The organism is Buchnera aphidicola (Mollitrichosiphum nigrofasciatum) (assembly GCF_039388045.1).
In the GTDB taxonomy this organism is placed as follows: Bacteria; Pseudomonadota; Gammaproteobacteria; order Enterobacterales; family Enterobacteriaceae; genus Buchnera_K; species Buchnera_K aphidicola_B.
Genome location: NZ_CP135015.1, coordinates 230,686 through 288,356, shown reverse-complemented (window position 1 = coordinate 288,356; position 57,671 = coordinate 230,686). Strand labels below are relative to the sequence as shown.

At 20.4% G+C, this 57,671-nt stretch carries 49 protein-coding genes, 9 tRNA genes and 2 pseudogenes (2 of these 60 only partly in view); 29 read left to right on the top strand and 31 right to left on the bottom strand.

Annotation, left to right across the window (positions count from 1 at the left end; genetic code table 11):
* The 3 genes and pseudogenes from cysD to cysC form a co-directional block, all read left to right on the top strand.
* A pseudogene (cysD, locus tag RJT30_RS01360) lies at positions 1-563 on the top strand (sulfate adenylyltransferase subunit CysD) (it extends 345 nt beyond the left edge of the window).
* 13 nt (positions 564-576) lie between these two features.
* Positions 577-2,010, top strand: a complete 1,434-nt coding sequence (gene cysN, locus RJT30_RS01355; protein ID WP_343190196.1) for a sulfate adenylyltransferase subunit CysN — start codon at positions 577-579, stop codon at positions 2,008-2,010.
* Between the two features lie 3 nt (positions 2,011-2,013).
* On the top strand, positions 2,014-2,601 hold the full coding sequence (cysC, locus tag RJT30_RS01350) for an adenylyl-sulfate kinase (RefSeq protein WP_343190195.1): 588 nt from the start codon (positions 2,014-2,016) through the stop codon (positions 2,599-2,601).
* A gap of 276 nt (positions 2,602-2,877) precedes the next feature.
* On the opposite strand, the gene eno is transcribed toward cysC, so the two are convergent.
* On the bottom strand, positions 2,878-4,161 hold the full coding sequence (eno, locus tag RJT30_RS01345) for a phosphopyruvate hydratase (protein ID WP_343190194.1): 1,284 nt from the start codon (positions 4,159-4,161) through the stop codon (positions 2,878-2,880).
* Between the two features lie 468 nt (positions 4,162-4,629).
* A complete protein-coding gene (glnS, locus tag RJT30_RS01340; protein ID WP_343190193.1) occupies positions 4,630-6,297 on the bottom strand; it encodes a glutamine--tRNA ligase in 1,668 nt (555 codons plus the stop codon).
* Positions 6,298-6,444: 147 nt separating this feature from the next.
* On the opposite strand from glnS, the gene RJT30_RS01335 reads away from it, so the two are divergent.
* From RJT30_RS01335 to rpiA, 4 genes are all read left to right on the top strand, one after another.
* Positions 6,445-6,518: transfer RNA gene (locus tag RJT30_RS01335), tRNA-Met, on the top strand.
* Between the two features lie 17 nt (positions 6,519-6,535).
* Positions 6,536-6,617, top strand: a tRNA-Leu gene (locus RJT30_RS01330).
* A gap of 13 nt (positions 6,618-6,630) precedes the next feature.
* Positions 6,631-6,701, top strand: a tRNA-Gln gene (locus RJT30_RS01325).
* A gap of 121 nt (positions 6,702-6,822) precedes the next feature.
* A complete protein-coding gene (gene rpiA, locus RJT30_RS01320; RefSeq protein WP_343190192.1) occupies positions 6,823-7,479 on the top strand; it encodes a ribose-5-phosphate isomerase RpiA in 657 nt (218 codons plus the stop codon).
* A 1-nt stretch (position 7,480) separates the two neighbouring features.
* On the opposite strand, the gene gshA is transcribed toward rpiA, so the two are convergent.
* From gshA to alaS, 5 genes are all read right to left on the bottom strand, one after another.
* Positions 7,481-8,992 (bottom strand): glutamate--cysteine ligase, encoded by a 1,512-nt coding sequence (gshA, locus tag RJT30_RS01315; protein ID WP_343190191.1) that lies wholly within the window; start codon positions 8,990-8,992, stop codon positions 7,481-7,483.
* 39 nt (positions 8,993-9,031) lie between these two features.
* Positions 9,032-9,105, bottom strand: a tRNA-Arg gene (locus RJT30_RS01310).
* 21 nt (positions 9,106-9,126) lie between these two features.
* Positions 9,127-9,213: transfer RNA gene (locus RJT30_RS01305), tRNA-Ser, on the bottom strand.
* A 54-nt stretch (positions 9,214-9,267) separates the two neighbouring features.
* A complete protein-coding gene (csrA, locus tag RJT30_RS01300; RefSeq protein WP_343190190.1) occupies positions 9,268-9,465 on the bottom strand; it encodes a carbon storage regulator CsrA in 198 nt (65 codons plus the stop codon).
* 113 nt (positions 9,466-9,578) lie between these two features.
* Complete coding sequence (alaS, locus tag RJT30_RS01295) at positions 9,579-12,239, bottom strand: alanine--tRNA ligase (RefSeq protein WP_343190189.1); 2,661 nt, start codon at positions 12,237-12,239, stop codon at positions 9,579-9,581.
* 129 nt (positions 12,240-12,368) lie between these two features.
* Between alaS and RJT30_RS01290 the strand changes: the two genes are divergently transcribed.
* Complete coding sequence (locus RJT30_RS01290; protein ID WP_343190188.1) at positions 12,369-13,307, top strand: RluA family pseudouridine synthase; 939 nt, start codon at positions 12,369-12,371, stop codon at positions 13,305-13,307.
* On the opposite strand, the gene aroQ is transcribed toward RJT30_RS01290, so the two are convergent.
* The 6 genes from aroQ to RJT30_RS01260 all read right to left on the bottom strand — a co-directional run bounded on the left by aroQ (position 13,304) and on the right by RJT30_RS01260 (position 18,555).
* Positions 13,304-13,759, bottom strand: a complete 456-nt coding sequence (gene aroQ / locus RJT30_RS01285) for a type II 3-dehydroquinate dehydratase (RefSeq protein ID WP_343190187.1) — start codon at positions 13,757-13,759, stop codon at positions 13,304-13,306. The two genes, RJT30_RS01290 and aroQ, sit on opposite strands and share 4 nt — an antisense overlap.
* A 913-nt stretch (positions 13,760-14,672) precedes the next feature.
* Entirely contained in the window at positions 14,673-15,035 is a 363-nt protein-coding gene (gene rplS, locus RJT30_RS01280) for a 50S ribosomal protein L19 (RefSeq protein ID WP_343190186.1), read from the bottom strand.
* A 143-nt stretch (positions 15,036-15,178) separates the two neighbouring features.
* Positions 15,179-15,694 (bottom strand): ribosome maturation factor RimM, encoded by a 516-nt coding sequence (gene rimM, locus RJT30_RS01275; RefSeq protein WP_343190185.1) that lies wholly within the window; start codon positions 15,692-15,694, stop codon positions 15,179-15,181.
* Entirely contained in the window at positions 15,678-15,938 is a 261-nt protein-coding gene (gene rpsP, locus RJT30_RS01270; protein WP_343190184.1) for a 30S ribosomal protein S16, read from the bottom strand. The genes rimM and rpsP overlap by 17 nt, the downstream gene beginning before the upstream one ends.
* Before the next feature lie 31 nt (positions 15,939-15,969).
* Positions 15,970-17,304, bottom strand: coding sequence for a signal recognition particle protein (locus RJT30_RS01265; protein ID WP_343190183.1), 1,335 nt, complete (start codon positions 17,302-17,304; stop codon positions 15,970-15,972).
* A 138-nt stretch (positions 17,305-17,442) separates the two neighbouring features.
* On the bottom strand, positions 17,443-18,555 hold the full coding sequence (locus RJT30_RS01260; RefSeq protein WP_343190182.1) for a prephenate dehydratase domain-containing protein: 1,113 nt from the start codon (positions 18,553-18,555) through the stop codon (positions 17,443-17,445).
* A gap of 176 nt (positions 18,556-18,731) precedes the next feature.
* Here RJT30_RS01260 and rplM point away from each other — a divergent pair, with 176 nt between their 5' ends.
* Positions 18,732-19,157: a 50S ribosomal protein L13 gene (gene rplM, locus RJT30_RS01255; RefSeq protein ID WP_343190181.1), complete on the top strand. Its 426-nt coding sequence runs from the start codon at positions 18,732-18,734 to the stop codon at positions 19,155-19,157.
* 21 nt (positions 19,158-19,178) lie between these two features.
* Positions 19,179-19,565 carry a 30S ribosomal protein S9 gene (rpsI, locus tag RJT30_RS01250; RefSeq protein ID WP_343190180.1) on the top strand — a complete coding sequence of 129 codons (387 nt, stop codon included), beginning with the start codon at positions 19,179-19,181 and terminating at the stop codon, positions 19,563-19,565.
* Between the two features lie 43 nt (positions 19,566-19,608).
* On the opposite strand, the gene cgtA is transcribed toward rpsI, so the two are convergent.
* From cgtA to rplU, 3 genes are all read right to left on the bottom strand, one after another.
* Positions 19,609-20,610: an Obg family GTPase CgtA gene (gene cgtA, locus RJT30_RS01245; protein ID WP_343190179.1), complete on the bottom strand. Its 1,002-nt coding sequence runs from the start codon at positions 20,608-20,610 to the stop codon at positions 19,609-19,611.
* A gap of 102 nt (positions 20,611-20,712) precedes the next feature.
* Entirely contained in the window at positions 20,713-20,970 is a 258-nt protein-coding gene (gene rpmA / locus RJT30_RS01240; protein WP_343190178.1) for a 50S ribosomal protein L27, read from the bottom strand.
* Positions 20,971-21,064: 94 nt separating this feature from the next.
* Positions 21,065-21,382 carry a 50S ribosomal protein L21 gene (rplU, locus tag RJT30_RS01235; RefSeq protein WP_343190177.1) on the bottom strand — a complete coding sequence of 106 codons (318 nt, stop codon included), beginning with the start codon at positions 21,380-21,382 and terminating at the stop codon, positions 21,065-21,067.
* 877 nt (positions 21,383-22,259) lie between these two features.
* Here rplU and greA point away from each other — a divergent pair.
* The 15 genes and pseudogenes from greA to asnS all read left to right on the top strand — a co-directional run bounded on the left by greA (position 22,260) and on the right by asnS (position 41,807).
* Positions 22,260-22,745 (top strand): transcription elongation factor GreA, encoded by a 486-nt coding sequence (greA, locus tag RJT30_RS01230; protein WP_343190176.1) that lies wholly within the window; start codon positions 22,260-22,262, stop codon positions 22,743-22,745.
* Positions 22,746-22,800: 55 nt separating this feature from the next.
* Positions 22,801-23,430: an RlmE family RNA methyltransferase gene (locus RJT30_RS01225; RefSeq protein ID WP_343190175.1), complete on the top strand. Its 630-nt coding sequence runs from the start codon at positions 22,801-22,803 to the stop codon at positions 23,428-23,430.
* Between the two features lie 38 nt (positions 23,431-23,468).
* The gene (gene ftsH / locus RJT30_RS01220) at positions 23,469-25,262 is read left to right on the top strand and encodes an ATP-dependent zinc metalloprotease FtsH (protein ID WP_343190491.1); all 1,794 of its coding nucleotides are present in this window, start codon (positions 23,469-23,471) and stop codon (positions 25,260-25,262) included.
* A gap of 305 nt (positions 25,263-25,567) precedes the next feature.
* Positions 25,568-25,801, top strand: coding sequence for a preprotein translocase subunit SecG (secG, locus tag RJT30_RS01215; protein ID WP_343190174.1), 234 nt, complete (start codon positions 25,568-25,570; stop codon positions 25,799-25,801).
* 64 nt (positions 25,802-25,865) lie between these two features.
* Positions 25,866-25,948: transfer RNA gene (locus RJT30_RS01210), tRNA-Leu, on the top strand.
* A gap of 166 nt (positions 25,949-26,114) precedes the next feature.
* The gene (nusA, locus tag RJT30_RS01205; RefSeq protein ID WP_343190173.1) at positions 26,115-27,599 is read left to right on the top strand and encodes a transcription termination factor NusA; all 1,485 of its coding nucleotides are present in this window, start codon (positions 26,115-26,117) and stop codon (positions 27,597-27,599) included.
* A 167-nt stretch (positions 27,600-27,766) separates the two neighbouring features.
* Complete coding sequence (gene infB / locus RJT30_RS01200) at positions 27,767-29,944, top strand: translation initiation factor IF-2 (protein WP_343190172.1); 2,178 nt, start codon at positions 27,767-27,769, stop codon at positions 29,942-29,944.
* 39 nt (positions 29,945-29,983) lie between these two features.
* The gene (gene rbfA / locus RJT30_RS01195; RefSeq protein WP_343190171.1) at positions 29,984-30,376 is read left to right on the top strand and encodes a 30S ribosome-binding factor RbfA; all 393 of its coding nucleotides are present in this window, start codon (positions 29,984-29,986) and stop codon (positions 30,374-30,376) included.
* Between the two features lie 9 nt (positions 30,377-30,385).
* Entirely contained in the window at positions 30,386-31,294 is a 909-nt protein-coding gene (gene truB / locus RJT30_RS01190) for a tRNA pseudouridine(55) synthase TruB (protein WP_343190170.1), read from the top strand.
* A gap of 76 nt (positions 31,295-31,370) precedes the next feature.
* On the top strand, positions 31,371-31,640 hold the full coding sequence (rpsO, locus tag RJT30_RS01185; protein WP_343190169.1) for a 30S ribosomal protein S15: 270 nt from the start codon (positions 31,371-31,373) through the stop codon (positions 31,638-31,640).
* 138 nt (positions 31,641-31,778) lie between these two features.
* Positions 31,779-33,856, top strand: a pseudogene (gene pnp, locus RJT30_RS01180) (polyribonucleotide nucleotidyltransferase).
* 191 nt (positions 33,857-34,047) lie between these two features.
* Positions 34,048-35,769 (top strand): DEAD/DEAH box helicase, encoded by a 1,722-nt coding sequence (locus RJT30_RS01175; RefSeq protein WP_343190168.1) that lies wholly within the window; start codon positions 34,048-34,050, stop codon positions 35,767-35,769.
* 650 nt (positions 35,770-36,419) lie between these two features.
* Positions 36,420-39,305 (top strand): valine--tRNA ligase, encoded by a 2,886-nt coding sequence (locus RJT30_RS01170; RefSeq protein ID WP_343190167.1) that lies wholly within the window; start codon positions 36,420-36,422, stop codon positions 39,303-39,305.
* Between the two features lie 14 nt (positions 39,306-39,319).
* Positions 39,320-40,255, top strand: coding sequence for a rhodanese-related sulfurtransferase (locus RJT30_RS01165; protein ID WP_343190166.1), 936 nt, complete (start codon positions 39,320-39,322; stop codon positions 40,253-40,255).
* A 151-nt stretch (positions 40,256-40,406) separates the two neighbouring features.
* Positions 40,407-41,807, top strand: coding sequence for an asparagine--tRNA ligase (gene asnS, locus RJT30_RS01160; protein ID WP_343190165.1), 1,401 nt, complete (start codon positions 40,407-40,409; stop codon positions 41,805-41,807).
* A 77-nt stretch (positions 41,808-41,884) separates the two neighbouring features.
* Here the strand turns inward: asnS and RJT30_RS01155 are convergent, their stop codons facing one another.
* From RJT30_RS01155 to RJT30_RS01115, 9 genes are all read right to left on the bottom strand, one after another.
* Positions 41,885-42,823: a DNA polymerase III subunit delta' C-terminal domain-containing protein gene (locus tag RJT30_RS01155; protein WP_343190164.1), complete on the bottom strand. Its 939-nt coding sequence runs from the start codon at positions 42,821-42,823 to the stop codon at positions 41,885-41,887.
* Positions 42,820-43,458 (bottom strand): dTMP kinase, encoded by a 639-nt coding sequence (gene tmk / locus RJT30_RS01150; RefSeq protein WP_343190163.1) that lies wholly within the window; start codon positions 43,456-43,458, stop codon positions 42,820-42,822. The genes RJT30_RS01155 and tmk overlap by 4 nt, the downstream gene beginning before the upstream one ends.
* A gap of 61 nt (positions 43,459-43,519) precedes the next feature.
* The gene (locus RJT30_RS01145) at positions 43,520-43,753 is read right to left on the bottom strand and encodes an acyl carrier protein (RefSeq protein WP_343190162.1); all 234 of its coding nucleotides are present in this window, start codon (positions 43,751-43,753) and stop codon (positions 43,520-43,522) included.
* A gap of 79 nt (positions 43,754-43,832) precedes the next feature.
* Entirely contained in the window at positions 43,833-44,561 is a 729-nt protein-coding gene (gene fabG, locus RJT30_RS01140; protein WP_343190161.1) for a 3-oxoacyl-ACP reductase FabG, read from the bottom strand.
* A complete protein-coding gene (locus RJT30_RS01135; RefSeq protein ID WP_343190160.1) occupies positions 44,558-45,472 on the bottom strand; it encodes an ACP S-malonyltransferase in 915 nt (304 codons plus the stop codon). The genes fabG and RJT30_RS01135 overlap by 4 nt, the downstream gene beginning before the upstream one ends.
* Positions 45,472-45,672, bottom strand: coding sequence for a 50S ribosomal protein L32 (rpmF, locus tag RJT30_RS01130; RefSeq protein ID WP_343190159.1), 201 nt, complete (start codon positions 45,670-45,672; stop codon positions 45,472-45,474). The genes RJT30_RS01135 and rpmF overlap by 1 nt, the downstream gene beginning before the upstream one ends.
* A 22-nt stretch (positions 45,673-45,694) precedes the next feature.
* Positions 45,695-46,615 carry an RluA family pseudouridine synthase gene (locus tag RJT30_RS01125; protein ID WP_343190158.1) on the bottom strand — a complete coding sequence of 307 codons (921 nt, stop codon included), beginning with the start codon at positions 46,613-46,615 and terminating at the stop codon, positions 45,695-45,697.
* 291 nt (positions 46,616-46,906) lie between these two features.
* Complete coding sequence (locus tag RJT30_RS01120) at positions 46,907-47,962, bottom strand: flagellar basal body P-ring protein FlgI (protein WP_343190157.1); 1,056 nt, start codon at positions 47,960-47,962, stop codon at positions 46,907-46,909.
* Positions 47,963-47,994: 32 nt separating this feature from the next.
* Positions 47,995-48,702, bottom strand: coding sequence for a flagellar basal body L-ring protein FlgH (locus RJT30_RS01115; RefSeq protein WP_343190156.1), 708 nt, complete (start codon positions 48,700-48,702; stop codon positions 47,995-47,997).
* A gap of 166 nt (positions 48,703-48,868) precedes the next feature.
* Here RJT30_RS01115 and murJ point away from each other — a divergent pair, with 166 nt between their 5' ends.
* A complete protein-coding gene (gene murJ, locus RJT30_RS01110) occupies positions 48,869-50,398 on the top strand; it encodes a murein biosynthesis integral membrane protein MurJ (protein WP_343190155.1) in 1,530 nt (509 codons plus the stop codon).
* 22 nt (positions 50,399-50,420) lie between these two features.
* Here murJ and RJT30_RS01105 read toward each other — a convergent pair.
* Positions 50,421-50,505, bottom strand: a tRNA-Ser gene (locus RJT30_RS01105).
* A gap of 141 nt (positions 50,506-50,646) precedes the next feature.
* Between RJT30_RS01105 and RJT30_RS01100 the strand changes: the two genes are divergently transcribed.
* A tRNA-Cys gene (locus RJT30_RS01100) sits at positions 50,647-50,717 on the top strand.
* Between the two features lie 22 nt (positions 50,718-50,739).
* Positions 50,740-50,823: transfer RNA gene (locus RJT30_RS01095), tRNA-Leu, on the top strand.
* Here the strand turns inward: RJT30_RS01095 and RJT30_RS01090 are convergent.
* From RJT30_RS01090 to zwf, 5 genes are all read right to left on the bottom strand, one after another.
* Positions 50,805-51,836: a methyltransferase gene (locus RJT30_RS01090; RefSeq protein ID WP_343190154.1), complete on the bottom strand. Its 1,032-nt coding sequence runs from the start codon at positions 51,834-51,836 to the stop codon at positions 50,805-50,807. The two genes, RJT30_RS01095 and RJT30_RS01090, sit on opposite strands and share 19 nt — an antisense overlap.
* Before the next feature lie 131 nt (positions 51,837-51,967).
* Positions 51,968-52,552, bottom strand: coding sequence for a tRNA (adenosine(37)-N6)-threonylcarbamoyltransferase complex dimerization subunit type 1 TsaB (tsaB, locus tag RJT30_RS01085; RefSeq protein ID WP_343190153.1), 585 nt, complete (start codon positions 52,550-52,552; stop codon positions 51,968-51,970).
* Between the two features lie 36 nt (positions 52,553-52,588).
* Positions 52,589-54,151 carry a TerC family protein gene (locus RJT30_RS01080; RefSeq protein ID WP_343190152.1) on the bottom strand — a complete coding sequence of 521 codons (1,563 nt, stop codon included), beginning with the start codon at positions 54,149-54,151 and terminating at the stop codon, positions 52,589-52,591.
* Between the two features lie 123 nt (positions 54,152-54,274).
* The gene (gene htpX / locus RJT30_RS01075) at positions 54,275-55,162 is read right to left on the bottom strand and encodes a protease HtpX (protein WP_343190151.1); all 888 of its coding nucleotides are present in this window, start codon (positions 55,160-55,162) and stop codon (positions 54,275-54,277) included.
* Positions 55,163-55,334: 172 nt separating this feature from the next.
* Positions 55,335-56,804 (bottom strand): glucose-6-phosphate dehydrogenase, encoded by a 1,470-nt coding sequence (gene zwf, locus RJT30_RS01070; protein WP_428994217.1) that lies wholly within the window; start codon positions 56,802-56,804, stop codon positions 55,335-55,337.
* Positions 56,805-57,143: 339 nt separating this feature from the next.
* Between zwf and pyk the strand changes: the two genes are divergently transcribed.
* Positions 57,144-57,671, top strand: the start of a protein-coding gene (gene pyk, locus RJT30_RS01065) for a pyruvate kinase (protein WP_343190490.1). The gene runs 915 nt beyond the window's last position; 528 of the gene's 1,443 nt are visible here — the first part of the coding sequence; it begins with the start codon at positions 57,144-57,146; its stop codon lies beyond the right edge, outside the window.

Here is a 57,671-nt window from a genome sequence, read left to right as displayed (position 1 = left end):
ACAGAAGGTTTAAAGCAAGCTTTAGATAAATATAATTTTGATGCTGCTTTTGGAGGTGCTAGAAGAGATGAGGAAAAATCAAGATCTAAAGAACGTATATATTCTTTTCGAGATATATATCATAGGTGGAATCCAAAAAATCAACGTCCGGAATTATGGAATAATTATAATGGTCAAATTAATAAAGGAGAAAGTATTCGTGTTTTTCCTTTATCAAATTGGACAGAATTAGATATTTGGGAATATATTTTATTAGAAAATATTGATGTAGTGCCTTTGTATTTTGCTAAAAAAAGACTTGTTTTAAAACGTGATAATATGTTATTAATGATTAATGATGATCGTATTTTTTTAAAATCTAATGAATTTCTTCAAAAATGTATGGTTCGTTTTAGAACTTTAGGTTGTTGGCCTTTAACAAGTCCTATAAAATCTACAGCTACTACTATAAAGGTATTATAAAAGAAATGTTATTAACTCAGTATAGTGAACGTTCAGGTAGAATAATAGATAATGATAAAATTGGTTCTATGGAACTTAAAAAAAGAGAAGGTTATTTTTAGGAAATTATAAAGTATGAATATTGTTAATAAAAATATTAAAAAAAACAATAGTTTTAAAAATTGGTTTGAAATGGAAAAAAAAAAAAATTTATTAAGATTTTTAACATGTGGTAGTGTAGATGATGGAAAAAGTACTTTAATAGGTCGATTATTACATGATACTAAAATGATTTATTCTGATCAATTAATTTCTTTGAAAAATGATAGTAAACGCCATGGAACTCAAGGTAGTAAAATAGATTTATCTTTGTTATTAGATAGTTTGCAATCTGAAAAAGAACAAGGTATTACTATAGATGTTGCATATAGATATTTTTCAACGAATAAAAAAAAATTTATAATAGTAGATACTCCTGGTCATATACAATATACTCGTAATATGGCTACTGGTGCATCTAATTGTGATTTAGCTATTTTATTAATTGATGCAAGTAAAGGTTTATTAGAACAAACTAAGCGTCATAGTTTTATTGTAAATTTATTGGGAATTAAAAATTTTATAATTGCTATTAATAAAATGGATGTCATTAATTATAGCAAAGAAGTTTTTTTAAGAATTAAAAATGATTTTTTAATATTTTCAAAAAAATTATCTTTAAAATTAAATACAGAATTTATTCCTATTTCAGCTTTATCAGGTGAAAATGTAGTTTACAGTACTAATTTAATGCCTTGGTATGAAGGATTGACATTATTACGATATATTGAATCTATTAATTTACCTTCTTATTTTAAAAAAAATACTCGTTTTCCTATACAATATATCAACCGTCCAAATTCAAATTTTCGTGGTTATTCTGGTACATTAGTTTCAGGATCAATTAATGTAGGGCAAAAAATAAAGATCTTACCTTCTTTTCATAGTTCCTATGTAAAAGAGATAATTACATTTGATGGAAAATTAAATCAAGCTGTTTCTGGTCAAGCAATTACAATATTATTAAAAGATGAAATTGATATAAGTAGAGGTGATTGTATTGTTGAATATGAAGCAAAAGTGAAAACATATGATGAAGCTATAGTAGATTTAGTTTGGATGGATGAGGAAAAATTAATTTTAGGTAAATCATATAATATTAAAATTGCAGGAAAAAAAATAAAAGCTTGTGTAAAAGAAATAATTTATAAAATAAATATTAATAATTTAAACAAAGAAAAACAAGATTTTTTATGTTTAAATGATATTGGATTAATACATATTATTTTTGAAGAAAAGATTTTTTTTGAAAAGTATATTAAAAACAATATTTTAGGTGGTATGATATTTATTGATATATTAAATAATCGAACTCTTGCAGCTGGTATGATTCGCAAAAGTAAGAACAATACTTTTAATTCTAAAAAAATAGTTAATAAGGTTTTTGAATTAGAATTGAATACTTTTATTTGTAAATATTTTCCTCATTGGAAAATGAATAATTTATTACAAGATTGGAAAAAAAAATAATCTATGACTTCGAATATTTTTTGGTCTAATAATTTTATTAATAGAAATTTAAGAGAAATTCATCATAAACACAATTCTTTAGTATTATGGTTTACTGGTTTATCAGGTTCGGGTAAATCAACTATAGCTAATATTGTTGAACAAGAATTATATAAGTTAAATATAATTACATATCTATTAGATGGGGATAATGTAAGGCATGGTTTATGTAAGGATTTAAATTTTAAAAAAAAAGATCGAAAAGAGAATATTAGACGTATTTCAGAAGTAGTTAAATTATTTCTAGATTCTGGTATAGTTGTTTTAGTTACATGTATTTCTCCTTATTTGAAAAATCGCGCATTAGCTAAAAAAATAATTGGTTTAGAAAATTTTTACGAAATTTTTATTGATACTCCATTAAGTGTTTGTCAATTAAGAGATCCTAAAGGTTTGTATAAAAAAGCTTCTAATGGAAATATAAAGAATTTTACTGGTATTAATGATATTTATGAAATCCCTATTAAACCTTATATTCATATTAATGGGCAAGATGATTTACAAAAAAATGTTCAAAATATTATATGTTCTATAAAAGCAAAAATTTTTTAAGGTATTATGTATATATTTATTTTTGTATCTATTTTATTTTTGTATCTATTTTATTTTTATATCTATTTTATTTTTTATAGTATGTAAGTATAATATTTAAAATATTATAAATTATATAAAATTTTGTATTTTTTATATTTATTTTATATATTTTAATGTAATATATTAAATTTTTTCATGTCATTATTAAATTACTATATTTAAAATATATACAATGGTTATTCTAATAACAGAATTTTCTATTATTAGAATAGTCAATTTTAGTTAAAATATTTTTTAAATCTTATTAAATGGAGCTAGTATATTACCTAGTTTTTCTTCTATACGGATTAGTTGATTATATTTTGATATTCTTTCGGATCTACTCATAGAACCTGTTTTAATTTGACCTGCATTAGTTCCAACACATAAATCTGCAATTGTTGTATCCTCTGTTTCTCCAGATCTGTGCGATATTATAACTTTATAATTAGCTTCTTTTGCTATTTTAATTGCTTTTAGTGTTTCTGTTAATGTTCCAATTTGGTTTGGTTTTATAAGAATTGCGTTTGCTATTTTTTGTTTTATTCCTTTTTTTAATATTTCGCTATTTGTTGCAAATAAATCATCACCTACTATTTGTATTTTAGAACCTAATTTATTTGTTTGGTAACGAAATCCTTCCCAATCTTGTTCATCTTGGCCATCTTCAATGGATAAAATAGGATATTTTTTAGTTAATTTTTCAAGATAATGTGTAAATTCTTTAGAATTTAATTTTTTATTTTCATTTTTTAATATGTATTTTTTTTCTTTTGTGTTATATAATTCAGATGCTGCACAATCAATTGCAAAGGATATATCTTCTTTTATAGAATAACCAGATTGTTCAATTGCTTCTTCTATGATTTCAAATACTGCTTCATTAGATTGTAAACTTGGAGCATAACCTCCTTCATCTCCAACAGTGGTACTAATTTTATTTTTATTTAAAATAATTCCTAAATTTTGAAATATTTCTGAACCCATTTGTATTGCTTGTTTAATATTTGTAGCAGATCTTGGTTGAATCATAAATTCTTGAATATCTAGTGTGTTGTTTGCGTGTTTTCCTCCATTTATAATATTAATCATTGGAAGAGGCATAGAATAAATATTTGGAGTGTTATTTAATATTGAAATATGTTTAAATAATGGTATTTTTTTTGCTATAGCTGCAGCTTTTGCGTTGGCCAAAGATACTGCTAAAATAGTATTAGCTCCTATTTTTGATTTATTTTTTGTTCCATCTAATTTTATTAAAATTTTGTCTATTTTTTTTTGTTCAGTTGAGTTTTTTTTGTATAATGCTTTAGAAATTATTGTATTTATAAATTTTACAGAATTATTTACACCCTTACCTAAAAATCTATTTAATTGTTTATCACGTAATTCCATAGCTTCTTTTTTACCTGTTGAAGCGCCTGAAGGAACTGAAGCAATACCAATTATGTTATTTTTAAGATGCACTTCTGCTTCTACAGTTGGAATACCTCTTGAATCAAGAATTTCTCTGCCAATAACTTTTATAATTTTATACATTTTTTTTTCCAATAATTAGTTTGATAAATATTATTTAATAATTTAAATTTTTTATAATTTGATAAAATAATTATATTTTTTTATTTTGTATTTATTGGTATTTAAAATATTAATATGTTTTATTTTTTAAGAATTTTTTATTATTTGATTATATATAATTTATAAGATAAACTATTTTTACTTAAATAACAAATTTTACTTTTTATATATTTATTTTTTTAAAATAATTTTAATTAATTTAAAATATATTTAATGAAATTATGATTTGAAAATTTTATTATTTCAATTTGATTTTTTTTTAAAATTATTTTTGTATTTTTATACATTCTATAATATAAAAGTATAAATTTTATATAATTATAACATTTTTATAATATATAGAATTTTAATTATAAAAATTGCAAAGATTTATACAATAATTAAGTAAATTTTTATTATATTCATTATAATACTTAATATATGCATAATTCATAATATTATTTTTTTATTTAAATTATTTATTTTTTTTTTTAAACCAACAATTTGATTAAATACTAATTTTTTTGGTCTAGAATAAACTGGATCAACATAAAAATAACCTTTTCTTTCAAATTGGTAATGAAAAAAAATTTTTTTTGTATACATTTCAGATTCTACAAATCCATTTTTAATAATCATAGATTTTTTATTTATATAATTTAAAAAATTTTCAGATATTTCTGGTTTTTTTATTGTAAATAAAGGTTCATATAATCTAAATTCAGCTTTTTTTGCATCTTTAATTGAAATCCAATGTATTATTTTATTTTTTTTATTTGTTTTGTTAATTTTACCTAAAGTATTTTTATGATATTTGCAAAATATTATTGGTTTATTTTTTATTATTTTAATTTTATATATCGTAATATAATAAGCGTATTTTAGTTTTATTAAAATTTTCTTAAATTTTTCTATGTTTTTATTTTTTAAAAATTTATATATATCATTTTTTTCAATGTAAATTGTATTAGTAAATAATAAACATTTTTTACCCATTTTTATATTATTTGGGTGATTATTAATTATCATTAATTCTTTATATTGTTTTGGTAAATTAGTTATTATCAATTTTATTGGATTTATAATAATCATAGTTCTATGTGCTGTTATATTTAGTTCTTGGCGTATACATGATTCAAGTAATGGTAACTGTAAGTAATGTGTTTGTTTTGTTATTCCTGATTTTATACAAAAATTACGTAATGCTAAAGCGGTATACCCTCTTCTACGTAAACCAGCGATAGTTGGAATACGTGGATCATTCCATCCATTAACTATTTTTTTTTTTATTATTTGTTTTAATTTTCTTTTTGATAAAACTGTATATTCTAAATTTAATTTTGAAAATTCATATTGAATTGGGTTATTTTTAGTTTTTATTTTTTTTAAAAACCATTTATATAATTTTTTGTTATCTAAAAATTCTAATGTACAAAATGAATGTGTTATTTTTTCTATAGAATCAGAAATACAATGACTAAAATCATATGTTGGGTATATACACCATTTTTTCTTTGTTGTATGATGTGTGAAAAATTTAATACGATATATTATTGGATCTCGCATAATTACTAAAGGTGAATGCATATTAATTTTTGCACGAAGACAAGCTTCTCCTTCTTTAAATATACCATTTTTCATTTTTTGAAATAAAATTAAGTTTTTTTGAATACTTTGTTCACGAAATATATTTTCTGTACCTAGTTTGTAAAAATTACCTCTTTCTTTTTTTATTTTTTTTATACTTGATAAATCCACATAAGCTAAATTTTTTTTTATTAATTTAATTGCGTATTTATATATTTTTTTAAAATAACAAGAGGTATAAAATATATTATCCCATTTATAATCTAACCACCTTATATCAGATTTTATTGAATGAATAAATTCTTTTTTTTCTGTATTTGGATTTGTATCATCAAATCTTAAATTACATTTACCTTTTTTTATTTTTGCAATTTCAAAGTTTATACAAATTGATTTTATATGTCCTAAATGTAAATAACCATTAGGTTCTGGTGGAAATCTGGTTCTTATAGTTCTTGTCTTTTTATTTTTTATATATTTTTCTATAATTTTATAAATAAAATTATTTTTATTAAATGTCTCTTTATTCATTTTTTTAAAAATTATTCCAATTGATTGAATATTTATATTTTTTTTTTATTATATATGTATATTATTTTTTTGTTAAATTATTTTAATTAAAAAAAAAGTAGACATAATTTTTAAAAAGTCGTATATTAATAACATGTTAGATTTTAGGGCTACGTAGCTCAGTTGGTTAGAGCGCAGCACTCATAACGCTGAGGTCATGGGTTCAATTCCCTTCGTAGCTAATTTGTTTATATTTTTAGCGGAAGTGGCGAAATTGGTAGACGCACTAGATTTAGGTTCTAGCGCCAAATGGTTTGCGAGTTCGAATCTCGTCTTCCGTATTAATTTTAATTATGGGGTATAGCCAAGTGGTAAGGCACCGGTTTTTGATACCGGCATCCCTGGTTCGAATCCAGGTACCCCAGAAAATTTTTATAATCTTTTAATCTTTAATCTTTAATCTTTAACTTTTTTGTTTTTTATTTTTTATTTTTATTATATTAATAATAATTTAAAAGAATATTTTTATATGATATGTATTATATTATGAATTTAAATAAATTGAAAAAATCTGCAGCATTTGCAGTTCTGAAATATATTTCTTTAATTTCTGTAATCGGAATAGGAACTGGTAGTACAATAAAACATTTAATTAAGTTATTACCTAATTTAAAACTTAAAGGTGTTATATCTTCTTCTAGTTCCTCTTCTTTTTTATTAAAAAAATATAAAATTTCTGAATTATATTTAAATGATGTATTATATTTATTTTTATATATAGATGGGGCTGATGAAATAAATATGTCTTTGTATATGATTAAAGGTGGTGGTGCGGCTTTGACAAAAGAAAAAATAATTGCTACTAAAGCCATTAAATTTATTTGTATTATAGATGAATTTAAAATGGTAGATACATTAGGTAGTTTTCCTTTACCAGTGGAAATTATACCTATGGCTTATAAATTTGTTAAATTTGAATTACAAAAATTAGGTTATTTAACTAAATTACGAAAAAATTTTATTACTGAAAATGGAAATATAATTTTAGATATTTATAATTTAAGTATAAAAAAACCTAATTTAATAGAAAAAAAAATAAATTCCATTCCTGGTGTAGTTACAGTAGGTTTATTTACTTATAGAAAAGCAGATTTAGTATTTATTGGAACTATGTATGGAATTAAAATTATTAAAGATATTTAATTTATTTGTATTTTTTATAAAATTTTTCAATTGACATTGTTTTTTGATGTTTGATTTTTTGTTTGTTTAAAAATTGGTAATCTTTTTTTTTGATTTGTTTTTTATATTTATAAGCTAGTTTTAATCCAGTATTATGCATACTTTTGTTTTTGAAAAACAGTTTTATAATTAAAGCTGAAAATGTTAAGTCGGGATTTAAAAAACTAGATTCTAGCGTTCTTAATGCATTGGTGTAATTATTATTTTTAAAACATTCATCAAATATATAAGATATTTTTAGTAAATTTTCATATATTTTTTTAATTATTTTTTTTAATGGTATTTTTTCATTTTTATATATGTTATATATTAGAAGATTTGGTTTTCTCCCGGAAAATATTATTTTTTTCCAATTTTTTGATATGGTTTTTGATTCTTTTGTGGATATATTTGGTGAATCAGCTATAAAACACCATATTAAAAATATATCTAAAAATAATATTTGTATTTTACTTATACCAATTGGAGAAAATGGATTTAAATCTAATGATCGAATTTCTAAATATTCAATTCCTTTTTTTGTTAAATTGTTTAAAATAGATTTTTTATTTTTTACATTTCTTTTAAGTCTTATTTGTGTATATAATTCACTTTCCATTTGTAAAATATTTGTGTTTATTTGTTGTATTTGATTATTTGTATCTCTTAAACCTATTTTTTGAAATATTTTAGAAGGTGTATTTAAAGCATATTTTACTTTTTTTGTATATTCTTCTATAGTATTAAATTTTATATTTATATTGTTTGTAATTTTATTTTTATGTGTTAATATATGCCCTAATCTTAAAGAAGTAGCCCAAGGTTTAAATACCATATCGTATTTTTCTTGTATATTTGAAAAGTTACATTCCTCTTTTCTAAATAATTTACTAGGTATTGCAGGAGAAGCTCCAAAAATATAAGGTATTATCCAACCAAATCTATTATAATTTCTAGTTATTTTTAAATAACCTTCTGAATTATTTTTTATTATTTTATATTTTTTAATCCATGCATTTAATAGGTTTTTTGGTAATGAAAAATTATAATGTATACCTGTAAACATATTCATTAGTAAACCATATCTTTTTTTCAAACCTATTCTGTATAGTTTTTTATTTTTTCCTAATTTTGAATTACCATATGTAGCTAATTTTATTTTACTATTTAATTTTTCAGATGGTATACTTAAAGGCCAAATAAATTCTGGTTTTATTTTTTTAATAATGTATTTATGTATATCATGTAAAAAATTTATTATTTTATTATTGTTTTTTATTTTTGGGGTTATAATTTCTAACATATTTTCTGCAAAGTCTGTAGTAATCCATTTATGTGTTAAAGCGTATCCTATGCTTTTAGGATATCTATTATTTGAAAGATTACCATATTTATCAATTCTTAAAAATTCTCTTTCAATTCCTTTGTATATTTTTTTAAGTAGTTTGGGTTTTTTTTGGATAAATTTTAAATTTCTTGATATATTAGGTAACAAAATCACCCTCTTAATAAATTTTAAATATTTAAATAATTTTGCATCTGAAAGGATTTGAACCTTTGACCTCTCGGTTCGTAGCCGAGTGCTCTATCCAACTAAGCTACAGATGCAAAATACAAATTTTTTTAATATGGCGAGAGAGGGATTCGAACCCTCGATGAAATTTCTTACATACTCCCTTAGCAGGGGAGCGCCTTAAACCTCTCGGCCATCTCACCTTCCATTTTTTGAAATTTTTTAATTTTATTATAACATGTTTTTTATATAATAAGTCAAACAATTTTTAAATATTTTTTTTTGTTTATTTTTTCTGCTTGTATTCTTTGGTATATTTCCTCTCTATGTACTGATATTTTTTTTGGTGCATTAATTCCAATTCGTACTTGATTACCTTTTACTCCTAATACTGTTATTGTAACTTCATCGCCAATGATAAGTGTTTCGCCAATGCGACGAGTAAGAATAAGCATCGATTTTCTCCTTGTATTGTTAATTATAGTCTTATTTGCACTTTATTGTTATTTAAATTTTATATTTCCAAATTTTTATAAAATAATAACATAATAATTGATTATTTTTAAAATTAATAATTTATATAAGAATGATGTTCATTTATTAAAGATATGATCCATTTTTTGATATTTTTGAATATTTTGGTTATTTTTTTTTGATTTGTTATATTTCCTTCAGCAAGTTCTTTATTTCCTCCGCCTTTGCCGTTATTATTACAGATTATTTTTTTTATTATTTCTTTTGCTGTAATTATATTATTTAATGATGCAGTAATACCAACAATTACTGTATTTTTATTTTTATTAGAATTTTGTAAAATTATTATAGCATTAGGGGAAAGTTTTTTTTTTAATAAATCTATTATATATCTTAGCAATTTGTAATTTTTATATTTAACTTCAGAAATTAGTAATTTTACATTTTTTATTTGTATTGTTTTTTTTTCAAAAAATTGTATTTTGTATTGGATATTTTTTTGTTCTAATTTTTTATTTTTTTTGACATATTTATCTAAATTTTCTTTCAATTTTTTTATTTTTCCAATAATATCATTTTTATTAGTATTTAATAATTTAAATATATATTGTAAATTTATTTCTTTTTTGTGTGTTAATAATATTGCTTTATTATTTGTTTTTGCTTCAATTCTTCGAATTCCAGTAGAAATATTTTTCTCAGATTTTATTTTAAATGTGCCTATTTGTCCTGTTCTTTTTACATGTGTTCCTTTACATAATTCTATAGAAAAAGAATTTATTATAATTACTCTAACTGTTTTGTTATAATTATATTTATTTAAACTAACAGCACCTAATTTTTTAGCTTTTTTAAATTCTATAAGTTTTGTTTTTATTTTTATATTTTCTGTTATAATTTTATTAATTAATTGTTCGATTTTATGTATTTTATTTAATGATATTGGTTTATTATGATTAAAATCAAATCTAATATATTTATCGTTAATAAACGACCCTTTTTGTGAAATTTTTTTTTTAAGTATTATATTTAAAGCTTTTTGTAATAAATGCGCAGAAGTGTGATTATTTTGTATTTTTTTTCTTTTTTTGTAGTTTATAGTAGCAAATATAATATCATTAATATTAAATGATCCATGTATTGTTTTGCCAATATGTAGTGTTAAATCATTTTTTTTTTGTGTATTGTGAATTAAAAATATACTTTTATTTGTATATAATATTCCTGTATCACCGATTTGCCCACCAGATTCACTATAAAATGGTGTTTTATTTAAAATTATAATACCTTTTTGGTTTTTTTGAATATTATTTACAGTTATATCATTTACTATAATTTTTATTATTTTACTATTGTTGATATGAAATTTTTCATATCCTAAAAACTTTGTTTTTTTACATTGTATTTGTATTTTTGTAAATTTTGTATTTTTTTGTTTTTTAAATATGTTTTTTTTATTTTTTTTTTGTTTTTCTAAAAAACCTTGATAATCAAATGTTATATTTTTTTCTGTGCAAATTTCTTTTGTAAATTCTACTGGAAAACCAAAAGTATCATATAAATAAAAAATAACATCACCTTTCAGGATTTTATTATTTGCATTTTTTATTTCATAATGTGCTATTTTTAAACCATTTTCTAGTGTTTTGTGGAATTTTTTTTCTTCTTTATGAACTATTTTTGTAATATATTGTATTTTTTTAAAATTTAACTTTCTATTTTTAAATATGTATTCATATACTGTAGAAATTAATTTATATAAAAAAGGTTTTTTTTTTTTTATTTTATACCCAAATCGTATTGCTCTTCTTATTATTTTTCTTAAAATATAACCTTGTTTTTCATTAGATGGTACAATATTTTCAGAAATAATCATTATTATAGATCTTATATGATCACTTATAACATTTATTGAATTTTCATTTTCTTTTTTTAAGGGAATTTTAATAATTTTACTAATTATTTTTTTAATTGATATAAAATTATCAATTTTATAATTTGAATATACTTTTTGTATTACAGAGGTTAGTCTTTCTAAACCCATTCCTGTGTCTATTGATATATAAGGTAGTTTTTTTAATATGTTATTTTTATTTTTATTAAATTCCATAAAAACTATATTCCATATTTCAATAAATTTCTTATGTTTTGTAATATTATAAATATTATCTTTATATTCATTTTTACCATAATAATAATATATTTCTGTACAAGGCCCGCATAAACCGGTATTTCCCATTTGCCAAAAATTATCAGAAGAATATAATTTTTTTTTTTTATCTGCAATACGTACTATTTTTTTTTTTGATATTCCAATTATTTGTGTCCAAATATTGTAAGATTCATAATCTTTATAATATGTTGTAATCCATATTCTATTTTTATCTAAATTATACCACAATTTTGAAGTTAATAATTCCCATGCTAATGTTATTGCTTTTTTTTTAAAATAACTACCAAAACTAAAATTTCCCAACATTTCAAAAAAAGTATGGTGTTTTTTAGTATAACCTACTTTTTCCAAATCATCATGTTTACCTCCAGTACGTAAACAATTTTGTACAGAAGTTACATTAGGATATTTTGGAATTTTTTTTCCTAAAAATATATCTTTAAACTGATTCATTCCTGCATTAGTAAATAAAATAGATTCATCATTTTTTGGTATCAATGAACTACTTTTAATTATTTTATGTTTATTATTATGAAAAAAATTTAAAAACATGTTTTTTATTTCTTGTGTTTTTTTGTACATTATTATCTCATTTTTAAATTAATTTTATTTAAAATTTATAAATTTATTCTTTATATTTAAATAAAATAATATATTATTGTAAAAATTTTTAAAATTTTATATAAGTAGGTAATATTGAATAATATAAATTTGATTAAAATTGTCCCAAAAAAAATTTTTTTTAAAAAAAGATTAGATCAAGTTTTAGTATATTTATTTAATGAATATTCGCGTTCTTTTTTAAAAAATTTAATTGTTAAAAAATGTGTTTTTGTAGATGATCGTATTTCATATTCCCCTAATAAAAGAATTTTTGGTGGTGAAATTATACGATTGTGTTTTTATACTAATATAAAACATTTAAGTCATGCTTCTGATTTTTTTTTAAATATAGTTTATGAAGATCAAACAATTTTAATTATTAATAAATCTTATGATATGGTTACGCATCCATCACCTGGGCATATTAATTATACTTTATTAAATGTTTTAAGATTTAAATATAAATATTTAAAATATATACCTAGAGCTGGAATTGTGCATCGCTTAGATAAAAATACAACTGGTTTAATAATTATAGCTAAAAATTTATTTACTTATCTTTATTTTAAAAATTTATTTATTCGTAGAAAAATTTGTCGTGAATATATTATCTTTGCTATTGGTAAATTAGTTTCAGGTGGAATTATAAAAAAACCTATTGGTCGTGATCGTTTTAAAAGGATATTAATGAGTGTAAATGGTTTAAATAATAAAAACGCTACAACTCATTTTAGAATTATTAAAAAATTTAATTGTCATACTTATTTGCGAGTTTTCTTGGAAACTGGGCGAACACATCAAATTCGTGTGCATTTTTTACATATTAACTATCCTGTTTTTGGTGATAAATTATATAATAAAAAAAATTTATATCTAAAAGGTTTTAATTTAAATTGTAGAAATACGCTTTCTTTATTTCCTAGACAAGCCATGCATGCTCAAACATTACGTTTTTTTAATCCTATTACTCGGCAATTAATGTATATAAGTTCTTCTATACCTGCAGATATGAAGATTTTAAAGTTTTATTTAGAACGGTGTATTTAGTTTTTTCTGTTTTTTTGTAAACGTTTTAATGCTATTTTTAAAGCTATTATATAACCTTCAACACCTAAACCTGATATAGTTCCATTTGCTATATCAGAAAATTTTGATTTAGAACGAAATTTTTCTCTAGAATGAATATTAGAGATATGTACTTCAATAAAAGGTATATTTATTGCTAGAATTGCATCACGTAATGCTATACTAGTATGTGTAAATGCAGCTGGGTTAAAAATTATATAGTCTATTTTTTCTTTTGATTGATGTAAACAATCAATTAATTTACTTTCTGAATTGGATTGTAAATGAAATAAATTACATTTGAGTATTTTACATTTACATTTAAGTATTTTTATTAATTTTTTTAAACTCATAGAGCCATATAATTTTACTTCTCTTGTTCCTAATAAATTTAAATTTGGACCATTTAACAACAAAATATTTTTATTTTTCATATATTTCCATAAATTTTTGTGTTTTTAAATTAAATTATTATATTTTAAAATAATCTTATGTATAAAATTTTATTATATTATATTTTAATATATGGGATTTTTAATATTTTTAGTTTATATATTAATAAATAAAATAATACTTTATAATTTATTTTTTAAATATAAATTACATTTTTATTCAATAGAATATTAAAATGATATTGATTAATAATATTAAATTTTAATTTTAAAGTATATAAATTTATAGAATAAATGTTTTTTTAATATTAATAAGAAATTTTATTTTTTTAAATTTAATATTTTTTGTTATATTTAATAAAATTAAATATTAAAAATATTTATAAATATTAATATAATTATTAAAAATTTTTAAATTAATATTTAAAATATATTTAAAAGAAATATTTTAAATATATTTTTATATTTTTAAAAATTTTTTATATACAATAATATTTTTGGTTGTTTAAAAATTTTATTAATATGTGTTTTTAGTTAAAATAATTATATAAGATTTATTTTTTTTCGGTTTTTTGTTAAATTTTTTTTTATTTTCAAGAATTTTAATATTTTATAAATTAAAAACATATTATTTAATAAAATATGTAAATTTATTTAAATTTTATATATTAAAATATTTACTTATATAATATTGCTTGAATATATTTTTATTATAATTAAATAAATAATTAATATTATAATATTATAAATTTTTAAAATTTATAATTATAAATAATTAATTTTTAAAAAAACAGTTTTAAATTTTTATACATTTAAAGCTTGATTATGTAAGTTGTTTAAATTTATCATCATTTTTAATTTTTACATAATTATTTTATTACTTATTATAATTTTTATTTGATTTGATTATTTGCCGTCAAATTATGCTGTTTATTATTGACGGTTTTGATAATTTTTATTTTTTTTTTGAATTTAATTTTAGTTTTTCTTTAATACGTGCAGATTTACCTTTTCTGTAACGTAAATAATATAATTTTGATTTTTTTACTACACCTAATCTTTTGACAATTATTTTATTAATAATAGGAGAATAAAGTGGAAATACACGTTCAACCCCAATTCCATTAGAAATTTTGCGTAATGTAAATGAAGAATTAATACTTCTATTTCTTTTAGCAATAACTATTCCTTCAAATTTCTGTATTCTTTTTTTAGATCCTTCTACTACCCAAACTTCTATTATTAAGTTATCTCCTGTTTTAAAACTAGGTGTGTTTTTTATTTGTTTTTTTTCTAGTATTTGAATAATGTTATTCATTATTGTATTGCCTTGAAATTTTATGTAAAATTTTTTAAATATATAAATTATATTTATTTAAAATATATTTTTTAAAATCTTATTAATATAAACTATATTTTTATAATATAGTTTTATTTAATTCTGTGTTTTAATAAAATGTGTTAATTTGTTACGTCTTCTACAATTATTGTTTTTTTTATCAAATTAATTTTTTTAATAGTTATTCCTATTACAAATGGTATTAATATTTCTTTTTTTTGAATTAATTTGTGTTTTTTAATTACTAATATATCTTGTTTTTTAGTATTTAAAATTTTTTTTACATTTCCAAGGTATTGTTTATGTATTGTAAAGACATGACATTTTAGAATATTGATGTAATAATATTCATTTTTTTTTAATTTTTGAAGGTTGTAAATTTGAGTAAAAATTTCTTTGTTTTTAATATGTATCGTTTGTTCACGTGTATTTATATTATGTATTTTAATTATTGTGATGTTTTTTTTTTTTATCCATTTATTTATTTTTATATATATATATATTAGTTTTTTTTTTATAAACCATGGTTTATAATAAAAAATTTTTTTTATTGTAAAAGAACATATCTTTATCCAACCTAAAATTCCATATGGAAGATATGTTTTTCCAATTTTTATATTTTTAATTATTTTTCTCACTATTTTTATTATGTATTGTTATTATTTTTTTAATTCTATTTGATGCTATAGCACCATTTTTAATCCAATGACTATATCTAGTAATATTTATTTTAGTTTTTTTTGCATTATTAGATTGTATTGGATCAAAATAACCTATATTTTCTATAAATCGACCATCTCGAGCAAATCTTTTATCTGATACAACTATTTTATAAAATGGTTTTTTTTTAGATCCATGTCTAGCTAAACGAATTACAACCATATATTTTAATCCTTTTATTAATTATTTTATTTTAAAATAAAAAATTTGGTAAAATTTTTTTAATTTGGTTGATAATATTATTTACACCACCTTGATTAATTTTTTTCATAATTTTTTTCATGTCAAAAAATTTTTTTAATAATATATTAATTTTTGTAATAGGTACGCCAGAACCTTTTGAAATTCTTTTTTTTCTAGAACCTTTTATTATTTCTGGGTTTTTTCGTTCTTTGGGATTCATGGAATGAATTATAGCTTCTAGTTGTTTAAATATATTTACATCAAAATTTTTTATCATTGTTTCTTGAATGGTTTGTTTTATTGGTATTTTATTTACGATATTTGTAATTGAATCGAATTTTTTTATTTTTTTAATATGCTTTAAAAAATCATTTAAATCAAAATTTTTTTTTTGTTTAGGGATTTTTTTTTTTTTAATTTTTGATTCTATATTATTTATTACTGAAAAGATATTTTCCATCCCTAATATTTTATTAGCAACACTTATAGGACAAAAATTTTCAAGACAGTTTATTTTTTCACCATTGCTAATAAATTTAATAGGTATTTTAGTTAAATATCTACAAGATAATGCTATACCGCCTCTGGCATTACTATCCATTTTTGTTAATATTATACCAGAAATTTTCAATATTTTATTGTAATTTTTAATTATATTTATTGAATCTTGTCCAGTCATTGAATCTATAACAAATAATGTTTCTATTGGTTTAACTGTTTTTTGTAATATTTTAAGTTCTTGCATCATATCTTTATTATTATGCATTCTTCCAGAAGTATCAATTAATAAAATATCATATAATTTTGATATAGTATATTTAATGGCTTCTTTTGCTATTTCAATTGGGTTTTTATTTTTAGATTGAAAAATATCTAAATTATTTTTTTTACCTAGTATTTTCAATTGTTTGATTGCTGATAATCTCTTTGTATCTGTAGAAACTGCTAGTATTTTTTTTTTGTGTTTTTTTTTTAACAATTTTCCTATTTTTATTAAATTTGTTGTTTTTCCTGATCCTTGTAAACCTATTATTAATATTATTGCTGGAGGTGAAGTGGAAAAATTTAATTTATTATTTTTAACTCCCATTATATTAATTAATTCATTTTTAACTATTTTAATAAATTCTTGTCCAGGAGTTAAAGTATTATTAATAATGTTTCCTATTGCTTTTTTTTCAACATTTTTTAATAATTTTTTTATTACTGATAATGCAACATCTGCTTCTAATAATGCTTTTCTAACTTCTCTTAAAGTTTTTTTTATGTTTTTTTTTGTTAATCTTCCTTGGTTTGATATAGTTTTTATTATTTGTGAAATTTTTTTAGTTAAATTATAAAACATAGTTTTTTAAAAATTTATTAATTAAAATGATATTAAATATTTTAATACTATAATACATATTTTCCATATATATTTCAATTTTAATATAATTATAAAAAAATTTTTATTATTTTTATAATAATATTTTTGTACATATTTTTATGAAATAGAATATAATCCTAGTATTTCAAAATATTTAGTTATTATCTGTATTTTGTTTATTATCTTTTTTAATTTTTTATTATGTTTATTAATATATATATCTATAAGAAATGTTTTTATTTTTTTGTTCTTTATTGTGGTAGTGTTTATTGTTAAAAGATTATATTTTTCATTTTTTAAAATTAAAAATATTTTCGCTAATGTATGTTTTTTAATTTTTTTTTTGAATATACAAGTTAATTTGCAATTTTTGTTTTCTTTTATGATTTTTATCTTGTTTGATAAAATTATAAATCGTGTTATATTATTTTTGTGATTTGATATATTTTCATTTAATATAGATAATTTATATATTTTACCACTTTTTTTGTTTCCTATAGCTGCAGAATTATTTTTTTTAATATTATATATTTTCTTCATTGCTTCAGTGCTACTAGAAGTATAGTGAATTTTCCAATGTAAAAATTTTGTTATAAATTTACTCGTTTGTTTAATTGGTTGCACATGACTATATATATTTTTAATATCTTTTATTTTTGTGTTTTTTTTAGCTAATAAGCAATGTTGAATAGATATATTAATTTCATTATTTATAAATAAATTCTTATTTTTGATAATATCAATAACTTCTTTAATATATCCAGTATTTGAATTTTCTATTGGTAAGATTGTATAACTACATAATTCATATTTGTTTTTTTTTATTGTATCATTGAAATTTTTACAGCTTATTAATTTAAATTTTAAAATATTTTTTTTAAAATATTTTTTGGTTGCAATATATGAATAAGATCCTATTGGTCCTAAAAAAAATATTTTAGGTTTTTTTTTATATAAAATTTTATTTTGTATATTTACTGATTCTTTTAGAATACAGGTAAATATTTTTTTTATGAATTTAATATTTAATTTGTATTTTTTACTTTTAATATATATTTTTTTAAATAATTCTTTTTCACGTTTTATGTCTTTTATATTGTAATTGTTTTTAATTTTTATTTTTGCTATTTTTTTTATAGTTTTTTTTCTTTTTGATAATATTTTGAGTATACTTTGATCAATTTTATTTATTTTATTGCGCAAATTTAATAAATTTTCTAAGAATTTCATTTTTTTCATCCTTCTAATAAATTAAAGATCATGCAATTTAATAATTATTATTTTAATTTATTATTAATAATTAAATATTTTTATATTATAAAATATTTATTTGAGTATCTTAAAAAATTTATACTTTAAATTATTGTAAATAATATATTAATTTTTTTATAAAGGTTAAAATATATATGAAAACATTTTCAGCAAATGATAAAATTAAAAAAACATGGTATTATATTGATGCTCATAATATAATATTAGGGAGATTAGCTACTAAGGTTGCTACTATATTGAGAGGAAAGCATAAAGTTATTTATACACCTAATCAGGATGTTGGAGATTATGTAATTGTTATTAATGCGTCTAAAGTTAAAGTTACTGGGAATAAATATATTCAAAAAAAATATTATCATCATACAGGTTATATAGGTGGTATCAAAAATATTTCTTTTAAAAAATTATTATCTACATATCCTGAAAGAATTATTCAATTTGCTGTAAAAGGTATGTTACCAAAAGGTTCTTTGGGTAAATCTATGTTTCGAAAGTTAAAAGTGTATGCAAACAATACACATATACATATTGCTCAAAAACCTAAAATTTTAAAAATTTAATTGGAATATAGAGAAATTATTATGATGCAAAATTATGGAACGGGACGTAGAAAAACTTGCTCTGCTAGAGTTTTTTTAAAAATAGGGAAAGGTAATATAATTATTAATCAGCGTTCTTTAGAAAAATATTTTAATCGCGAAGCATCATGTATGATAGTTTTGCAACCTTTAAAATTATTAGATATGATTAATAAATTTGATTTTTATATTACAGTAAAAGGAGGTGGGGTTTCAGGACAAGCAGGAGCTATTCGTCAAGGTATTACACGTGCTTTAATAAATTATGACATTTTGTTACGAAAAGAATTAAGAGAATATGGATTTGTTACACGTGATTCTCGTAAAGTAGAAAGAAAAAAAATTGGTTTAAGAAAAGCTAGAAAACGTCCACAATTCTCTAAAAGATAATTATTATGAAACCCGGGTTTTTATAAACCGGGGTTTATTTTTTTTATTTTTGTATATTTAAAAAAATATGAATGTCTTTCAGTAATTTTTTTATGCCTATATTATTTTTTGCAGAAATGAAATAACATTTTTTTTTTTTAAATGAAAACAAAATTTCTTTTTTTAAAAATTTAAATATTTTTGGTTTTAAAATATCAATTTTGTTAAAAATATACCATATATTTTTTTTATGTATTTTTATACTGTGTTTTTTAATTTCTTCTGTTATTATTTTTATATTTTTGATAAAATTTGAACCATCTTGTGGTTTAATATCTATAATATGTAATAACATTTTACATCTTTCAATATGTTTTAAAAATTTGATTCCTAAACCAATTCCTTTTGAAGCTCCTTTAATAATTCCAGGTAAATCAGCAATAGTGAATTTTTTTTTTTTTATTTGTACAATTCCTAGTTTTGGATATAATGTAGTGAAAGGATATGCTGCGATTTTCGTTTTTGCAGCTGATATATTTTTAACAAATGTTGATTTTCCTGCATTTGGGAAACCAATTGTTCCTACTTCAGCTAATAAACATAATTCCAAACGTATTATTTTTTTTTCGCCTTCTTTTCCTTTAGTGCGTTGTCTAGGTGTTCGATTGATAGATGATTTAAATCTTGTATTTCCTAATCCATGCCAACCTCCAGCAGTAATAAGTATTTTTTTTTTTTTCGTTAAATCAATAATTAATTCTGATGTTTCATTATCTATAATTTTTGTTCCGATAGGTACATGTAAAATCATATCACTACCTTTTTTTCCTGATTTATTGTTATTAAATCCATTTTCTCCATTTTGTGCTTTGAATTTTTTTTTATATTGGTAATTTATCAAAGTATTGATATTTTTATTGGCGTGTATCCATATATTTCCACCATCACCTCCATCACCTCCATTTGGACCACCTTGTGGTATATATTTTTCTCTTCTAAAACTAATACAACCATCTCCTCCTTTACCACCTTCAACATGAATCACAACTTCATCAATAAATTTCATTATTGTCTCAATTTTATTAAAAGATTATATTTGTACTATATTCTAAAATTTTAAAATAATTATATTATAAAATAAAAATTCCGCTATTGATGAAGTATGAATTTATTTTTTTAGTATGTTTACATATTTTTTTTTTTTTATTCCTTTAATAGAAAAATATACTTTTCCAAAAACAGTAGCATAAATTGTATGATCTCTGCCGCATCTAACATTAATTCCAGGGTGAAATTTTGTTCCTCTTTGTTTTACAATTATACTACCAGCTTTAATAATTTGTCCTCCAAATTTTTTAACACCTAATTTTTTAGGATTAGAATCACGTCCATTTCGTGTAGAGCCTCCAGCTTTTTTATGTGCCATATTTATTTTTCTCTCTTTTTTTATTTTTAATGATTTATTTCATATTTATTAAATTATCAAATTTTCGGTTATTTTTATATCTGGCGTATTAAAATTAGATATTATAGTTTATTTTTTGTATCTTTATTATAGTAATTAATTGTCTATGACCCATTTTTCTTTTGTAATGTTTTCTACGATTGAATTTAATTATTTGTATTTTTTTTCCTTTTTTATGTGTTACAATAGTTGCTTCTATGTTGCTTTTATCTATGATTGGTGTTCCAAAATATGTTTTGTTGTTTTTTTTAATCATTAATATGGAATTAAAAATTACATTTTTACCACATTTTTCTTTCATTTTTTCTATTTTTAAATATTTCCCTTTTTCAGCTTTATATTGTTTTCCGCCATTAGTAAAAATTGCGTACATTAATAATTTTCTCTTTTAAATATTTATAAATATTAATATTAAGATTTTTTTTAAAAAAATAATTTTTATATTTTTAAAAAGTATTTTATATATTTAAATTTATTTTTTAAAAATTTATATTTTTTTAAATTATGTTTTTATTTTTTTATTGAATATTCAGTTTCTTGTTTTATTTTTAATGTATTAAAAATGGTTTAAATTTCTTAAAAAATTTATTATAATTAAATTGTGAATTTTTTTTAATTATTTATTTTTTTAAATAATTTAATATATTTTTTTATAATTGTAAATAATTTAAAATTTTATATAATTATAAAATTTTAATGCATAAAATATATCATGATATTGTCATTTTAAATAAATTTATATTAATTGTGTGTTTATTTCATAAATTTTATTATTTTATTTTAAAATAATATTATTTTAGATCGTTTTATTATATAATTTATTTACATTTTTTTTATTTTTAATAATTTTAAAATTTTAAATTTATTTATTGTATAGATAATATTTTAAGAAATTTAAAATTTTATTATAAATATATTATTAATGTTATATTTATTTGTAAATATTTTTAATTTAATATATTTTTAATTTAATATATTATATTTTTTAAATAATTATTTTTTTAAAAAACATTTTAAATATTAAATAATATAAATTTTTTTATATTTTATTAGAAAATATATTGTTTAATTAATTTAATTTATGCATTGTAAGCTATATTGTCAATTTTATTAATAATTTTTATTGTAAAAATTATATTTTTTAATGTTATATTTTTTAGAATATATTATAAATAATTATAAAATGAAATGTATTTGATATAATATATTATACAATTTTAAAAATATTTTAAATTTATTCAAGGTAAATAATGAAAAATTTAATTCCAATGACATTAAAAGGTTCTCGTAAATTACAAAAAGAATTGGAAAAATTAAAAAAAATCAAAAGACCGAGAATTATTAATGCAATTATTAAAGCTAGAGAATATGGAGATTTAAAGGAAAATGCGGAATATCATGCTGCTAAAGAAGAACAAAGTTTTTGTGAACGCAGAATTCGAGATATTGAGTATAAATTATCTAATGCTAATATTATAGATATCACTAAAGTTAATAATAATGGAACAGTAATTTTTGGTTCAACAATTAAAATATCTAACATTGATACTGGAAAAATTTTTGTCTATACAATTGTAGGAGATGATGAATCTGATTGTAAAAAAAATTTAATATCTATTTATTCTCCTGTTGCAAGAGGGTTAATAGGTAAAAAAATTAAAGATATTGTTGCAATTAATACTCCAAATGGAATTGTAAAATATGTTATTTTAAAAATTAAATATATTGCTATATAATTTGTATATTTAATTATTAATAATTTTATATATGATATTATATCTAGGATTTATAATGTTTTATAAAAAGTATTCTAAAAGTTCTAAACGATGGTTGAATGAGCATTTTAATGATATTTATGTTAAATACGCTTATAAAAAAAAAAAACGTTCCAGAGCATGGTTTAAATTAGATGAAATTAATAAAAGAAATAATATTTTGAAGTCTGGTATGAATGTTTTAGACTTAGGTTCAGCTCCTGGTAGTTGGGCGGAATATATAATTGAAAAAATAGGTAATGGTTTATTAGTAGCTTGTGATATAATATCAATAATTCCAATTAAAAATGTAAAATTTATAAAAGGTGATATTCGTAACGCACACACTATAAATAAAATTTTGTCATTTAAGAAAATTAATGTCGTATTTTCTGATATGGCTCCTAATTTTAGTGGTTTGTCATTTATAGATATGAATAATATGACGAATTTATTACAATTATCACTTTTTATATCTTTAAGAGTTTTGGTAAAAGGTGGATCTTTTATTACTAAAGCTTTTGAAGGAATCGAAATGAATATTTATTTAAAAAAATTAAAATTATATTTTTCAAAGGTTCGTGTTTTTAAACCTAAGTCTTCTAGAGCGCGTTCTCGAGAAGTTTATATAATAGCATTTGATAAAATTGAATCAAATGTTATTTAAAATTTTTGTATTATGAGGTGGATTCTTTGAATAGTGACATAGTTAAAAATGGTATAACATGGTTGGTTGTTATGATAATATTTATGTCTATTTTTCAGAGTTTTAGTTCTATTAATATAAATCGAAAAGTGGATTATTCTACTTTTATTTCTGATGTAAATAGTAATCAGATTCGTGAGACATATATTAGTGGACGTGAAATAAAAGTTTTTAAAAAAGACAGTAGCAAATATATTACATATATACCAATAAACGATCCAAAATTATTAGATGTATTATTAACTAAAAATGTTATAATTAAAGGTTCTGCTCCTGAAGAACCTAGTTTATTAACTTCAGTTTTTATTTCTTGGTTTCCGATGTTATTATTAATTGCTGTTTGGGTTTTTTTTATGCGTCAAATGCAAATTGGAGGTGGTAAGGGTTCTATATTATTTGGTAAAAATAAAGCTAAAATGTTGAGTGATAATGAGATTAAAATTAGGTTTTCTGATGTTGCAGGTTGCGATGAAGCAAAAGAAGAATTAAGTGAATTAGTGGAATATTTAAAAGAACCAGAAAAATTTACAAAATTAGGTTGTAAAATACCTAAAGGTTTTTTAATGATTGGACCCCCAGGTACAGGTAAAACTTTATTAGCAAAAGCGGTAGCTGGAGAAGCAAATGTTCCTTTTTTTATTATTTCCGGTTCAGATTTTGTAGAAATGTTTGTTGGCGTTGGCGCATCCAGAGTACGTGATATGTTTGACAATGCTAGAAAGTTAAATCCTTGTATAATCTTTATAGATGAAATTGATGCAGTTGGAAGGAAAAGGGGTATTGGTTTAGGTGGTGGACATGATGAAAGAGAACAAACGTTAAATCAAATGTTAGTTGAAATGGATGGTTTTAAAAAAAATGAAGGTGTTATTGTTATTGCTGCTACTAATAGACCAGATGTTTTAGATCCTGCTTTACTAAGACCAGGGAGATTTGATCGAAGAGTTACTGTTTCTTTACCTGATGTGCTTGGAAGAGAAAAAATATTAGAAGTTCATATGCGTAATATACCTTTATCTGATGATGTTGTGCCTATGACAATAGCTCGTGGTACACCTGGTTTTTCTGGTGCAGATTTAGCTAATTTAGTTAATGAAAGCGCTTTATATGCCGCTAGTTGTAATAATTCTAAAGTATCTATGTTAGATTTAGAAAAAGCTAAAGATAAAATTATTATGGGTGCGGAACGTAAATCCTTTATTATGAATAAAATGCAAAAAGAAGTAATTGCATATCATGAATCTGGTCATGTAATAGTTGGTTTATTGGTTCCAAATTATGATCCTATACATAAAGTTACTATTATTCCAAGAGGTCGTTCCTTAGGACTTACTTTTTTTTTACCTAAAGATGATAATATAAATGTTAGTCGATCAAAATTAGAAAGTCAGATATCAACTTTATATGCTGGTCGTTTAGCTGAAGAATTAATTTATGGTGTAAATAATGTTTCGACAGGTGCAGTAAATGATATAAAAGTTGCTACAGAATTAGCTAGAAATATGATTACCAAATGGGGTTTTTCAAAAAAATTAGGTCCTTTATTATATAAATCAAACGATAATGAAGTGTTAACAGACCAAAATATAAACAATGTTCAAAATATATCTGATTATACAGCACGCATTATTGATGAAGAAATAAAATTATTAATAGATTTAAATTACAAGCGAGCAAAATGTATATTATCAAGTAATATAGATATTTTACACACTATGAAAGACGCCCTTATGAAATATGAAACACTAGATATACAACAAATTAATAAAATTATGAAAAGAAAAAAGATATAAAAATTTAGATAATTTAAATTTTTATAAATAATATGATATTTAAATGAATTCATAGTTTAATATTAGTATATTGTATTTAAAATAAATAATTTTAAATTTTAGTATAATAATTACATATTATGTTCATAAGTAAAATTAAATTATTCTTATGGAATAATATGTATATTTGTATTTAATTTCTTTATGGTTTTAAAAATTTTTTTATATTTAATTATTGATAGTAATGATTTTAAAATTTATTTATATAGGTTTAATTATTAAATTTATATATATTGTATTTATAATAGGATTAAGGAATATATATAATGTATAATTTTTTATTAGCAGTATATACATTTATATCTTTTTTTTTAATTTTTTGTGTTATTTTACAACTTAAATTAGGTTTAAATAATGCTAATGATTTTAGAGGTACTATTTTAGGTCAGATAGAGAAAAACAATGGTAATGGAAATATTTTAAATTATTTTATTATTTTTCTTTCTTTTATGTTTTTTATTTTAAGTTTAATATTGTCTAATGTTAATTTTCTGGAGTAAATTTGTTTTTTTTTGATGCGCTTATTTTTTATTTATTTAAATTTCAAATTATATAATTTTATATACCGAGATGGTGAAATAGGTAAACACGCTACTTTGAGGGAGTAGTGCCTTTTAGGTATACGGGTTCAAGTCCCGTTCTCGGTATAATAATTATAATTATTTTATTGTATTATATTTTATAATTTTTTATTAATAATTTAAATTATTTTTATTTTTTTTATTTTAAAATATAATTATATGTATATATTTATTTATTTTTAATTCAATTTAAAATAATTATTTTAAATTTATTTAATATTAAGGAGTTAAGATGAATAAAGAAATATTATCTGTTGTAGATGCTGTTTCTCACGAAAAATCTCTTCCTCGTGAAAAAATTTTTGAAGTTTTAGAAAGGGCTTTAGAACAAGCTACAAAAAAAAAATATGAACAAGATATAGATATTAGAATCGATATTAATCGTGAAAATGGTGATTTTTTAACTTTTCGTAGATGGACGGTTGTTCAAGAAGTTTCTCAACCCACACGTGAAATAACTTTAGAAGCAGCAAAATTGGATAATGCTAATATTAAAATTAATGATTATGTAGAAGATAGTATTGATTCTGTTGTTTTTGATAGAGTTACAACACAAACTGCTAAACAAGTTATTGTACAAAAAGTTCGAGAAGCAGAAAGAGAAATGATTATTGCACAATTTTCTAAAAAAATTGGTTTTATGGTCAGTGGTATTGTTAGAAAAATTAATCGTAATAATATTTTTGTTGATTTAGGAAAAAATGCTGAAGCTATTATAACTAAAGAAGGTTTATTACCTAGAGAAAAATATCGTTTAGGTGATTCTGTAAAAGGTATTTTGTTTGTTATAAATTCGCATTTTAATGTTCCACAGTTATTAATAAGTCGAGTTGGTACAGATATGTTAATTGCATTATTTAGTATTGAGGTGCCTGAAATAGCTGATTCTGTTGTAGAGATTAAAAAAATTGCACGTGATCCTGGTTCACGTTCTAAAATAGCGGTTATATCGCATGATAAAAGAGTTGATCCTGTTGGATCTTGTGTAGGTGTTCGAGGCGCAAGAGTGCAAGCTGTTTCTAATGCATTAAATGGTGAAAGAATTGATGTTATTTTATGGAGCAAAGATCCAGCACAATTTGTTGTAAATGCAATGGCACCTGCGGATGTTAACTCTATTACAGTAGATTATGAACGTAATAATATAGATGTTATAGTAAATAATAAAAATTTAGCACAAGCAATAGGAAGATATGGTCAAAATGTTAAATTAGCATCACAGTTGACTGGTTGGGAATTAAATGTTACTACTTTAGAGGAAATTGTTAGAAAAAATAAGAAAAAAAAAAAAAATATTTTTAAACTATTTGTGCAATATTTAGATCTTAAAAAAAATATAATAAAAATGTTAGTAAATGTTGGTTTTTCAACATTTGAGGAATTATCTAAGGCTTCTATAGGGGATTTTGTTAATATTAAAAACTTTGATAAAAATTTAATTAGTGAAATACATAGTCAGGCAAAACAGGTTTTAAAGATAATAGCTTTAGATGCTCAAAATTTATTAAAAAAAAGTAAAATTAATCAAGATTTACTGAATTTAGATGGTATGACTACAAATATAGCTATGCAACTACTTAAGAGAAATATTCTTTCATTAGAAGATTTAGCGGAACAAGGAACAGATGATTTAATAGATATAGAAGGTTTAAATTTAGACACTGCCGGTAAATTAATTATGAATGCACGTGATATTTGTTGGTTTAATAAAAAATAAAATTTTTATAAAGTGTTTTATTTATTATATTATATTTTAAAATTATTTAATTTATTTAAATTTTAAAATATTTTTATTTAAATTATTAATGATATTTAATTATTTAGAAATAATTTTATATTTTTAAAAAATATTATAATTACAAGCTCAGGAGTGAGTTATTTAAAGTGAAAAAATTTAAAAAAAATAATAACATTTTATCTATAAAAGAAAAAAAAACAAAAAAATCAATTAACAATCATTCTTTACAGGAAAATGATAAAAAAAAAAACAATCGTAATAAATATAAAAAAAAAAATATTAAAGTAGATTGTAAAAAAAATACTTCCAGTGATATATTTAATAAAAAAGATAACAATATGAAGATACAAAAAAAAAAAAAAAATACTATTTTAAATACATCTTGTAAAATTATTAAAAAAAAAAATTTACAAACATCTTATAAAAGTAAAGAAAATAAAATTTTAGTTAATAAAAATAAAATTAAAAAAAATAATTTAATATTTGATTCTAAAAAAAATCATTTCTCAAATAAAAAAAAAAATTATAAATATTTTTTACAACAAAAATTTAAAAAACCTTCTTTTTTACCTGTTAAGAATGTTGTATTAAATAGTGAAGTAACTGTTTTTGAACTTTCCAAAAAACTTGCAATTAAAAGTGTAAATATATTAGAAATAATGCAAAAATTAAATATATCAGGAAATATAGATACAATTTTAAATTTAAAAGAAGCAAAGTTAATTATTGAAAAAATGGGTTTTAAGGCAATTATAAAATCTTATACAGAAGATTTAGAAAATAAAATATTAGAAAAAAAAGATATTAGCAATACTATTATTAAAAAAAAAAGACCCCCTATTGTAACTATTATGGGTCATGTTGATCATGGAAAAACATCTTTAATTGACTATATTCGCTCAACTAAAATTGTTAATAAAGAATTTGGTGGAATTACACAACATATTGGTGCTTATCATATTGAATTTAAAAAAGAGATTATAACATTTTTAGATACTCCAGGGCATGCCGCCTTTACTGAAATGCGTTCTAGAGGAGCGCAAATTACAGATATTATTGTTTTAGTTATTGCGGTAGATGATGGTGTAATGCCACAAACTATAGAGTCTATTAAACATGCAAAATTATCTAATGTGCCGATAATAGTTGCAATTAATAAAGTTGATAAAGGTAATTCTGGTGCTGTTAAAATTAAAAATGAATTATCAAAATTTGGTATTACTGCAGAAGAATGGGGTGGCGATACTATTTTTGTTGAAGTATCTGCTAAATATGGTAATGGTGTAAATGATTTGTTAGAAGCTATTTTATTACAATCAGAAATGTTAGAGTTAAAGACATGTTATAATTGTCGAGCAAAAGGTGTAGTTATTGAATCATATATGGATCTTGGAAGAGGTCCTATTGCTACAATATTAATTCAAAAAGGTGTTTTATATAAAGGAGAAATCGTTTTATCAGGTTTAGAATATGGTAAAATTCGTGGAATTAAAAATGAATATGGTGTTTATATTAAAAAATCTATTCCTTCTATACCAGTAGAAATATTAGGAATGTCAGGAATATTAAATGTAGGTGATGAAATTAGAGTAATTAAAAATGAAAAAATAGCTAGAGAAATAACCTTTAATAGGAGGAATGATCTTAAAGCGCTTAAATTTACTAATTACACGAGACATAAAATTGATGATTTGTTATTAAACATTAATATAAAAAATTTACCTACATTAAATATAATTTTAAAAACTGATACACAAGGTTCTTTAGAAGCTATTAAAAAATCTTTAATGGAATTATCTGATAATAAAAATGCTTTAGTAAATATTATTAGTTTTGGAATTGGAGTAATATCTGTAAATGATGCATATCTATCATTAACATCTAAATCTATTATTTTAGGTTTTAATGTACGTATTAATTCTATAGCTAAACATATTATTGAAAAAGAAAATATTCAAACTTATCAATATTCTGTTATTTATACATTATTAGATAATGTAAAATTATTGTTGAAAAATCTTTTAAAATCTAAAAATAATAAAAAAAAAATAGGTTTAGTTGAAGTAAAAAATGTATTTAAAAATTCGAATAATAGTGCAATAGCTGGATGTATAGTGTTAAAAGGGTATATTGCAATTAAAAGTTATATTCATTTAATTAGAAATGATAAAGTAATTTTTAAAGGTGAATTAGAATCTTTAAGGCATTTTAAAGAAAATGTCAAAAAAATAAATTTTGGATTTGAGTGTGGAGTTATTTTAAAAAATTATAATAATATTAATGTTGGAGATAAAATTTCGGTCTTTAAAAATTATAAAAAATAATTTATATATTTTAAAAGTATAACTTTTAGAGTGATTAAAATGAAAAATGTTTCTAATCGTTTTTTACGAATTTCCAAAGAATTTAAAAAAAATATTTCTAATATTTTACATATGCATATTCAAGATCCACGTATTAGATGTTCTGTTAGTATATCAAAAGTATATTTATCTAAAAATTTACAATATGCCAAAGTTTTTGTGATATTTATTGGAAATAAAAGTAATTTTTCAATAAGTAGTTTATTAACATTATTAAAAAATGCATCTAAATATTTTTGTTTTATGTTAAGTAAATTTATGTATTTACGTATTATGCCGAATTTGGTTTTTTTCTATGATTACGATTTTTTTAAAAGTATTAGAATTTCTAATTTAATTAATAATGCTATTCAGGAGGATGTTAAAAAAAAAAAAAAATATAATAATTTTTAAGGAATAAAAATGTGTTATCAAAAAATTAATAAACTTAATGGTGTTTTATTATTAGATAAACCGACAGGTTTTTCATGTAATTATATTATACAAAGTATAAAACGTTTTTTTTCTGTTAAAAAAATAGGTTATATAGGCACTTTAGACCCTTTAGCTACTGGTACATTACCTGTTTGTTTTGGTTGTGCTACAAAATTTTCTAAATATTTAAATGATGAAGATAAAAAATATATTGTTACAGCAAAGTTAGGAGAGAAAACACATACTTCTGATTCTTATGGATATATTATTAGTAAAAAAAAAAAAAATATTTCAAATTCAAAAATATTAAAATGCTTGATGTCTTTTCTTGGTATGAATAAACAAAGTCCTTCTATGTATTCTTCAATTAAATTTTACGGCATACCTTTATATATATATGCTCGTCAAAATATTTTTATTCCTAATATTAAAAGAATAATTAATATTTATAATATAAATATTCTCAATTTAAACAAAAAATTTATAACGTTTAAAATTCATTGTTCCAAAGGAACTTATATTCGTACTTTGGTAGAAGATTTTGGAAATAAATTAGGTTGTGGGGCGCATGTTGTAATGTTACGTAGATTGCATATATCTTGTTATTATGAATCAAATTTAATCTCTTATAATAAAATTTTAAATATTTCTTATAAAGAAAGAAATAAAATAGAACTAATTAAAAATTTATTACTTCCAGTAGATAGTTTGACATCTTTTTTACCTAAAGTATTTTTCGATAAAAATAAATTAAAAATGTTAAAATTAGGTAAAAAAATTTTTATTTTGTATTTAAATATTGGTTTTTATACTGTTTTTGAAAAATTAAGTAAAAAATTCTTTGGTGTTGGAAAATACAAAAAAGATGGTTATTTCTATATTGATCGTATTTTTTAATTTTATATTGTATTTTAAATATATATTTATTTGCAATTTTATATTTTTTATTAAGTAAAATTTATATGGAGAAATCATGTCTATAGCATTGTTAAATAAAAAAGTTTTAATAATTAAATATGGTCAAAATATTTTAAATACTGGGAATATTTCTGTGCAAATAATTTCATTAACTTTAAAAATTAATAACTTACAAAAACATTTTTTATTACATAAAAAAGATCATAGTGGTAAACGTGGTTTATTAAATATGGTTTCTAGACGTCGTAAATTATTAACATATTTGAAAAGAAAATTTTTAAATATATATATTAATTTAATTAGAGAATTAAATTTACGTCGATAGTTTCCAACTTTTTTTTATTAATAATTTATTTTATTTTTAAATTTTTAAAATATTTTAATAATTTGATTATGATTTTATTTTAATTTAATTATTTTTATAATTATTTGATTTTTTTAATATATTTTTAAGGATTTAATTTTGTTAAAACCAATTTTACACAAATTTCAATACGGACAGCATATTATAACTTTAGAAACTGGGATAATAGCTCGAAAAACAACTTCTTCTATTATGGTAAGTATGGATGATACAGTAGTTTTAATAACTGTAGTAGTTCAAAAAAATCCTAGTAAAACTAATAGTTTTTTCCCTTTAACAGTTAATTATCAGGAACGTATTTATGCTGCTGGACGTATTCCCGGTGGTTTTTTTCGTAGAGAAGGACGCCCTACAGAAAATGAAATATTAACAGCAAGGTTAATTGATAGGCCTATAAGACCATTATTTCCACAAGATTTTTTTAATGATATCCAAATTACAGCAACAGTTTTGTCTGTAGATCCAAAAATAAATCCTGATTTAGTTTCTATTATTGGTGTTTCTTCAGCTTTAAGTATTTCTGGTTTGCCTTTTTCAGGACCTATTGGAGTAGCTAGAGTAGGATTAATTGATAAAAAATTAGTTTTAAATCCTAATTCTAATGAATTAAAGTTTAGTGATTTGGATTTAGTTGTTGCAGGGACATGTAATTCTATAATTATGGTTGAAGCGGCATCTGATAATTTGCATGAAAGAAAAATTTTAAATGCTATAAAATTTGGTTATAAAAAACAACAAAAAATTATATCCAATATTAATAAATTTAAAATTATGGTTAATAAAAAACCTATTATATTTTACCCAGTTTTAAAAAATGATAATTTATATTCGTATATATTAAAATTCACATATTCATCTATATATTTAGCATGCGAATGTTTTGAAAAAAATATAAGATGCAGTAAATTAAATGAAATTAGATATCAACTTATTGAAGAATTGATAAAAAAAAAATGGATTGTAAATTTAGTTGAAATAGAGGAAATTTTTTCTATTATTTTTAAAAAAATTATACGATACCGCATTTTACATGGTTTATCTCGTATAGATGGTCGTGATAATTATACAGTAAGGCCGTTATATATTAAAGTTGGTTATCTTCCTAGAACACATGGTTCTGCATTATTTACTCGTGGTGATACGCAATCTTTAGTTACTATTACTTTAGGAACTGCAAGAGATGCACAAAATTTAGATGAACTTTTAGGAGATCGTACTGATAATTTTTTATTTCATTATAATTTCCCTTCATATGCAGTTGGAGAAATAGGTATTATGGGTACTCCAAAACGTAGAGAAATTGGACATGGAAAATTAGCGAAAAGAGGTATTATTTCTGTTTTACCTAAAGAAGAACAATTTCCTTACACTATTAGAGTAGTTTCCGAAGTTACTGAATCGAATGGTTCTTCCTCTATGGCTTCCATTTGTGGTGCATCTTTAGCTTTAATGGATGCTGGTGTCCCGATAAAATCTTCTGTTGCTGGTATAGCTATGGGTTTAATAAAAGAAAAAAAAAAAAACGTTATATATCTGATATTTTAGGTGAAGAAGACTATTTAGGGGATATGGATTTTAAAGTTTCTGGAAGTTATTTAGGTATAACTGCTTTGCAAATGGATATAAAAATAACTGGTATAAATATAAAATTAATTAAAAAAGCCTTATATCAAGCAAAATTAGGTCGTATGCATATTCTTGATAAAATGAATAAAATTATTTCTAAATCTAAATCTGATATTTCTAATTTTGCCCCTAGAATGTACACTATTAAAATTAATCCAGAGAAAATTAAAGATATAATTGGAAAAGGTGGGTCTGTTATTCGTATGTTGACAGAAGAAACAGATACTAATATTGAAATTGAAGACACTGGTATCGTTAAAATTTCTGCTATGGCAAGTGAAAAAGCCCAAAATGCAATCAAACGTATTCAAGAAATCACTGCAGAAATAAAAGTTGGTAAAATATATTCTGGTATTGTAACTAGAATTGTAGATTTTGGAGCTTTTGTTTCTATTGGTTTTGGAAAAGAAGGCTTAGTGCATATTTCTCAAATTTCTAAAAAAAGAGTTGAAAAAGTTACAGATCATTTACAAATTGAACAAAAAATTTTAGTTAAAGTGTTAGAATCAGATAGGCAAGGGCGTTTACGGTTAAGTATGAAAGAAGTGTGAAATATATTAACATGTTTTTAAATAGTTCAGTTATTTTATAAATATTAATATAAGTGCAAATATAAAAATATATTAATTAATTTCAAATTATATTATTAAATTTTATTTAATTAGCTTTAGAAATAAATATACATTATTTTAGAATAAGTTGTATTTATAAAATATAACTTATAAAAGGAATGAATTGTACAATGAATTTAACAAAATCTCAATTTACTGTTTTTGGTTTAAATAGTAATCTTATAAAAGCATTGCTTGATATGCATTATAATAAACCATCTCCCATACAAGAACGTTGTATACCATTACTTTTAAAAGGTCATGATGTCTTAGGTATGGCACAAACAGGTAGTGGAAAAACTGCTGCTTTTGCATTACCTTTGCTTCATAATATTAATATTTCATTAAAATGTCCACAAATATTAATTTTAACTCCTACTCGTGAATTAGCAATCCAAGTATCAGAAGCTGTATTTAATTTTTTAAAATATATACAAGGTGTAAATGTTTTGGCTTTATATGGTGGCCAAAGATATGATTTGCAATTATATGCTTTAAAAAAAGGCCCACAAATAGTTGTTGGAACACCAGGTCGATTATTAGATCATTTAAATAGAAATACTTTAAATTTATCTAAGTTAAAATGTTTAGTATTAGATGAAGCTGATGAAATGTTACGTATGGGTTTTATTGAAGATGTTCAAACTATAATGCAAAAAATTCCTGATAAACATCAAACAGCTTTATTCTCTGCAACAATGCCTGATATTATTAAAAAAATTTCACGTAGGTTTATGAAAAATCCTAAAGAGATATATATTAAATCTAATTTAACTACTTGTCCTGATATTAAACAAAGTTATTGGTTAGTTTCTAAAAATAAAAAAGATGCTTTGGTGCAATTTTTAGAAGTAGAGCAATTTTCTGCAGTTATTATTTTTGTACGTACTAAAAGTGCAACTATAGAAGTTTCTGAATTTTTAGAACGTAATGGATATAATAGCGCAGCTTTAAATGGTGATATGAATCAAATTTTAAGAGAAAAAACTTTAGAAAAATTAAGAAATGGTTATTTAGATATTTTAATTGCAACTGATGTTGCAGCACGTGGATTAGATGTAGATAGAATTAGTTTAGTTATTAATTATGACATTCCCATGGATGTTGAGTCTTATGTACATCGAATTGGTCGCACAGGACGTGCAGGTAGAGCAGGAAAAGCTTTGTTATTTTTAGAAAATAGAGAATTTAGATTATTAAGAAATATTGAAAAAACAATCAAATCAAAAATGATTGAGGTAAGATTGCCAAATTTAAAATTGCTTAGTTTATGCCGTTTAAAAAAATTTTCTATTAAAGTACAAGAACAATTAAAAAGTATAGATTTAAAGAAGTATAGTATATTATTTAAAAAATTACAATTTGTTCATACATTGGATGCAGATATTTTATCTGCTGTTTTATTAAAAATGGCACAAGGTGAACGATCGTTAATTATTGAAAAATCTGATTCTAATTTTAAGGGTTTTAAAAATAAATCTCGTTATATCTCTTATAAAGATTCAAAAATTACAACACGTTCTAAATATAATCGTAGAAATTTTTCAAATATGCAGATTTTTAAAATTTCCTTAGGTAGAAACGATTGCGTGGAAGTTAAACATATTATTGGAGCTATAGCTAATGAAAGTGGGATAAATAGTAGAAGAATTGGAAATGTTAAAATTTTTTCTTCATATTCTACTATTGAATTACCAAAAGATTGTGTTAATATGTTAAAAAGAAAACTTGTTTATACTCGTATTTTTAATAAGTTAATTAATTTAAAAAAAATAAATTTAAATAAAAATTATAAAAATAATATAATAAAAAAATATAAATTAAATCATGAAAAAAAATATTCTAACAATTAATCACATAATTAAAATTATATAACAAAAATTTTAATATTTACAAGTTTACAATATAATTTTTAAATTTAAATGTGTATTTTAATAAGATGTATTTTATATTTTTTTATTTTATACTATAAATATTATTTTTACTTTTAAATTATTATAATTACATATGGTAGAGATTTCCCTCTGCCATTTAAGTGTTTTAAAATATTTTTTAGATATTTTTGTATTTTATTTATTAAAATTTGTATAATATCACAATTATTTTAAATATATATTTAGATTATAAATTATATCTTTAAATTTTAATTAATATGTTACATTATAAAAATTATAATCTTATATTAAATATGAATATAATACTTTTATTTTATAAATTTTTTAAAATTTATATTTTTTATATAATTTAATATACAAATATGTTTTTTAAAAAATTTTTATTTGTATAAATTTATTGGTTTTGTATTTTTGAATCTTTTCGTATATAAAATTTTTTATTTATAAGAAATTAATATTTTTTATATATATTTTTATTATAAATATTTTTATCGCAAAATATTTTTTTAATTTATATAAAATATTTAAATTTCATTAAACGTGATTGTATTAAATTTTAAATTTGATGTGATTTTTTAAATTAATTGTATTTAAAGATAGGTGTAATTATGGATAAAGCATATATTCCTAAAAATATAGAAAAGGAATTATATAATTTTTGGAATAAAAATGGTTTTTTTAAACCTAGTAAAAGAAAATATAAAAAAAATTTTTGTATAGTTATGCCACCACCGAATATTACAGGTAATTTACATATGGGTCATGCGTTTCAACATACTATTATGGATATTTTAGTACGTTATAATCGTATGCAGGGTAAAAATACATTATGGCAAGTTGGACTTGATCATGCTGGTATTGCTACACAAATGATCGTTGAAAAAAACATTTTAAAAAAAAAAAAAAAAAATATTTTTGAATATGGTGTTAAAAAATTTATTCATACTATTTGGAAATGGAAAAAAAAATCTGAAAAAAAAATTTATAATCAAATGCGCCGTTTAGGTGATTCTGTTTTTTGGGAAAATAAAATATTTACTTTGGATAAAAATTTTTCTAAATCTGTTAAGAAAATTTTTAATAATTTATATAAAGATAATTTAATTTATAAAAGAAAAAAAATATCAAATTGGGACATTAAGTTACAAACAGTGATCTCTGATTTAGAAGTTAAATATAAAGATATATCAGGTAAAATATTTTACATTAAATATCCTTTATTGTCTTATATTAATAAAACACAAAATTTTTGTAAATATATTATTATTGGTACAACACGACCAGAAACTTTATTAGGCGATGTTGCAATAGCAGTAAATCCAAAAGATGTCAGATACAAAAAGTTTATTGGTGAATATGTGGTTGTACCGTTAGTTAATAGGGTAATTCCTATAATTATAGATAAATTAGCTAATATTGATAAAGGAACGGGTTGTGTTAAAATAACCCCTGCTCATGATTTAAATGATTATAAAGTAGGTTTGCGTCATAAATTACCTATGATTAATTTTATGAAAAATAATGGAACTGTTCGAAACAAAGCTAAAATATATGATTTTAATGGAATTATAACTACTTGTTATAGTTCTTACATACCTAAAGAATTACATGGTTATGATCGTTTAATAGCCAGAAAAAAAATTATTAAAAAAATTAAAAAAATAAATTTATTTCATAGTTCAAGTAAACATATTATTCATTTACCTTATGGTGATAGAAGTAATTCAATTATTGAACCAATGCTTACTAATCAATGGTATTTAAATGTAGGTTTATTATCCAAAAAAGCAATTCAAGTTGTTAAAAATGGAAATATATCATTTATACCAAAAAATTATGAAAAAATGTTTTTTTCTTGGATGAAAAATATTAATGATTGGTGTATTTCAAGACAATTATGGTGGGGTCATCGTATACCTATATGGTATGATAGTATATTTAATGTTTATGTCGGATCGAATGAAAAAATAATTCGTAAAAAATATAATATTCCAAATAAAATAATTTTAAAAAAAGAAAATGATGTTTTAGATACTTGGTTTTCATCTAGTTTATGGACTTTTGTATCTTTAGGTTGGTTAGAAAATACCAAAATTTTTAATATGTTTCACCCTACAAATATTTTAGTTAGTGGTTTTGATATAATTTTTTTTTGGATTTCTAAAATGATTATGATGACTTTATATATTATTAAAGATGATAATTATATTTCTAATATTCCTTTCAAAAAAATATATATTACTGGTTTAATTGGTGATGATGAAGGTAATAAAATGTCGAAATCAAAAGGTAATGTTGTTGATCCTTTAGATTTAATTGATGGAATTACTTTCAATGATTTAATAAAAAAAAGAGTGAAAAATATTACTAATAAAAATAAAATTGAAAAAATTTTTTTAAATACTAAAAAAATATTTCCTAATGGTATATCTCCTATGGGTGCTGATGCATTACGACTATCTTTTGCAAAATTGTCTTCAAATAATCGTTATATTCATTGGAATATTAATGTTGTAGAAAGTTGTAGAAATTTTTGTACAAAATTATGGAATGCTAGTATTTTTATTCTTATGCAAACTAGTAAAAAATATTATAAATTTGATCAATTAAGTTTAAAAAATTCAATTTTAGATTTATGGATAAGTATAAAATTTAATATATTAGTTAAAAAATATAAAAAATATTTAAAACAATATCGTTTTGATTTATTAGCGCAAATTTTAAATAAATTTTTTCGTAATAATTTTTGTGATTGGTATTTAGAATTATCTAAATCTATTATTATAAATGATAAATTAAAAAAATATAATGTGCGTAATACTATGTTATTTATATTAGAATCTTTTTTACGTTTAGCGCATCCTATTATTCCTTTTATAACAGAATATATTTGGCAAAAAATCAAAAAATTAATGTTTATTAAAAGAAAAACAATAATGTTAGAATCTATTCCTAAAACCATTAAAATTACAGAATCGTTAAATTCACAAAAAAAAAATTTAAAAAATATAAGTTTTTTAAAAAAAATAATTATTTGTTTAAGAAAAATGCGCTTATATATTAATTTCAAAAAAAATTTCTTGATACCTATATTTTTAAAAATAGAAAATCCTGAAATTTTTTTGTTTTTTTCTAAATATAATTTTTTTTTAAAAAAAATAGCTTATATTAAAAGTATTACAATTTTAAAAACTGATGATTTAGTACCATTTTCTATAGTTCAATCAATTGATCAAGTACAATTATTTATACCTGTTTTAGGAGTAATGACTATAAAAAAAGAAATTATTAGATTAAAAATGAGTATTAAGAAAATGATTTTAAAAATTATGTATATTAAAAAAAAATTAATTAATTCTAGTTTTATGCGTTTTGCTCCTATTATAGTAATTAAAAAACAAAAAAAGCAATTAATTGAATTTGAACAGGAATTAAGTAAATTATTACAACAATTGAAAATTATTTGCAAATTTAATGTAAATAAATTTTATTAAAGGTAAAATATATTATGAATAAATTACATAATTGTATTTCAAGTAAATTATTTAAAAAATCACTTGGTGAAAGATTCAATGTTTCTTTTTATAAATATTTTTTAATTCAATCCCCAAAAGAATTTCGAAATTGGATGTATATACAATTTTATAAATTAAATATATATGGAAGAATTTATGTTTCTTTCGAAGGTGTTAATGCACAAATTAGCGTTCCTATATATAATTTTAATAAAATGAAAAAAATTTTACATAGTTTATTTAAAAATAATAATATTATATTTATTAATAAATCTATAAATAATGAATATTCTTTTTGGGTTTTAATAATTAAAGTTAAAAAAAAAATTTTATCTGATGGTTTAAAAAATTTTTATTTTAATAATTATTTATCAAAATTTTATTTAAAAGCTGATGTTGTTAATAAATTTATAACGCAAAAAAATGTTCTTATTATTGATTTACGTAATAGTTATGAATATGCTATTGGGCATTTTAATAAAGCATTTACAGTTCCAGCTTATACATTTCGTGAACAATTGCAGAAAATTATATATATGTTTCAGTATGCTAAAAATGATCAGATTCTAATTTATTGCACTGGAGGTATAAGATGTGAAAAAGCATCTTTATGGATGCGTTATCATGGTTATAGGTATGTTTATCAAATTAAAGGAGGTATTATTAAATATATTTATGATACAAAAAAAAATAATTTACCTATTTTTTTTAAAGGTAGTAATTTTGTATTTGATAATAGATTATCTGAAAATATTACAAAAAATTTACAATCTTATTGTTGGAAATGTTACAATTTATGTGATAGATATATAAATTGTAAAAATAATTTTTGCCATAAGTTATTTATTCAATGTAATATTTGTTTGGATATTTTTAAAGGTTATTGTTCTTCTGAGTGTCGTAAAATAAAAGACAAGAATATTAATTAAATTTAAATATATTTATATTAACAAAATTTAATTAATGTATTTTATATTTATTTATATTATTAGTTTTATTATAATTTTATTTTTTTTAAATATAGAAAATTATATTATTACTAATTTTTTAAAATGTTTTGAATAATTTTGGAATGATAATATGTTAAAAAGTAGTATATCAGATATTTTTTTAAACAAAGTGAGTTTTAATAGTTTTATAAATATAGAAGGTTGGATTCGTAGTTGTAGACATTCAAAAATTGGTATATCATTTATTCAAATATATGATGGTTCATGTTTTCATTCTATACAAATTATTGTTAAAAATACTTTAAAAAATTATCAAAATGATATATTAATATTAAATGTTGGTTGTTCAATTTCTATTCATGGTGTTTTAATTAAATCTTTAGGTAAAGAACAATTTTTTGAAATTTTTGCTCATAAAGTGAATGTTATTGGACCTATTAAAAATCCGGAAAAATATCCAATATCACCTAAAAAACATACTTTAGAATATTTAAGAATTCATGCACATTTACGCCCTAGAACAAATATTATCACTGCAGTTTCAAGAATTAGAAATGTTTTATTTCAAACAATAAACAATTTTTTATTTAAATCTGGTTTTTTTTGGATACCTACTCCGATAATTACTTGTTTAAATACTGAAGGTTCAGGAGATATGTTTAATGTTTCTACAATAGATAAAAAATGTTTTATTGGTAAATTAAATAAAAAAAAATTTTCAAATAAAAATTTTTTTGGGAAAAAAGCATTTTTAACTGTTTCTGGACAATTAACTTTAGAAGCTTATGCATGTGCTTATAAAAAAGTTTATTCTTTAGGTCCTGTTTTTCGTGCAGAAAATTCTAATACCACTCGTCACTTATCAGAATTTTGGATGTTGGAAATAGAATGCGCTTTTTATAATTTAAATGATTTAATATTTTTTTCTGAAAAAATAATTAAACATATAATTTCTGTTATATTAAATAGTTGTGCATTAGAATTAGAGTTTCTAAAAAATAATGTTGACAAAAATATATTTGAAAGATTAAAAAATTTTTTATTAACAAAATTTCAAGTTATAACCTATCAAGAGGCACTAAATATATTATTTTATAATAAAAAAATAGATTTTAATATAAATATGGAAAATGTAAATATTTCTTCTGAACAAGAAAGATATTTAGTGGATGAATATTTTCATAAACCTGTTATAATTATAAATTTTCCTAAAAAATTAAAAGCATTTTATATGAAAATAAATGATGATAATGATACTGTAGCTTCTATGGATATTTTATTTCCTGGAATTGGTGAAATATTAGGAGGTTCAGAACGTGAAGATAGAATAAAAAAATTAGATAAAAGAATTTTTGAATGTAATTTAAATAAAAAAGATTATTGGTGGTATCGTGATTTAAGAAAGTATGGATCTGTGCCTCATGCAGGATTTGGTTTGGGTATTGAAAGATTAATATCTTATATAACGGGAATACGTAATGTGCGTGATATTATACCATTCCCAAGAATAGTAAATAATATTGATTTTTGATTTTTATATAAATACAAATTGGTAGTTTAAAATTTTTAAAAAATAAATTTTTTTAAATATTGTACTAATTTATATGTTCATAAAATTTCATTTAATTTTAATAATGTGTTAGTTAATATTAATTCTTGATTTATTGTTGGTATAGTTTTTAAATATTTCTTTAAATTTATTATTATTTGTATACTATTTTTTAAATTATTAAATGTATATTTCATATTTATTTTTTTTATTAATTGTAATTGATCAAAATTAATTAAATTTATATTAATTTTCAATTTATATTTCATGCAATCAAAAAAAATACAATATATCCAATTTATTTTTGTTATTGTTTTTTTTTTTAAAATAGATAATAAATTTATAAAATTTTCTTTTTCTATACTTTTTTTAAAATTTTTTAAAAATTCGTTTCTTGTAATATATATATTTTTTTTAATAAATTTTTGTGCAAGTATTGGCGCATCGTAATTTATTGTTAATGCAAGTATATTTTTTTTTTTTTGGTTGTTTGTTTTATTTAACCATTTTAAACTTTCTTCTCTTGTTGGGTTTAATATATTATATATAATAAATCTACTGCGTAATGTGGGTAATAATAAGTTTTGTTCATTATTAGTCATAAAAAAAAGAGTGTTTTTAGGAGGTTCTTCTAATATTTTTAATAAAGCATTGATAGCTTGTTCAGTAATATTTTTAGATTGTGGTAACCAAATAATTTTATTTTTTAATTTGTGGTTTGTCTTGTAAATTTTTTCTTTTATTTTACGTACTGTATTTATATTTATTTTTTTTTTTTTTTTATCAAAATATAATATATCAGGATTGTTTAATATTAAATCTGTATATTTTATTTTTTTTTTTTTTTTTAAAATAATAAATTTTATAATATTTTTAACTAAATTATTTACTCCCAAACCTGTTTGTGTTTGTAGTAATATTGCATGATGCATTTTTTTTTTATTATATTTGTCAATTATTGTTTTAAAATATTTATTAAACCATGGATATATAATCATATATTATTTTTTTTAACCCAAAATAATAATTTTTCTTTAATTAATTTATGTACAATATTAATTTCAAAATTAGCATTTATTGTAATTATATTTTTAATATTTTTTGTCTCTCTTAAATAGTTTTCGTGGGTTTGTAAAAAAAATTTTTTTTTTTTTTTTTCTATACGATCTTTATTTTTTCTATTTATTATACGTTTCATACTTAGTTTAGGATTTACATCTAAATATATAGTTAAATTTGGATAAAAATTTTTAAAAATTTTTTTGTGTATTTTTTTAATTAAATCTTGATTTTTGCCATTTTTTCCTCCTTGGTAAGCTAATGTAGATAATACATGCCGATCTCCTAAAACCCAATTTCCATTTTTTAATGCAGGTTTAATTATATTTTCTACTACTTGTACTCTAGCTGCACACATTAATAATAACTCAGTTCTTGTGCTTATTTTTTCTTCATAAAAATTATATTTTATTATTTTTCTTATTTTTTCACTTAATAAAGTACTACCAGGTTCACGAACAGTTATAATTTTTGGTATATCTTGTTTTTCTAATAAATTTTTTATGAATTGAATAGCATTTGTTTTTCCTGAACCATCAATTCCTTCTAATACTATAAATTTACCTACTTTCATATTTTAAACCAATTTTTTAAAAATTTTATAAAAATATTGTGAAAATTTGTGAATAAATTATTTATTTTTTGATATTTTTTTTAACATAATTTATTAAATCTTTAATATTATTTAGTTTTTCTATTGTTTCATCTTTTATTTCAATATCAAATTTATTTTCTATATCCATGATTATTTCAATCATATCCAAAGAATCTATTTCTAATTTTTTAAAATCATCAGTATCATGAATTTCATTTTTAATATTTAATACATTAATGAATATTTTTTTTATTTTTTTTTTAATATTTTTCATGTTATTTATTTAATTTAAAATTTTATTTTAAACTTATTATATTATATAAATTTAGATTTTTTTCAATTAAAATATTGATTTATTTCATTAATAAACCTCCATTAATGTGTAAATTTTGTCCAGTAATATATGCAGCAGAATCTGATATTAAAAATTTTATTACCGAAGCGATTTCTTTTTTTTTTCCAAAACGTCGCATAGGTATGTTAGATAATATTTTTTTTTTTTGTTTTTTATTTATTTTTTTAGTCATATCTGTTTTAATATAACCAGGAGAGACTATATTACTATTAATTCCATATTTTGCCATTTCTAATGCAATAGATTTATTAAATCCAATTAAAGCTGATTTTGAGGCAGAATAATTAACTTGCCCTATATTGCCTATATTTCCTATTATTGAAGCTATAGTTATTATTCTCCCATATTTATTTTTAATCATACATGGAGTGATGTATTTTAATAAATAAAATATTGCGTGAAGATTTATTTTTATTACGTTTTCCCAATTTTTAAAATGCATTTTTTGAAATAAAGAATCTGCTGTTATTCCAGCATTATTTATTAAAATATCAATACAACCTATTTCTTTATGTATTTTTTTTATTGTATTTTTAATATCAGATTTTTTTTTAAGATTTAATTTAAAACCTTTTCCTCTTATTTTTAAGTATTCATTTATTATATTTACACCTGATTGTGTTGTAGATGTTCCTATAATATTATAATTATTATTTAATAGTAATTTTGCTGTTTTTTGACCAATTCCACGATTTGCTCCTGTTATTAATATGTTTTTTTTTCTCATTTTATAATATGTATTTTATTATATAAATTTTTTAAAGTTAATATTTTGGGATATTTTTTAGTTTTATTTAAATATTTTTTTAATCCTAAAGAACCTATTTCTATTATTTTTTTAATGTTTTTAGAAGTAATATAATTTATTGTTTCTTCCCAACGTACAGGTTTATATAATTGTTTTATTAATGTTTTTTTTATTTTTTTTTTTTTTTGAGATTTAACATTATAATTGTGAATTATATTAAATTTTGGTTTTTTTATTTTTATTTTTTTGAATGAAAAATTTATTTTTTTTGAAGCTTTTTTTAATAATATACAATGTGATGGTGTGTATATTGGTAAATTTAATATTAATTTAACATCGTATTTTTTACAATAATTAATAGTTTGGATAATTCCTTGTTGATTTCCTGTTAAAATTATATTTTTAGGAGTATTAAAGTTTGCAATTGAAACTATATTTTTTTTTTTTACAAATTTGCATATTTTTTTTATAATATTTGTATTCAAACCTCTAATTAATATCATAGATGAGTATTTCTCTTTGATACAATCTTGCATATATTTAGATCTAATTAATAATAATTTAATTGCATCAGAATATTTTATTGCATTTGCACAATATAATGCAGAATATTCTCCTAAACTACTCCCTGCTGCTAATTTAGGTAGTGGTTTATATTTCATCCAAATTTTATATATAGCTACAGAAAAAGTAAATATTATAGGTTGAATATATTTTTTATAATAAAATATTTTATGTATATTGTTTTGAATGCAGGACCATATATTAAAACTTATTTTTTCCGAAGTGCGATCAAAAAAGTATTTTACCTGTTTTTCATTTAAAATAATTTTTTTAAAATGTTGTATGTTAATAATTCCTTGACCTGTAAATATTATTGCATATGACATTATTTAACCTTTTTATTTTCTATTTTTTTCTTTTTATTTATTTGTTGTAAACCTTTGTAAAAACCTGTTTTTGTAATATGGTGTCTTATATGAATTTCTTTGGTTTTTTTATCTTGTGATAAATTTTGTATTTTAATATTATCATGTGATCTACGCATACCTCTTTTTGATCTAGTGGGTTTATTTTTTTGTACAGCCATAATTACTTTCCTTTTATATTTTTTATAAAATATTTAAATATTTTTTAAAATTCATATTTAATGGAGCTAAAATTAATTTTTTTTTTTTACTTACTGGATGTTTAAAAAAAATACTTTCAGCATGTAAAAGTATTTTTTTTTTTTTTGTAATTTTTATATTTTTATCTAATTTAGGATTTCCATATTTATGATCAAATATTATTGGATTTCCGGAATATGATAAATGTGCTCTAATTTGATGCGTCCTACCTGTAATTGGTATAACAGATAATAAAGTAGCTAATTTAAAATTTTGTTTAATTGTAAAATATGTAGTTGCTATTTTTCCTTTGTTATGTAAGATCGTTTTTTTTTTTTTATGTTTTTTTATTTTTAATAATTTGTTAGAAATTTTTTTTATAATAGGATTCCAATTTCCATGCACTAAAGTTAAGTATTTTTTTTTAATTTTGTTTTCTCTAAATTGTTGGTGTAGAATACGTAAAATTTTTTTTTTTTTTGCTAATATTAATATACCAGAAGTATCTTTATCAATTCTATGCACTAATTCTAAAAATGTTGTTTTTGGATATATTTTTCTAAAAATTTCAATTATTCCGTAATTATTTCCACTACCTCCATGTACTGCTATTCCTTGAGGTTTATTTATAATTAATATATATGGATCTTCGTAAATTATTTTTTTATTCCAATTTATATTTATTTTTTTAATTTTTTTTGGAATTGTATGTATTATATATGGTGGAATTCTAATTATATCGTTTTTTTGAAGTTTATATTCTGGTTTTTTTCTTTTTTTATTGATTCTAAATTGTCCAGTTCTTATTTTTTTATATATTAAATCTTTAGGTATTTTTTTGAAATTTTTAAATAAAAAATTATCTATTCTTTGATTATGTGATTCTTTATTTATGTGTATATATTGTACGAATTTATTTTTCATATTAATTTTATTTATAATTAAATTTATATATTTTATTAATAAAATTAAGTATTAAAATACTATATATTATTTAATAAATATTTTTAATTATTTATATATATTATATAAATAAACTTATAATGATAATTATAAATAAAATTTTTTTTTAAAATAATATAAATTTATATTATATTTTATTTTTTTAAAATTTAATTTTATTTTTAATTATAATTATAATTTTCGTAATTATAATATATGATTTTAATATTTATTTTTAAAATATTTTTATTTATTTTAATTTACATTTTTTAATTAAATAATTTCTAATTTAGCATGCAAACATCCGGATTTTTGCACAGTTTGTAAAATAGATATTATTTCAGATATTTCAAGACCTGATTTGTATAATTTATTTATAAAATATTCTACATTCTTATTGTAATGTGTATTTTTAAATAAATTGTTTTCATCTTTTTTTAATTTTCTATTATGAAAATATATATTATTTTCTTTATTAATATTTAAAAATATATTTTTATTTATAATAAAGCATTTATCAATTTTTATATTTCCTTTTATAACAATTAAACCAGTTTTTGCATTAATTGTTATTTTTGCTATTTCATTATCTACAGGTATATCAAGATTTTCTATATTTGCTATTAATTTTACTTTTAAAGCATTATTATTAGAAGTATGTAATTCTATAGTTCCAGCATTTATTGTGAAAGCAGTATTAGGATAATGTAAGTTTATTACATCACTAACTTTTTGGCATAATGTATAGTTTGGTTCATTCAACTTTAAATTTATTATATTTTTTTTTTCAAAATCGTTTGTTATTTTATTTGTTATTATACCTCCTTGATAAATATATCCATTATTTTCTTCAATATCATTTTTAATATTTTGATCAATATGATTTTTAGATATTTTACCTTGTGCAATAGCGTATATATTATTATTTATATCTTTTAAAGTAGTCATTAATAGTATACCTTGATTAATGTTTGTAGAATTACCTATTGATGCTACTGTAACATCTATTTTATCTCCAATATGGTAAAATTGTGGTAATTTTGCTACAACCATAACAGATGCTATATTTTTTATCTGGATATTTTTATCATTAATTGTGTTTATATTTAATTTATTTAACATATTATTTAATGATTTTAAAGAAAAATTTGTTTGATTATTATAATCTCCTGTTTCATGCAAACCTACTATTAAACCATAACCAATTAGATGTGTTTCTTGAATATTATCTACATTTGTAATATTTTTTATAATATCAGCATTTGCTGATGGTATGATTGTATTGAAATATATAAGTAAAATAAATTTTAAAAATAAATTTTTAAACATTTTTTCCTCATATTTTATTTTTAATTTATATTTTAATATAATATATCTAAAATATAATTTATTATATTTTTCAGTATGCTTATTGTATTAAATATATTAGTCGTATATGTAGTATTATACTGAACATTAAGGTTATATACTTTATTTGATAATATAGAATTATTTTCATCTATACATAAAGGATCAACTATTCCAGAAATAGAAATTTCTGTTATTTTACCATTTATGTTTTTTGTCTTTTTACCTTCTATAAATAAATAATCATTTTTTAAAATACTTTTAATTGTAGCTGGTATGATTGATGAAAAATATTCTTTTTCTAAAAAATTTTTTTTTTTAATATCTTGTTTAGTATTTAATATATCATAATTAATTATATTTAATTCATCTATATTAGTATGATTAGTAAAATATTTTGGGATTTGTGTAGTAAAATTTATCTTTTTTTTATGTGTGTTATCATCATCTTTAGTATCATTATTACTTATTATATGTTTTTCTTTAATAAATATTGTAATTATATCTCCAATATTATATTTTTTTTTCTCAAATAATGATGTATTTTTATTTTTTTTTTCTTTATCTGTGAAATAAACATTATTTTGTATGTAAGAAATATTTTTATTTATATTATTTTTTATTAAAATTGTAAAATTATTTAATTCTATGTAATTAAATATAAAAAATATTAAAAAAATTAAAAATAAATATTTTATTTTCAAAAAATATGATTTGTTCATTTAAAGTTGAACCTTTTATTATATTATTTGTTTTTTTAAATAACTATTGTGTATTTAAATACATATTTTTTTAAATTTTTAAAAAAAATTATTTTAATTAAATTAAATATTATATATTATAAGTATTAAATATTTTAATTTTTTAAATTTTATGTAAGGTAAATATATGTACCTATTAAAATCTATAGTATCAATTGGAGGTATAACTATATTATGTCGCATATTAGGTTTTATTAGAGATTTTTTAATTGCATTTATTTTTGGTGCATCTGCAGAAACAGATGCATTTTTTGTTGCATTAAAAATTCCTAATTTACTAAGAAGAATATTCTCTGAAGGTGCTTTTTCTCAAGCATTTATACCAATATTAAGTGAATATAAAAAACTTGGTGATATAAAAATTATGAATTATTTTATATCTTCAATTTTTGGTATTTTGATTTTTATAATGACATTTATAGTAGGTTTTGGTGTTTTATTTTCATCTTATTTAATTAAATTAATTTCACCAGGTTTTATACATGATCTTAATCAATTTAATTTAACTAAAAATTTGTTGCAAATAATGTTTCCTTATGTTTTTCTAATATCTATAGTAACTTTTTACACAGCAATTTTAAATATTTGGAATATTATTATTTTACCAACATTATTACCTGTAATATTTAATTTAAATATGATTATTTTTATTTGGTATATATTACCTTATTTTAACAATCCTATATATATTTTGGCTTTTTCTGTTGTATTTAGTGGTGTATTTCAATTGTTATATCAATTTTTTTTATTATATCAAAATAATTTACTAGCTCTTCCTAGAATTGATTTTAAAAATAATGGTTTGTTACGTGTATATAAAAAGTTTTTAACAGCTATTTTTGGAGTTGCTACAATTCAAATTTCACTTGTTATAAATAATATTTTTGCCTCTTTATTAGTATCTAAATCACTTTCATGGATATATTATGCAGATCGTTTAATGGAATTTCCAGTAGCTATTTTAGCAGTTTCATTAACTACTGTATTATTACCTTTATTATCAGATAGTTATGTTAAAAACAAAAATAAAAGTAAATATTTTGGTTTACTAGATTGGGGTATAAAACTAACATGTCTTTTATCTATTCCAAGTGCTGTTATATTAGCTATATTATCTGAACCAATAGTAAAAGTTTTATTTCAATATGGAAATTTTACTGAATATGATAGTTTAATGACAAGTCAAATATTATTTATTTATAGTTTTGGTTTAGTGGCATTTATATTAGTTAAGATTTTGTCTTTAGCTTTTTATTCGCGTCATGATACAATAACTCCTATGAAAATATCTTTACTTTCTGTTATTATTACACAATTATTAAATGTTTTTAGTATTAATATTTTTAAACATTGTACTTTTGCAATTTCTTTGAGTTTAGGTTCTTGGATTAGTGTAATATTATTATATTATAGTTTACATAAAAAATATAATTTTTCATTAAATTATAATTTTTTCAAATTATTGTTTAGTATATTTATATCTGTTATAACTATGTCTGTTGTTATTATTCAATTATTACACATTAATCCTAATTGGGAAGTTAGTAGCACTTATTTAAAAGTTTTATATTTAAGTTTAATATGTTTTTCTTCGGGTTTTTGTTATTTATTTACTATTTTTTTGTGTGGATATAGATTACATGATTTTATTTTTTAAAAAAAATTAGTTTTATTTTAAATAGAGGAGGAGAGATTCGAACTCCCGGATAATTTCTCATCGATGGTTTTCAAGACCATTGCCTTAAACCACTCGGCCACTCCTCTTTAAACGCTTTTAAATAATAAACTTTTATTTTAAAATTGTAAAGTTTTTTTTTTTTTTTTATATTTTTTTATATTTTTTATTCAAATAAATAATAATATATTTGACTTTTTTAATTTAAAATAGGTATAATTAATAATATTGGCGCGTTGGCAGAATGGTTATGCAGCGGACTGCAAATCCGTTTAACCCGGTTCAATTCCGGGATGCGCCTTTTTATTATTTTTTACATTTCTGCCCGGATGGTGAAATTGGTAAACACAAGGGATTTAAAATCCCTCGGCTGTATAGCTTTGCGGGTTCAAGTCCCGCTCTGGGTATTATTTTTTAAATAAAATTGGTAAATACAAAATTTTTTGTTTTTTTTATAAATAAAAAAGTTTTTATTTATTTTTCTAATAATATTTTTTGAAATAACATTATTTACAACTATTCTTAAAAAACCATTTTTTTTGATAAAATATTTAAAATTATATAATATTTTTTTAAAAGTATATAGATTAATTTTTAAATCATTATGTATTGGTGGATTGCATACAATAATATCATATTTTTTATTTATATTTGAAAATATATTACTATATATTATTTTATATTTTTTATTATTTATTTTTTTACTTAAAATATTTTTTTTAGTAACTATTAAAGAATTTAAACATATATCGGAAAATGTTATATTTATTCTATTATATTTTTTTAATAAATAAATTCCTAAAATTCCTATACCACAACCTAAATCTAAAATATTTCCTTTTATTTTTTTTTTAAAAGTGGATAATAAAAATAAACTACCTTGATCAATTTCATTGTAACTAAAGACACCTGGTAAAAAAAAAAAATTATTTTTGTTATTTTTAATTATTTGAATATTTTCCGTATGTTTATTGTTTTTAATAAATCCTTGTATAAATATACAGTGTCTAATATTTATAAATTTTTGAAATTGTATAAAAGAATTTAATTCTTTTTTTACACTTTTAATACCAGAATTCTTATCACCGATAATATAAATAATGCATTTTATAGGTAATAATTTTATTAGTTTCTTGATTTCAACTAAGGATTCTTTTTTATTTTTAGACCAAAAAAAAATAATACAATTTGAAAATTTAAATATAATTTTTTGTATTCCAAAATATATTATGTATTTTTTTTTAAAAAATGGCACATATTTTAAAAAATCGTATTTTTTAATAAAAATAATAAATTTTTTTTTTTTTAAAAAAAAAGGTAATATATTCTGTATATTTCCATAAATAATAGTTTTTTTTTTAAAAAAATATTGATATTTTATTATTACTTTACTAGAATTATTTAAATTTTTTTTTTTCATAATTTATTTTTATTTAAATATATAAATTTTATTATAATGAAAATAATTTAAATATTATAGTATTTTAAAATTTTTAAATTTATTTATAAGTTATTTAATATTTTGTATAATTTGTATTGTATATTTTATTTTTAAAATTTATTTAATAAAAATATAGATACAAGATCTTTAGTATCAGGATATATATATTTTTTTTTGTTTTTACATCTTGTGCAAAAAATATTGTTGTTAATATAATTTAATATATACCATTTTTTTTTTATGTATTTGCATACTTTATGTATTTTTTCATTATCGTATGTTTTTTTTTCTTTTTTCATCCATTTTTTTTTTTTAACATATTGAATAAAATAAAATTTTTTATATGTTGCAGATATTAAAAAAATTATTTTTTTTTTTTTTTTAGTTCTCCATACTTTTTCTAATAACGATTTTATTTTAGAAATTCCAATATAAGGTATTTTATATATTAAATAAAAAGTTTTTATTATACTAAAAGATATTCTAATTCCTATAAAAGATCCAGGTCCCTTAGAAAATATTATATATTTTAAATTTTTAATGTTTTTTTTTTTATAATATAAAATATTTTTAATTAAAATTAATATTTTTGAATTTTTTATTTTTTTATGTATTATAGATATTGTATAGTAACAATCATTTTTAAATAATGTAATGGAGCATTTTTTTGTTGAATTATCAATAGATAATATCATTATTTATCCTAATTATAGTTAATACATATAATTTTATTAAATATCTTCACTTGGATAATATTTTATTCTTACTAGATTAATTCTATATTTTGTAGATTCTAAAATATGAAAATGTAATGATGATAATTTAATAATTTCTCCAGAGTACGGTAATCTCCCTTGTTGTGAAATTAAAAAACCTGCTAATGAAGCATGATTGGTGTCTTTGTTAAAATTAGTTATGTTTAATGTTTGTTTTAGATAATATATATCAGTACTTCCTTTAACTAACCAACAATTTTTTTTTTCATTTATTATATCTGGGGTTTCATCCGCATCTGGGAATTCTCCTGCAATTGCTTCTAAAATATCTACAGGGGTTATTAAACCTTGTATAACACCAAATTCATTATTAACTATTATTAAATTACCTTTAGAACACTTTAAAACATTTAATACGTTTATAGGATCTAAAGTATCTGGTATGATTATAGGTTGATTTTTAGATGCAAAATCTAATATATCATTTTTATTATCCAATGCAAATAAAAATTCCTTTGCTCGTACCACTCCTATAATTTCATCTAATTCTTGTTTACAGACAGGAAATAAACTATGCGGAGTATCTAATAGTTGATTTCTTATTTTTTTATGAGGTTGATTAATATTTATCCAAGAGATTTCATTCCTTGGTGTCATAATACTACGTATTGAACGTATTGCTAAAGTTAATACTCCATGAATCATATATTTTTCTTCTGCTTGAAATGAATCTTTAGAAATAAGTAATTTACTGTTTAAGTTGTTATTTTCCAAATTTTCATTTGTTTTTTTAAATTTTGTTTCTTCTTTCATAAATCTTAAGATTGCTGCTGCTGCTCTTTGTCTTAGTGGTAAACTAGATTGATATATAACAGAGTTTCTTTTTGCGATTTGATTAAATAATTCGATTAAAATAGAAAAACTAATTGATGTATACAAATAACCTTTAGGAATTTTTGCTCCTAAAGCTTCTGCAATTAAATTTAAACCAATCATTAATAAAAAACTCAAACATAATACAACTACTGTTTTATGTAACAAAATAAAATTTGTTAATTTTTTTGATGTTATTAACATAATAATCATAGAAATAATTACTGCAATGATCATTATTGATAAACAATTAACCATGCCTACAGCGGTTATTATAGAATCCATTGAAAATACAGCATCTAATATAATTATTTGTATAATAACTGCCCAAAAACTAGCATTATTTTTGTGTTTTTTATTATCATCTTCATTATGTTCTAATCGTTCATGTAGTTCAATAATTGCTTTAAATAATAAAAAAAAACCTCCTAATAATAGAATTATATCTCTAATAGACAAACAAAAAAAACTGTTGCTAATTATAGGAGTTGTAAATGTTACTACCCATGATATAATGGATAATAAAATAAGTCTTGTAAATAATGCTAAACTTAAACCAATAGTACGTGCTCGGTTTCTTTGTGATCGGGGTAATTTTTCTACTAAAATAGCAAGAAAAATTAAATTATCTACTCCTAAAATAATTTCAAGTATAATTAATGTAAATAAACCAATCCAAATTGACGGGTTTAAAAAAAAATCCATTACATGCTCCATAAAATTATTTTTATTTTAAATTTATTTTAAATATAGTATAATATTTAAAATTAATAAAATTATAAATTTATATTATTGAAAGAGAGAATATAATTCCCTCTTTTATTATTATTATAAAATTTTTATATATGTTTTATTATTTAATGCTGATATGCGTACATCTAATGGAGGATGAGATAAAAACAAATTAGATAAATATTTAGATTTTCCATGAATACATAATGAAGAAATACTAGAATTATCTATAGGTTCATTGCTCATTTTTAATCTTATTAAAGCAGATATCATTTTTTCTGTTCCTGCAATTTTAGCTGCTCCTGCGTCTGCGTAAAATTCCCTTCTTCTTGAAAACCACATAGTTAATATACTTGCTAAAATTCCTAAAGTTAATTCTAACATTGTTGATAAAATAAAATATATAATTGTTGGTTTTTTGGATGTTGTACTTTCTTCTTTATTAAATTCAAATACATTAGAAATAATTTCTGCAATAAATTTAGAAAAAAATATTACAAAAGTATTTACTACCCCTTGTAATAATGTCATAGTTACCATATCACCATTAGCAATGTGACTAATTTCATGTGCAAGAACTGCTTCTATTTCTTCTAATTTCATCTTATTTAATAATTCAGTAGAAACTGCTATTAACGCATTATTTTTATTTGGGCCAGTTGCAAAAGCATTGATTTCAGAATTTTTATAAATTACTGTATCGGGAGTTTTTATACCTGCTTTAATCGATTGATTTTTAATAGTTTTTATTAACCAATTCTCAATTTCATTATTTGGTTTTATTATTATTTTTCCATTAATCGCTCTTAAAGCAATCCATTTAGATAATAATAATGATAATAAAGATCCTCCAAAACCAAAAACAGAAGATAAAATAATTAATTCATAATGTTTTGCAATATTAATTCCAGTAATTTTAAAAATTATACTTAATAAAAACACAACAGATAAATTAGTTAATGTAAATAATATAATTCGTGTCATATAATTTCAACCTTTTTATAAACTATTATATATCCTTTAAAAAAAATTGTTAATATATAAATTATATAGTAATATAATATTATTTAATATTTCAAATATATTTTATAATATATTAAATATTTAAGTATTTATTATTTCTTCCACTTAAATAATTTTAAATAATTTAAAATTATTAACATATATTCCAACTTCTACCATCTTTTTTTAATAATTCTATAGAAGATTGCGGTCCCCATGTACCAGCAGGATATAATTCTGGTTTTAATTTAATTTTTTTATATGCATTTATTATATTATCAATCCATTTCCAAGAAGCTTCTACTTCATCTTTTCTTACAAAAAGTGCTTGTTTTCCAATCATACTGTCAAATAGCAAACGTTCATAAGCATCTGGTATTGTTTTTTTTTTAAATAATTTAGAATATTTGGCAGATAATTTTATTTCTTTTAGTTTATAAGTGGAATCTATATCTGGAACTTTATTAATAATATTTATATATAGACCTTCATCAGGTTGTAATTTTATTACTAATTTATTTTGTGGTATGTTTTTTAATGAATTTTTAAATAAATTGGTAGGTGTATTTTTAAAATATATTGCAATTTCAGAATTTTTTATTGGTAATCTTTTTCCAGTTCTTAAATAAAAAGGTACACCTGCCCATCTCCAATTATTTATATTAATTTTCATACAAACAAATGTTTCTGTATTACTTTTTATATTAGCATTAAATTCTTTTAAATATGATGGAACTAATTTGTTATTTATATATCCTTCAGAATATTGTCCTAGAATTATTTTTCTTTTTATGTTTTTTTGATTTATTGGTTTTAATGATTTTAATATTTTCACTTTTTCATCACGAATACTGTCTGCCGACAAATCTAAAGGAACAGACATAGCAACAATACTTAATATTTGTAATAAATGATTTTGTACCATATCTCGAATTTGCCCAGATTTATCAAAATATCCCCATCTTCCTTCTATACCTATATTTTCAGAAACAGTAATTTGTATGTGATCAATATTTTTATTACTCCAATTGTGAATAAATAAAGAATTTGAAAAACGTATAGCTAATAAATTTAATATTGTTTCTTTTCCTAAATAATGATCAATGCGAAATATTTGAGATTCTTTAAAATATTTTCCTACTTTATCATTAATATATTGTGATGATTTTAAAGAATCACCTATTGGTTTTTCCATTACAATTCTAGATGATATATTATTTAAATTATACATAGCTAAACCTTTACAAATCATACCAAAGGTGTTAGGAGGCATTGCCAAATAATTAATAATTGTTTTATTTTTTTGATCAAACATTTTTTTTAATTTTGAAAAATGATCTATATAATTAACATCAATATTACAAAAATATAATTTTTTTCTAAATTTATTCCAAAATTTTGTTTTAATAGGTTCGTTCATAAATTTTTCTAAAGCTTCATGAACCATTTCAGAATAATTTTCTTTATTCCAATTTGCTCTTCCAACTCCGATTATTTTTGTGTGTTTATTTAGTTTTTTGGTTTTTTCTAATTTATACAATGATGGTAGAAGTTTTCGTCTTGCTAGATCTCCTTTTGTACCAAAAATAACTAAATCATATGCTAAATATTTTTCTGTCACTATTTTTTCCTTAAATTGCTTGAAAAATAATATATTTTAAATTTATATAAATTAAATTAATTAAAATATTTATTATTTTTTTAAAATATCAGTATTATTATTTTATATAAGAATGATATGCGTATTCTAATAATATACAACTTATAAAATAAAATTATTGTATTTGCAATATAAATTTAATATGAAATAATTATATTATGTTACATATTTTTACTTAAATAAAAATAATATTTATAAAATATTTTTTAATATCATAATTTTTTTAAACAAATGTTAAACTTAAGAATTAATTTTTTATATGATTTTGATATAAAATATTTTATTTTTTAAAATAAGGATAAAATTTTGAAAAGAATGAGAAGAACAAAAATTGTTGCTACTTTAGGTCCATCTACTGATTATCGTAATAATTTGAAAAAAATAATTAAATTAGGTGTTAATGTATTAAGGTTGAATTTCTCTCATGGAACACCGGAAGATCATATTCGAAGAGCAAATAATGTTCATTTAATAGCTAAGAAATTAAATATGCATGTAGCTTTGTTAGGAGATTTACAAGGACCTAAAATTAGAATTTCTAAATTTAAAAAAAATAAAATTTTACTTCAAAAAGGTAATATTTTTACTTTAGATGCGGATTTAAATATTTATGCAGGAGATGAAAGAAGCGTAGGCATTGATTATAAAATGTTACCGCAAGATTTATTTCCAGGGGATATTTTGTTATTAGATGATGGACGTGTGCGATTAAAAGTAATAAAAATTATTTTTTCAAAAATTATCACTATGGTTACTGTTGGTGGTTTTTTATCTGATAATAAAGGTATTAATAAATTAGGAGGAGGGTTATCAGCAAAATCTATAACAAAA

Coding starts and splice junctions, on each gene's coding strand:
- cysN (WP_343190196.1), top strand. CDS start 577: ATGAATATTGTTAATAAAAATATTAAAAAAAACAATAGTTTTAAAAAT.
- cysC (WP_343190195.1), top strand. CDS start 2,014: ATGACTTCGAATATTTTTTGGTCTAATAATTTTATTAATAGAAATTTA.
- eno (WP_343190194.1), bottom strand. CDS start 4,161: ATGTATAAAATTATAAAAGTTATTGGCAGAGAAATTCTTGATTCAAGA.
- glnS (WP_343190193.1), bottom strand. CDS start 6,297: ATGAATAAAGAGACATTTAATAAAAATAATTTTATTTATAAAATTATA.
- rpiA (WP_343190192.1), top strand. CDS start 6,823: ATGAATTTAAATAAATTGAAAAAATCTGCAGCATTTGCAGTTCTGAAA.
- csrA (WP_343190190.1), bottom strand. CDS start 9,465: ATGCTTATTCTTACTCGTCGCATTGGCGAAACACTTATCATTGGCGAT.
- alaS (WP_343190189.1), bottom strand. CDS start 12,239: ATGTACAAAAAAACACAAGAAATAAAAAACATGTTTTTAAATTTTTTT.
- aroQ (WP_343190187.1), bottom strand. CDS start 13,759: ATGAAAAATAAAAATATTTTGTTGTTAAATGGTCCAAATTTAAATTTA.
- rplS (WP_343190186.1), bottom strand. CDS start 15,035: ATGAATAACATTATTCAAATACTAGAAAAAAAACAAATAAAAAACACA.
- rpsP (WP_343190184.1), bottom strand. CDS start 15,938: ATGGTTGTAATTCGTTTAGCTAGACATGGATCTAAAAAAAAACCATTT.
- RJT30_RS01265 (WP_343190183.1), bottom strand. CDS start 17,304: ATGTTTTATAATTTAACTAAAAAAATTTCACAAATAATAAAAACTATA.
- RJT30_RS01260 (WP_343190182.1), bottom strand. CDS start 18,555: ATGAAATTCTTAGAAAATTTATTAAATTTGCGCAATAAAATAAATAAA.
- rplM (WP_343190181.1), top strand. CDS start 18,732: ATGAAAACATTTTCAGCAAATGATAAAATTAAAAAAACATGGTATTAT.
- rpsI (WP_343190180.1), top strand. CDS start 19,179: ATGATGCAAAATTATGGAACGGGACGTAGAAAAACTTGCTCTGCTAGA.
- cgtA (WP_343190179.1), bottom strand. CDS start 20,610: ATGAAATTTATTGATGAAGTTGTGATTCATGTTGAAGGTGGTAAAGGA.
- rpmA (WP_343190178.1), bottom strand. CDS start 20,970: ATGGCACATAAAAAAGCTGGAGGCTCTACACGAAATGGACGTGATTCT.
- rplU (WP_343190177.1), bottom strand. CDS start 21,382: ATGTACGCAATTTTTACTAATGGCGGAAAACAATATAAAGCTGAAAAA.
- greA (WP_343190176.1), top strand. CDS start 22,260: ATGAAAAATTTAATTCCAATGACATTAAAAGGTTCTCGTAAATTACAA.
- RJT30_RS01225 (WP_343190175.1), top strand. CDS start 22,801: ATGTTTTATAAAAAGTATTCTAAAAGTTCTAAACGATGGTTGAATGAG.
- secG (WP_343190174.1), top strand. CDS start 25,568: ATGTATAATTTTTTATTAGCAGTATATACATTTATATCTTTTTTTTTA.
- nusA (WP_343190173.1), top strand. CDS start 26,115: ATGAATAAAGAAATATTATCTGTTGTAGATGCTGTTTCTCACGAAAAA.
- rbfA (WP_343190171.1), top strand. CDS start 29,984: ATGAAAAATGTTTCTAATCGTTTTTTACGAATTTCCAAAGAATTTAAA.
- truB (WP_343190170.1), top strand. CDS start 30,386: ATGTGTTATCAAAAAATTAATAAACTTAATGGTGTTTTATTATTAGAT.
- rpsO (WP_343190169.1), top strand. CDS start 31,371: ATGTCTATAGCATTGTTAAATAAAAAAGTTTTAATAATTAAATATGGT.
- RJT30_RS01175 (WP_343190168.1), top strand. CDS start 34,048: ATGAATTTAACAAAATCTCAATTTACTGTTTTTGGTTTAAATAGTAAT.
- RJT30_RS01170 (WP_343190167.1), top strand. CDS start 36,420: ATGGATAAAGCATATATTCCTAAAAATATAGAAAAGGAATTATATAAT.
- RJT30_RS01165 (WP_343190166.1), top strand. CDS start 39,320: ATGAATAAATTACATAATTGTATTTCAAGTAAATTATTTAAAAAATCA.
- asnS (WP_343190165.1), top strand. CDS start 40,407: ATGTTAAAAAGTAGTATATCAGATATTTTTTTAAACAAAGTGAGTTTT.
- RJT30_RS01155 (WP_343190164.1), bottom strand. CDS start 42,823: ATGATTATATATCCATGGTTTAATAAATATTTTAAAACAATAATTGAC.
- tmk (WP_343190163.1), bottom strand. CDS start 43,458: ATGAAAGTAGGTAAATTTATAGTATTAGAAGGAATTGATGGTTCAGGA.
- RJT30_RS01145 (WP_343190162.1), bottom strand. CDS start 43,753: ATGAAAAATATTAAAAAAAAAATAAAAAAAATATTCATTAATGTATTA.
- fabG (WP_343190161.1), bottom strand. CDS start 44,561: ATGAGAAAAAAAAACATATTAATAACAGGAGCAAATCGTGGAATTGGT.
- RJT30_RS01135 (WP_343190160.1), bottom strand. CDS start 45,472: ATGTCATATGCAATAATATTTACAGGTCAAGGAATTATTAACATACAA.
- rpmF (WP_343190159.1), bottom strand. CDS start 45,672: ATGGCTGTACAAAAAAATAAACCCACTAGATCAAAAAGAGGTATGCGT.
- RJT30_RS01125 (WP_343190158.1), bottom strand. CDS start 46,615: ATGAAAAATAAATTCGTACAATATATACACATAAATAAAGAATCACAT.
- RJT30_RS01120 (WP_343190157.1), bottom strand. CDS start 47,962: ATGTTTAAAAATTTATTTTTAAAATTTATTTTACTTATATATTTCAAT.
- RJT30_RS01115 (WP_343190156.1), bottom strand. CDS start 48,702: ATGAACAAATCATATTTTTTGAAAATAAAATATTTATTTTTAATTTTT.
- murJ (WP_343190155.1), top strand. CDS start 48,869: ATGTACCTATTAAAATCTATAGTATCAATTGGAGGTATAACTATATTA.
- RJT30_RS01090 (WP_343190154.1), bottom strand. CDS start 51,836: ATGAAAAAAAAAAATTTAAATAATTCTAGTAAAGTAATAATAAAATAT.
- tsaB (WP_343190153.1), bottom strand. CDS start 52,552: ATGATATTATCTATTGATAATTCAACAAAAAAATGCTCCATTACATTA.
- RJT30_RS01080 (WP_343190152.1), bottom strand. CDS start 54,151: ATGGATTTTTTTTTAAACCCGTCAATTTGGATTGGTTTATTTACATTA.
- htpX (WP_343190151.1), bottom strand. CDS start 55,162: ATGACACGAATTATATTATTTACATTAACTAATTTATCTGTTGTGTTT.